Genomic DNA, 52,933 nt, shown 5'->3' on the forward strand with positions numbered 1-52,933 from the left:
TGCTGGACCATCTTTTCGTCCAACACGATACCGAGGTCATTGGCCGCCTTGATCGTATCGCGAATGCCAGCTTCACCCGCTTCAATAAGCTGAACGAACTGCTCGCCGCCGGTACCACCGAATACTTCATCGAGAATGCGGATCTGCGCCGCCTTATCGAACTGCTGCAGCTTCCCGATAATCTCGGTAAACAGGGCCGATGGGTCCTTGAGCTTTTTCTTAAGATCGTCGGCATTTAGCCCCAGACGCTTAAACGCTTCAGCCGCCGAACCGCTGCCCGTGAGGATGAATTCATCGGCGCGAAGGTTGAGTTCCTTGATGCCGTCGGTCAGAGCATCGACGCCGATGCGGTTCTGCTCGGCGACATACTTCAGTTCCTGAAACGACTTCACGTCGAGGCCTGCACGCCGCGCCTCGTCGCCGATGGAAGCTATTGCACTGGCCGCATCCCGAATGACGGCAACCGTCGAGGCAGAGATAACCCCTGCCGCGATGCCCGCGACGCCACCTGCCAGGCTTCTGATACGGCCGATCGAAGCTACGACATCGAGCGCCGTAGATTTTGTCATAGCTCTAATGCGTGCTAGCGAAGCCTCAAAACCCTTGGAGTCACCCGAAATTGTAACCGGGATGTCTGGACGACTCATAGTAGACCTCACAAAGGATAGGGTTTGCTAACTGGAGGATGTTCGATGGCGAGAGCGGGTGACCAAAACATAAGGTGGTTGGCGGCACTCGCCGTCGCGCTTGCAGTTATTTTGACGGTCTGGGTCGGCGGCGTTCGAATCTTTGTCATTCAGCCGATCGGGGCGATACCCGAGGGTGTGACCGCCATCGTCGTTAACATTCGGGGACTGAATCTCATCGACAGTCCGGACGCATTCTGCGCCCGGCAAGGTCAACCAAACCTGCTATGCCGCGGCATGACCGCAGCGAAGGTGGCTAACGAAGGCAAGATCATACTGAGGCTTCCCTACAGTCAGACCCTTTATTCTTTAACCGGCGCTCCTGAATACTGACGCAGCTCGCAGAGGCTAGCTCCCGCCTAGTGTCTTTGCCTTCGGATTGGTTTTGAGCGAGGGCCGCACCCCGTAAGCCGCGGCGGCGCGGCGTACTTCCTCGCGAGAAACAAATGGCGCGCCGCTGAGCTTTCCGGAAAGCCCCTCCAATGCCATCTCGAATTCGACGGCCGTCGCCTTCCAGAAGACTTCCGGCGACCAGCCGAGAAGCTTCGGAGAGGTGGCGACACGAAACGCCGTCTTGAGATGGTCAGAAATCAGGAGGGGCTGACGGGCTTTCCCAGCAGAGCATCCGCCGCGATGTCGTTGGCCGTCCGCTCGTCGCGCCGGATTTTGCCCGACGCAACATGGCCAGCGAGTGCCGTTTCCGCCGCCTCGCGCCAGTTCGCCTGGTCGGCGAGCGAGATGTTGTCATCGGCGAGGATTTTGGCGACCAGCGTGTCGAGCTGGTCCGCGTCGTCGACGACAATCAACGCGCGGACAGCGCAGGCAACGGCCTTCGGCTCGAAACCCAGCAGCCGCGCGTAGACCTCATCAATCGTCCTGGCGCCGATCGCCTGCGAGAGCCGGGCAAGACCGGAGAAGGTGACGGCGATGCGGAAATCGATGGCGCCGATCTTGACCGGCGCCTCTCCGCGGATGGGGTTGGCTTCTGTTTCCACTGTCGCCTCCGTCACACGGCCGCTACGAAGGTGATGACGCCGGTCATCGCGCAGCGAATGTCCATCTGCAGCTCATTCGTCTTGTCACCGGAGAAGGTGATCGAAATGAGCATGTCGCCCTCGAAGGTGCCAACGCCCGGCACGGTCACCTGGTATTCCCTGATGACCTGGTTGATGGCATCCGCCGCAACTTCCTTCATGACGGCGCTGCTGACGAAAGCGCCCTGTCCGCTGAATCGGATGGACTGGATGCCGTACATCAGCGCGAGGGTGAGTTTTTCCCCCGGATCCGTGCAGTTTGGCTTGGTGATATCGATCTCCTCGTTGTTGATTTCGAGGGATCGCTGTTCGGTGATGCAGGCGAGAGTGAACGCGCCCGCAAGCGCAGAGCGAGCAAGGGTAAGCTGACGGCCGAGAGCCATGGCAAGATCCTCTATTGTTGGGATTGGGAGCGCTAGAGCGCGACTTGCTGCGGATCGGCCGCAAGGGTTTTGTAGGCGACCCGGTAATTGATTGAACCGGCGCCGATAGACAGACCGGTCTGAGAATTCACGTAGTGGCGCTCGGACTCGAGTGTGACCTCAACCACGAGGCCATCGAGTTCGATGGCAGCGCCCATGACGCTTTCCACTTCGACACAGATCTCGTCGAACTCAAGCTCCGGATCATCGTCACGAAGGTGAACCACGATCGACAGCGGCAAGTGGCGATCATAGCCATCCTCGCCGTTCGGCCCGGAGAACGGCCGCATGGTGGCGATTTCGTTGCTATCGGACCATGTCGGCGTCAAAGCCGGCAAACTTTCCTGACGGATCGCGCCCTTGCGTCCTCGGGTTACTTTGTCGGGACCGGAGAAGCGCGCGATGGTGACCAGCCGCGCCTTCACCGCGTCGAAGATCTGGGTGCGCAAGTGTGCCATGTCAGGCGATCTTCTTGCCAAGATCGCGGAGCGCCTGACCGAGGATCTCGGTAGAGTAACCGAGCGCCACGATCTGCTCGCGCGTCTTCTTCTGGTCTGCAAGGTGACCGACGTCCGAGCGGATCGCCGAGCGCAGGCGCGACGGCAACTGCTGCCACGGTCGCTGCGTCATGCCGCCGACGGCCTTGCGAGCCGCTTCCTTCTTCGCGCCTTCCTCGGTGGCGAAGAGCGCCTGGCAGATCTCTTCGACCGGATCGACCTTCGCGGCCGCCGGCGCGTCCTGTTCCTGTTTCATGTCAGATGTCTCCTGAAAGCGAGAGCTTGAGCATGGCCCGGGCGTCGTCGCTCACGTTGATGATGGGATAGGTCACGCCGTCGATCGCGACCGTGTCGCGCCTGCTTTCGAGTCCGGGCACATCGGTCGCGGCAACGGCGAGCAAATGTGTCGTTCCCTCGACCGCCTGGTCGACCTCTTCCATAAGCTCGACGTCGCGCCAGACGCGGAGGATGCCCCGAACAGCCTTCGGACTGACGACGCCGGCGATGGTGAACACAGCATCGACGTTGCCGAAGGCCTTTGCGAACTTCGACCCCATGCGGGCGAAGATTTCGGGGCGCCGGATCATCTCACGGTCAGCTTTTCGATGTTGGCCTCAAGGGTCTTGACCTGACCCTGCAGAGCCTTCACCTGATCGGCCAGCACCTGGTTATCCTTGCTGAACGCGTCGTTTTCAGCTTCGAGTTCATCGTTCTTCTTCGACAGCGCCTTGCTGTTTTCGAAGGCAGTGTCGCGCTCGGCCGTGAGGCGGTCGACGTCGCCCTGCAGTTCGTCGCGCTCGCTGGTAAGCTTCGCGAACTCGTCGCGGATCCTCGCCAGATCCGCGCTGCTGGGGATCGGACCTTCGGATGCATCGGGGCCACCGTTGTAGTCGCCGAAGTTGGTGCGCAGGTTCTTCACCTCGTCGTCGGACAAGCCGCCGCTGGCACCTACGGGCACCGGCTCACCGGGCTTATAGACCTTCTTGCCGAGGGTGACGGTGACGTTGAACTTCTCTGTCCTTTTGCTCATCGGAGCCTCCAAATTCCGTCATGCTCCGCCGCCACGACAACGGCGGAGATGATGCGGATGCAGTGGTTTTCAGGGATGGATCAGCGGACCAGCGCGAAGAGGCTGGCGTCGGGCTCCGGCATGATCGGCAGCGGGGCCGACTGCGTCTGCACGATCGTGCGCGACGGGTTCTTCTCCTTCCACATGTCCGGGAAGCGTTCGAGGGAGATCAGAGCGTCGTTGTCCAGAATAGCGCCGTAGGCGAAGTGCCCCAGGAAGCCGAAGGGATCGAAGATACCGACGCCGAACGAAGGCCAGAAGTTCTGCTTCGCCCCGCCAACCGTGTAGGGCTGCGAATACTGGATGAAGGTCAGTTCGCCGATCGTGCCGAGAACGGTGTAGTACTTGTTCTCCGCGCCGGTCGAGACAGGACCAAGCTGCATGATGCCGCCGTCCTGGCGCCGGTTATCCAGCATCTCCTGGAAGCGAGGCGACTTTTTCAGGAGACCTGCGGCGCCCGGGCCAAGCAGGACTTCCCGGGCGTTAAAGCCGCCGGTGTCACCCAGCAACTGAGCCCACTTTTCAACGTCGTCCATCGGATCCACACCGGCCTCACCCCAGCGGGCCGCTCCCGCGAGCGCGATCGTAAGCGCCGCATCGCGACCGTAGGCAATCGTCTGTGTCGGGTAGTCCTCGCCCTGAACGACGACCTGACCGGTGCGCAGTGCCTGCGAGCACATGAACTCTTCGCGTCGGGTGATGCGCTGATCCTGGTCGTCGATGATCGTCGCGAGGTTGTATGCATAGCGCGACGCCGGTGTGTCACGGCCGCCGATCGGCTCGCCCGGGATGCGGATCATGTTGCCGCGCGGACGTAGCGTGTTCTGCGGCTTCACATAGGCGGGCGTAAAGCTGGTCGCCTTGAAGCCGCGGTTGGAGGAGTCCTTGCCGGGAACGTCCGGATGCACGAACGGAGCGAGTTCGCGATCGGGCAGAATCTTATCAAAAACGATCTCTTCCATGTCGGAAAGAACGGTCGTCGAGAAGTAACGGTCGCGCAGGAAGGCCTCTGGCCGGTCGCGAGGCGGCAGAACCTGAATGAGTTCTGCAGTGTTGAGAAGCATATCCATGTGTGAGGAACCTTTCAGGTCTTTGCCGTCACTTCAGCGTGCGGACGTAGAGCGGCGCGCTTGCCTTGCGGAAAGCGGCTTCTACGGTCGCGGTTGTGTGACCAGCGCCAAGGATGAGTTTCGATGCATCGAGGCCGGCGCCCGCATAGGCGGGTGCTACGACATCACCGGCGGATGCGTCGCAGTCGATCGCGAGCACGAGGCCCGGCGTCTGCGAGCCGTCGGCTGCGGCCGAGGCGGACAAGATGTACTTGTCCGAAGCGGTGATGTTGCCGATCACGGCGCCGCGCTTCAAGTTCTGGCCGCTGGCGATCGTGATATTGCGGGTAACGACCGGCACGTCGGAGACGAGCAGATCGTTCGGGGCGAAGGTTGCTTCAGCCATTGAATCAGGCTCCCTTGCGGTTACGGCCGTGGATGGCCTTGATGGTGTTGCCGATGCCGGCGATCACGGCCTGGCGCTCGGAGGACTTGCCGCCACCCGGAGTACCCGCGCCGAGTTTCGGGGTCTTGCCCTTCATGCGGGCGCCGAGGCTGGAACCGCCGCCGCCAGCCGATGCCAGGAGGGCGCCGGCTTCCCTGGCCGTGTAGAACTTCGATCCGAAGGCCAATTCGTTCGCCAAGCCGGGATTGCTCTCGGCTTTCGGGTGCGTAAGGATCGAGCGAATCCGCCCCTGCTCGGCGCGACGGATGGCACTGGCAGAAGTGGTCTTGCCTTCGTCCGTCTCGTCCTCGTCGGTTTCGGCAGAGGTGTCTTCTTCCTCGGTCTCAGCCTCGGGGTCCGTCACGTCGTCTTCGGCAGAGGTTTCATCCTCAGTGCCTTCTGCAGTTTCTTCTTCTTCAAGTTCTTCCGGCCGTTCTTCTTCCAGCCGGGAGCCCTTTTTGCCGCTAATGGCGGCGAGCACGCTCCGCGTGAGCGCGCTGGTGCGCGTCAAGTTCGACATTCGTCGTCTCCGTGTGATGGTGGGTTAGCCGGCTGTCCGGCTCAGTTCCGCTTCGAAGGCCGCAAGGACCTGCGAAGGACGTACAACCGCGTCGGCGAGGCCGGCCTCAACCGCCTTTTGTCCGCGATAGAACCGCGCCTCTGTGGCGAGAGCGGATTGCTGTGTGAGGCGGCCGGCGCGGAAGCGCGCAACGGTCGCTGCAAATTCGACGCGAAGCTCTTCGAGCTCGGCGAGTTCCTGTTTCAAGACATCTTCGGGGATAGCCTGATAGGGATTGAAGTCGGCCTTGTGCGCGCCAGCTGAAAGGATCGTGACGTTCAGACCCTCCTTTGCCAGCCACGCGCTCATGTCGACATGCATGGAAATGACACCGATAGAACCGCAGATCCCGGTCTGAGGAATGACGACCTGTCGGGCCGGCGATGCACACAGATAACCGGCAGAGCAAGCATGATCGGTAAGCACTGCGATCGTCGGCTTCATCTGCGAAAGCTCGAAGATCTGCTCGGCGCAATCAAAGGCGCCAGTCACCTCGCCGCCAAAGCTGTCAACCTCAAGCACCACTGCCTTGACGTCGGCGCGCTCAATGCAATCGCGAACCTGAAGCGCAATCGCTTCATAGCTCGTCATACCGCACGACTGGCCGATCCACTTGCCCTTGTTGACCAAAGAGCCCTCGATCTCGATCAGCGCAATGCCACGTTCGGACAACATCTTGGGGCCTTTGTAGACGTCGTCTCCCCAATAGTCCTTCGCGTCCCGCAGCTTCTCGCCGATCAGGCCCATCTCTTCGCCACCCGCCACATGCGCGGCAACATCCGGCGCACCGAGGACCCGTGGCCCGAAGGCACGCGCAATGATGTCGCCCTTTGCAGGGTGCAACATCAGCGGCGTACCGAACATACGGCTGGCGATTTCAGGATAGTTCCTCATGCCGGTTTCCTTCTGGCAATCGCAGGGATGCCGACCGGGTGCCGGCGGGCAGACTTGCGGCCGTTGACCTCCTCCTCGGTATCCTCCCCGGGTTCGCGATCATCAGCCGGGTTCACGCGTGGACGCGCCGGGACATCGGCAGGCCCCATGGGCAAGCCCAGTTTTTCATAGAAGCTGCGCTCGCGTGCCCGCTGCAGCGCGTCCATCTTCCAATCCCTGCCCTGCTCTGCCGATTCCTGCTGCAGCGTCGTCAGGTTGTTTTCGATGCGCTCGCCGGCAGCCTGCGCTTCGCGCAACGGATCAATCCAGCCACGGCCAGGACCGATCCAGTCCGCGTGGCACCAGGCCGCCGGGTTCTGGTCGAACGGCACGGCGCCGGCGGGAAGTGCGATCAGGCCCTTGTCGAAGATCTCCTCAAGGAACGCACGATAGATCGGGGCCATGAACTGGGCTGCAAAACCGCCCTTCTTTGCCGTCAGTCCACGCCAGATTTCGAGCAGGGCGGCACGTGCCGACGAGTAGTTGACGTTGCTCCAGTCCATGGTCAGCTGCTCGTAGGTGATGCCGATCGCGCTCGCGACCTTGCGCAACGCAGCATTCACGAAGGCCTCGAAGTTCGCATTCGGATGCTCCGGCTTTGTCAGGGTCGCCTTTTCCCCCGGCTGCAGCATGTTGACGCGAACGCCGGGAAGGTCGATCGGCGCAGCGCTGTAATAGGCCTTCTGCGCGTCCGACATCTCGCCGTAGACGCTTGCAACCTTCTGGGCCGACACGTCTTCGCCCATGGCGTCGAGAAACTCTTCCGGATCGAAGGGCGTCTCGATGAAGGCGGCCATGACTGCGTTCAATGCCGCCGCCTGGCTTTCGAAGTCCTCATAATCGGTCGACTGTTTGATCGAGCGGATGATGGGCGCCCAGTCCGAAACCCCGCGCGTCATGCCGGCGCGCTTCTGTTCGAAGGCATGAACGACGATCGGTCGCCCCCATTCGGTTTCCCGCTCGACATACTCCCATTGCCACAGCCCGGTATTGCCGGCGAAGATTTCGCCGGGATGCGACTTGCGGAAATGATAGCCCTGCGGTGCGCCGTAACCGTTGATCACGACCCCGTCGCGCAGGAACTCGTCATCCATGCGCCCATTCGGGTTTGAGCATCGTGCCGGGTCGACGACATGAACAGCGGTCTGGAACAACGGAGCGTTGTCGTGCCAGACGATGACGCCCATCGCCTCGCCCTCAGGGCCGAACCGTTGACGCGCGGCAAGGCCGAGAATACCGGCCATCGTTTTCGTCCGCTCGGCATCGCACCACTTGTCGACGTCATGCGTGTAGTCGCGCCACAAGGCCTCGATCCTGTCGGAGATCGCATCGGCTTGTTCGAACGTCATGTTGAGCGAGACGTGGTTCGGCCTGGCGGCAAGCGTCCAGCCCGAACCGATGATGTTGTCAACGAGACGCGAGGTACCGGCAGCACCCCAGCCGTCATTGCGGGCGACGTCGTTGAGACGGTCGACCAGGTCGACGCGGTTCCACGACAACGCCGACTGGCCCGACCAGGTGCCCGGCCGCCATTTGGCAAGAGACGGATGATCATTGGCGGCACCCTGGTAAGCGGTAGATGCCATCATCCGGTTCTTCGTCATCTGCATACGCGCAGCTGCGCGCAGGGCATCGGGCAACGGCTTGTCATCCGGGCCGTAAATCGCGACATCGCTCATCCGAAGATCACCCCTCGGCTACGGGCTCGGCCCATTCGACGCTGGCCAAGCTGCGCCTCAAGACTGCGCACGTACTGGCGCAAGTTCCCGGCATTGGCTGCGACATAGGTGATCGCCTCGCCGTTGTAGTTAAGGCTGACTTCCGCGCGGCCGATCTCCAGTTGGTGGAGTGCCTCGCGCGCTTCCGTGAGCCGCGCCTGCAGCACGGCACGTTCCTGTTCGGTCAAAGCCATGTGAGATCCTAGCGATTGTTGCGCTGGCGAGCCCGCTCGGCACGCGCAAGCGCGGCGGCGAGCCGCGATGATGCTTCGGTCGCCGTCGTTTCTGCCGGCGTTTCCGTTTTCACCTCAACCCTGTTGAGTTGGTCTTCGAGGTCGCCCTGTTGCGGAGCTTCTATCCGGCCGAGGCGGTCGGCTATTGCGTCCCACTCTTCGTCCGTCCAGTACGGCACGCCCCAGCGATAGGCACCGGCAAGGCTCTGATTGAGCATGTCGATGATTTCGTTGCGGCGACCGTCGAGCAACTTCCAGACATAACGGGTGTGGCCGCTACGGGTCTTTTCCGGCACGCGCGCCTCCGAGGTCGCCTGCTGGTAGAAGTCGTCGCCAAACCCTCTGGCAAAGCGGATGTAGCCTGCCCGTTCCGGATCGCTTTTCTTGTAGTCACGATAGAGCCGCAGCTTGAAGGCCGAGGCATTGAACGTGAAGAAGCGCGACGACCACTTCTGCTTTTTCGGCTTGCCGCGTTTGTCGTACTCTTTCGTTTGCACGATCGGCGGCGCGGCCTCGGTGTTGCCACCGCGAACCATGATGACGCGAGATTTCGGGTGCTTGCGAACCCAGTTCCACACGTCGTCCGTGTATGCGTTGCCATCGATCGCGAGGCGATCGGCCAGGCGCTTGCGGCCGAGATCGTCAGTCCACTCGCGCTGCAGCAACTTGTCGAGCGCCGCCCGAACCTCAGGCTCCGAGATGTGGCCGGAATGCTCCTTGTAGCCTGGGAGGTGGCTGCCGGCGCGATTGTCGATGACGCCGTGGTCTATGACGGCGCGATAGCGGTTGCGGCCGTAACCGACAAGGAGCCACTCGACACGGTCGCCCTGAACGTCAAGGCCGAGCACCAACACGAGCGCTTCGGCCGGAATGACGCCGCGGCGGAAACCTTGCTCCTCACCGCGGTCGCGCAGAACTTCCCAATCGACCGCCTTGTTGTCCGCCTCATAGGCAAGACCGAGCCAGTCGTTGAAGAAGGTTTGCTCGGCTCCGGAGCCATTGTCCCGCTTCTCCGGTCCACCGGCTTGAAGGGAGAGCCATTCGCGCGCCAGGTTCTCCCAGCGTTCAAATGGCGAATAGGCCATCCAGACCCGAAACGACCGGTGGCGGCGCGCACGCTCCGGGTACTTCGCGACCCACTTCGCACCGTTCCTCGGAAGCACCATCCATTCTCGATGATGCTCATGGATCTCGCCACCGCAATGGATGCAAACGAAGTGCGCTTTCTCGGGATGCTCCGGATCAAGGTGATCCCGCATGTTTTCCCAGCGCAGCTCCTGCAACCCGCCACACTCTTTGTGCGGGCAAGGTACGTGGTAGCTCTCCTGCGTTCCTTCTCGATAATTCGCCGTGATCTTGCATCCCGGCTCCACCATCGGCGTCGAAATCTTAAAGACCTTGGCGTTGAAGAACGCTTTGCTGCGGCTGTCCGCCTGGGCCTCCGGGTCGCCAGCCTCGTTCATCTGCCACTTGGCAAGATCGTCCTGCACCTGCTTTCGCGGCGAGATCATCGACAGGCCCGCCGGCGAGTTGGCGCCTGCCGCCTGAATGGCTCCTCGGCCGTCGATGCGCTCCTTGTAGAGCACCGAGTTGCTGGCATCGCGGCTGTTCTGCGAGAACAGTTTTGCGACGGCAGGCATCTCTCGCACCAGCGGCATCAGCTTCGTCTTCGACCAGCGCGACGCGTTTTCCTCAGTCGGGTGGACGTAGAGGAAATCGCCGGGCGCCATGTCGAGCGAGCCGAGTGTAAAGATGTTGGCGCAGATGGTGCCGCCGATCTGCGCCGACTTTGCCAGGCTGACGATATTGCAGGGGTCCTCGGGCGAAAGCGCCCTCAGGATCTCCGAGAAGAACGGAACAAGATCCTCGTTGTACTTGCCGGGATGGTCGGTGATGCGCTCAGAGAACTCAATGTTCTGCTTGGCCCATGCGAGGTAATCAACCGATGGCGGCGGCTCGCAGATCTCGGCAAGGACCGAATACGCCATCCGCTCAGGGTTGAACAACATCGTCACGTCTGTTCATCCTCGACATGTTCAGCCAGCTCGGCGGCGGAGGTGGCAAAATCCTTCGCTGCCTTTGCCCGCGCTTCGCGGAACGACTTGAGCAAGGCATGCATCGCGTCGTGCATGGGCACATCGAACTGTGCAGCCATCGTCTTCGCCATGGCGGGTATTGCGAGTTCCATCACCTTGAAGGCCTCAGTTACGGCCTTGACCGTCTGACGCCTGGCATCGTCGGCAAGCATGTAGCGCCCAACTTCAAGCGCTTCCTCACGCTCCAGCTGGGCGGTCTTGATCTGCTGCTGCCTGAGGCGCTCGGCTGCCAACTTGTCGGCGACGTCATCCCTGACAATCAGCTCCGGCTCGTCCGGATCGAAGGAAGGCGGCACTGCGGCCGGTCGCGGCGGGCGGCCACCGAGGTTCAGCGCCGGCTGGCGGGTCGGCATGTTCAACGATGCCTGCCCGTTCGCGCCAAAGCGCTGGGACGGCTCAAGCGTCTTCTGCAACTGCGACTGGGCAACAGCCGGCCTGATCTTCGCCGCCCTGCCCTCACCTTCAAGTGCATCGCCGTAGATCTTGCCTTCAGCGATGTACTGCGAGATCCGGCCAGCACTCACGCCGATGTGGGCGGCGAAGGCACCCTTCGTCATCGTGTCAGCGGACAGGCTCATTTTAGCTTTCGACTTTAGCCAAGCTCTTTAGTTTAGGCTCTGACTTTAGGCTTCAAAAAGTCGCTCAGACTAGGCAACCACCGCGGTGCCAAATACCCGTAGGCCGGACTTCGCCAGGAAGGACCCGCGAACCGGTCGACCGGGTCAGCGGGCCGTCCGAACCGCCCTTTCGAAGGCGGCGGCGAAGTGGTCGTGAATGTTCGCGGTCACATAACGCTCGACGACCTCGCGAAGGTGAAGGCGGATGCGATACGTGCTCTGCGACACGAACAGGATGACCGGAAAGATCGCCTGCGTGGTCGGGTCTCGCTGCCAGACGCCCGGAAACAAATGGCCCGGGCGTTTCGCTGCGAAGAACCGCGCGTTCTTGTAGTTCTTGTTCCGCTTGACCGACTTGTCAGAGCGGACGCGGGTAGCACCGGCACCGCGATAGTCGATCTGCAGGTCCGCCATGACACGGTTGAGAAACCCTTGCGTCATGTTGCCGTATCGATCGAGAGGCGCACGCTTGGCAGGAACTGCCACTTCGTTGCGCTTCATCAGGTTGCGGTCGATCAATTGCCGCTCGAAAGCCTTATGCGTACGCATCCCGCCTTCGATCTGTGGCCCAAGGAACGCGGTTGCTGGCAACCCTCCCTTGGTTCGATCTCCGGTCACGACGACGGCTGCCTGCAGATTTTGCCTGGTTGCCCGATCAAAGACGACGCCGCGTTTCGCATAAGGTGTCGGCCGATCGAACACGCGATCCATCTCGCGCTGCACTTCGAGCCGCCCGCCCTTTGCCGTCTCGTTCAGAGTCAGCATGATTGCGTACGGCAGCTGCTTTCGCTCAATGTCCGTAAGGGACCGCTCAAACTTCGAGAGATCGAACCTGATATGTGCATCAATCATCGTTCGAAAGCCTGCGAGATGCTCATATCTCTTAAACGAAAAAGGCGACCTTTCGGCCGCCTGTCATATTCTCATAGCAGTAGCACTCGCCCTGAATCGGTGCCTCGCATGGAGGCTTGAGGGCATGGGGCCGGTGCGTTGGTTCCCTGAGGCTTTCGCCTACTCTGCCCTAGATCTGATCTAGGGGATCGGAGGGTAACGTCATCCGGCTCGTCCGTAGCAAAATGACTCTCACAACTTCTTCAGATGTGCAAGAGGCATTCGCTCGATGTCGAACGAACGGCCCTGCACGTCGATACGTACGCTCGCCCGAGCCTCTCGGCACCACTTCACGGCAGTAACAACACATCGGAATCCGGTAAACGGACCAAACACGATGTCTGCTTCGGTGCCCTGACCGATCGTCTTGTCGGTGGCGACCCGTGGCGCATTACCATCGCCGAATAGCGCTTTGAAAACAGCGACGTGAACGTCTTTGACGACGTGATAGCCACCCGTTCCACCAACGAAATCGACCACATGGTTCTGATGGCGAAGCCCAAGGAAAGCTTCCGGAGACGGTACCAACCGCACTAACAGGTAGCCAGGAACGGCAGGCTGCACCACGTCGATCTTCTTGCCACGTCGGATGTAACTGTCCTTTTCGCGCGGCATATAGGCCTCGACATTGGCCGCTGCCAGCGTGTTTTCCACATCAAACTCTCTGCCCTTTTTCACATGGAGGCAGTACCAACGGGCGCTATCGGGGTGCATTTCGGTCACTTTCATTGTTGCTGCCTTCAAACTTGCTTGTGTGATTCGCCGCATACGGTCCCTGAAACCGTCTTTGGCCTGCGTTGCGATCGGCTGACCCTTCATTCCCCTATGCTGCATCATGGTCACCCTGCCCCTCGCTGATGGTTGCCTTGAACGTCTCGATTGCCGCTTCGACGCTGCCGCCAGCCTCTATCAGCGGGAAGCAGATCCACTTGGCGTCGCCCATGCGAGGCCATGGCCATTCCATTCGCTCATAGAGCTGCCGATAGGCCTGCACCTCCGCGGAATCGACGTGGTAGCTCTTGAAGCCCTCGCCCGCCTCGACGATGGCGCCGTCGATGACCTGGCCGCGAAACTGCTCCGCCGCCGCATACATCTCGCTGACCTTCGGCCAAGCCCAGCGTTGGCGATGCTCACGGCGAACGCGATCAGCCATAGGGCCTCCAGCCTTCACAGTCTGCTGGAGGAAGGGCGTCATCGCCGGCATGGGCGCATCTGGCTCAAGCAGGCGGCTTATCGCCAAGGCCTGCCACGCCTTGCTGAATGGCTTGTGCACGCTTGGCGGGTTGACCGCAGCGGCCGCCACGACGCCAAGTCGCTGCCAGCGCTTCTCGTGAAGGTACTTGCCAGCGGCCACCGTGCCCTTCTTCGTCCGGCCGAGCTGCTCGCGCGCCCGGAGATAGGCCGGCGTGAGTTCGAGAGCTTCCCTGCGCTCGGCAGGCGTCAGCCGATACCAGGCCTTGCGTGCTTCCGTTTCGCTGTCGTCGAGATTGGTCGGCCACGTCGGGAACCAGCGCTTGAAGCCACGTTCGATCGACTGCCGGCTTTCAACCTTCTCGTCATCGCTCGCGCGCGCTCTCTCACTTCGTTCAGCAGGAGGCGTTAAACAAGAGTCGTTAATAGGTGCCGATCCAGGACCGGCAGGGGGTGCCGACTCTGGACCGGCAGGGGGTGCCGATATATCGGCAGGGGTGCCGGTATACCGGCAGGGGGGTGCGCCCTCTTCCTCGCCGGAAACAGGAGCAAATTCCTCGTCGGAAAGATCGCCGTCATTGTCCCACGATTGGAAGGCAGATTCCGGCGTCTCGCGATCGTAGATCACGCGATACCAGTGCGCGCTGTCCCGACCGTTGTCGCTGACAACAACGCGCCGCTCCACGGCCCCGATCACAACGAGGCGATCGAGCGAAGTCTGCACCGTCGAGCGGGCGCAGCCGATCTCTTCGGACATCTTCACCTGACTGCGCCGGCACCATCCGTGCTTGCTGCTGGTATGCCGCCCGAGAACGCAGAGAACCTGCAGATCCCGCCCCTTAAGCCGCTGATCGGTGACCAGCCAGCCCGGAATAATTGATAGTCGCGCCGTGCTCACTCGCAGGCCCCCCATTCATTGCATGATGTTCCAATGTTTTCAGCTGCAGCGAGGAAAGCGTCGTACTGGAGCCCTCCCCGCGATGTCTTCGACCACTCGACGCGGGCGCGGATGCCGGTGCGAGACAGCGACCAGTCGTAGTCGTCGCTCTGCCAGCCATTAGCGAGTAGAGGGTCGTCGGTTACGTTGAAGAAGGTGGAGTTTCCGCGTTTCGAAACGTCAGAAACAAGCGCCTCCCAATTCGCCAGCCTATCCACGTGCTCCGGAAAGCGCGTGCCGATCAGGCGCATTTCCTCTTTGCGGCACATGACACAGGGAAAGCAGCCGACCCGCGTAAAGCCCAAAGCGTAGAGAAAGTTTCGAGGGATGCCGAACCGATCGGCGTACGCAAAGACGTCCTCGACGCTCCAGCTAATCAACGGCCGATATGCATATGCGACCCATTGAGCGCCGAGATCTTGGAGCGCCTTCGGCAGGGAGTGCGGGACCGGATTTATCCGCTGCAGTCGCGGAAGATCTGACCGCGCGATACTCTCCGCCGCCCGGACACCCTGCCAAGAGATGAGCTTTCTACCCGCCTCCAGCAATGGTCGCTGGACGTCGTGGAACATGGGAGAGATTTTCAGTTCATCCGTGCAGAAGCGCGTTTTGGCCGAAGGGAACCGCGTCTTCCACAGGCACAAGTCCAGAAAGGGAACGCCCGTTGGATGAAGCAGCGCCAGAGCCATCTGAACCTTGGCATCCGGCACGCCTTCCATAGGCCAGCGACGCGCGACATATTCGCGCTTGCGGGCCAATTTCTCGGTGAAGTCAGCCTTTACCCAAATTATGTCCGGGCCGCCTGTCAGCTGCGGGAGGCGGCGGACGGCATCATATGTTGCCTCGTGCTCGTTGCCAGTGTCAGCGAAGACGGCCTGAAACGGCAAACCGCGTTCCATGGCGCGCAGATAGGTCGCGGTCGAATCCTTCCCCCCAGACACAGAGACGAGATGTGCGAAGCCGCTCATGCACGCACCCATTGCGGCGCAGTCGGCATTTCAGATAGGTGATGGGGTAATATTGAGGGAGATTGGGGATGGATATCAGACCGAGCGATAGGACTATGCGCTGGTTGGGACCGGCTGTCGTGTTCGCGGTTTTCGCGTTTGTTATCTTCGGCTCGCCGCCCATGCGCGCAGGAGTCTGCACGGGTGCAGCGGACGAACACTGTGTGCGCGATTGGATCTCGGCCACAAGTGGATGGTTCGCCGGCGTCGCTGCATTCATTTCTATCTACTTGCTTAGCCAGCAGGTGCGCGACGCCCGAAACGCTTACAATGCGGCCGAACAGAAGCAAGTCGATACCAAACGGAGACTGGCGCAGCGCATGCGCGAGCTGATTGTGCGATTGTCGTCCGTCATGAACCGTGTGCGCCGCGTGCCCGACGACTATCAGAGTGAATCGTTTACGAAGCGCGCCAGAGCCTATGAAATTGCGTTGGAATTGCTGACAGAGGAGCTTGCAAATCCTGTCCTTGATGAACTCGAGGAGCAATTTGAACTTGGCACTCATACGATCGCGTGGGTCCGCCGACCGCCTCAAAAGATTTTGGAGGCAGTACGAGCCGCGGTACGGGCCGCGGAGGTAGATGAAGCGCGAGCAGCAGCCGAAGAAGCGCTGCTGACGTCCCTGATTCAGAACCTGACTGGCGTCGATGAATACTGCCGAAAAATCCTGCGCCAGTGTGACCGGGTACTGCAGACCCATCCGGCAACTGAGGACCGGACTATCCGCTCCGAGTAAGTTGAATCGGCCTGCGCTCATCGGTGATCGTCCTTTTTTCGCGCGATTTCGACGAGCTGCAGGCGCGCGTACTCCCGCGAGACCCGCATGGTGATGGGGCGGCCGCCGTCATCGCAGCGGGTGCCGCAGAGCGCGGCGATTTCGGTTGCCAGGCACGTAAGGCCCGGCTGAAACCCCGCCCGCTGGAGCGCGGCGCGAATTGCCATCTGGTCGCGCAGAAGCACGTCCAGCGGTGCATTGAGGATCCAGCGAGCCCGAGCGGCATCGTCCGACGCGTCGAGCAATTCTTCGACAATGGGAAGCGGCGCCGTCATTGCGCACTCCTCGCGGCGAGCGGCCGGATCATGGCAACGACATCATCAGGCGACCTGCCGCGCGCGATCCGTTTCGCCAGAATTCGAGGGTCGTAAGCGAAATGGGCGCTGGCGACCGCCTCGCGCACGGGTTTCGGCAGGGCGTCGTAGTCGCGCATGACGTCGACGGATGAGCGCCGGTCGAGGATGTTGATCACTCACGCCCCTCCCCGGTCTCGTACCCCCACGCGGTCCAGCCGGCCCGAGGCGCGCGACAGAACATTTCCAGCCGAGGCAAGTCCGGATAGAGCCGCTCGATCGTCTCCGCGAAGAATGCGGGCTTGGCGCTGTGCCCGCCCTTGCGCTCCGAATAAACGGTCTGGGGCTGCGTGCCCGGCAAGGGCGCGACAGGACTGCCCCGCTTGCCGATTAACAGCAGCTCGTGCCGGTCGCGGCCCCAATAGCCGGTTCCGGCCACTTCCTTGTCCCAGATCCAGTGATGAACATAGGCAAAGCCCCACGCATCCATGACACGCAGTGCATCTGGCAACATCGGATTGGTCGCCCAAAGAAAGAGAACGGCATCAGCTTTGGCCGGGTCGCCGATCTCGCCGAATAGCCGGCAGATCGCGCCGGTTTCCATCGTCGGGTAGTGGTTTTCCGCGCTCTTCTCCCGCCCGGTAACCTCCGAATGAACGCCGAATTTCCAAGGCGGGTCGGCGTAGATAACGGGAAACTTCTGCGCGACCCGGCCAGCGGTAGCCGCCCCGCTTTCGACGACATGCGCCATGTGTGCCAGCCGCACCTGATGGCGCTTCTCAGCATCGTTGCGACGGATTTCTTTCGACTTGGCGACGATCTCCTTCTTCTCGCGCCTGAGAATCTCTTGCTGTGCCTCATGCTCCAGCCGCGTCAGCGCCTCGCCGGTATGCACCGAAAGCTTGCCCTCGCGTATCGCTGCTGAAAGCTCCTTGATGCCATGCGTATCGATCCGGCGTGCGGCGATGACAGCCCTTTCGGAAACGGAAAGCATGCGGGCGGCATCACGGGTCGGCAAATTTGCTGACCCTGTCGTGTGCTGGTTTACACCCCGTTTCCAGATGACGATCTTTGCCGCGACCATGGCACGCTGGCTTTCGCTCAGGTGACGGCGGCGTAGGTTGAGAGAAAGTACGAAGCCGAGCGGGTCGTCGCCCTCATACTCCTTCGTCCAGGCATCGATGCCCGCCATGTGGCACGCCGCCTCCCGGTTGCGCCCGTCTATGATCGCGCCGTCGAGAAGCCAGACCGGCTGCTGCTGGCCATGCGCGGCGATGTCGTCCGCCAACTCGCGCAACTCGTCATCCGGGATCATCGGAAAAAGTGCGGCCAGCGGATGATGCGGCAGGCGGGCCAGGGCCGAAGGAGGCGCGATCGCAACCTCTACGCCGCCGCCGTCGATGTCGATCGGCTCGATGTCGGACGCCTGCGCATGGTTCGCGGCAAGAATGGCGACGACTGCGCCGCAATGGTTCGCAAGCTCCATATCGGCGGGCCGGTCCACGCCCGATAGGCTGTATGCCTTGTCGGTCGGATACCAGATGCACGCGTCCTGCGGATTGCGGCGCAGTAGTCCCCGGCCGTTGAGGTTCCGGCTAGCCCTCATGTCCCGCTCAGTATCGACGACCAGAACGCCGGCGGCGAGCGCCGCCGACAGGAGTCTTTCCGCGTTCTCGCCCAAGTTCTTCGGCAGCCCTTCGGTCACAGCGCCCGCCTTTCAGACTGTTCGATGATTTCGCAGACCTCGCGCTCGTCGATGTCGAGCAGCGCGGCGATGGCGTACGTGTCGTGCTGGCCGTCGTGCCAAAGCTGAAGCACGCGCTCGATCAGGATCTGGCGAGGAAGAGAGGCCATCAGTCCCTCACGAGCCGCAGCGATGCGGACATGCCGCCCTGCGCCTTGACGACGGCTGCCATCGCGCGCAGCTCGGACATCGCCTTTTCGAGGGAAGCCGCCACACGGTCGACGCTGGCCGCTTCGGTCGGCGAGAAATGCCCGTCTGAGATCGCGACTGCGACGCAATTCGCCAGCTCGCCGGAAAGGCGCATCACCTCAGCGTGCGCGGCAAGCACGTTGACCTCGGATTGCCTTTCGGCTTCCGGGTCTGTCAGCCGCCGGCCGCTGGCTTCCGCCATCACGGCAGTGATCAGCGGCTGGCCGCAGTCCTGCTCCAGCGCGCGAACGGCGCCGATCGGCATCAGATCGGGGTCGTTCGGGTTGTTCCAGCGGCCGACATGGCTCTTCGAAAAGCCGGTGATGGTCACGGCGCGCTCGATGCCACCGCAACGTTCGATCAGGTCACGCTGCGCAGCTTTCACGCGGTAGAGGAAGGCGTCGGACATGACTGTCTCCAGACAAGAAAAAAGCGTTCCCGCGCCGGGAAATCCGGTCGGGTTTTCCCGTTTTGGGAAAGGTCTCGAAGTGCGAAATTCAGTCCGTCAGATCAGGGAGGCCCGCATGGATACGAAACCACAGGCTGTTCACGCCGGGGAAAAGCTCCCCGGCGTGCTTGCCGCCAGCGCCGGTAGATGCTCCGTTGTGTTCGCAACAACCATTCGGAGAAACGGACATGGCGGAAGAAGCAATCACGCCCGAAGAGCGCATCGAAGCATTGGAAGGGGAACTCGACGAAACGAGGTATGTCGCAGCACTCATGCTGATGATGCTGGCGAAGTCCAAGACCATCGACCTGAACGACTTCGTTCACCAGGCGAAGTGGGATGCGGAGGTCCACCCGGACGGCCCCCGTGGTCGTCGCAACCTTTTCACTGCGCTCCACATCGTCGAGCGCGCCATCGAGATGAGGGATGCGCGCACGGACTACGGGCAACAACAATAGGTCAGACGTCGGCCGCGCGAGCCCGCGCTTCAGCTTCATCAAGGGCCACAACTGCGGGGTGCTGGTCGCCAAACTTTTCGACGAACCGCGCTCTGAGCGCAGCGCAGCGCGCATCCAGTGCAGCGTTCTGCCTATCACGACGCCTCTGCTTTTCGCTTTCAGCGGGTTTCGACGGCTGCAGGAGTAGGCGGAGCCGCTCGCGTAGCCAAGCGCGCCCGAAACTAAACTTCTCAGCATTCTGCATCGGCTCAACCTTTCACGTTGAAGAAAAGAGGCAGGGGCGCGCAGGTCAGTGGCGCGCCCCCGCCAGGTGGCAAGGTCATTCACCTTCAGGAGGAGGACAGGCTTCAGCCCTTGCTTGGGGAACATCGTCATTCGGCAGCCTTTCGCGCGGTGAGGCATATCGAAAGGAACTCCGACGCAGTTACTGCGCCTTCCGTGCCTGCCTCCACATCAAGGGCCAGGTCGACACTAGGATTTCGTTCCCCCGCGAGGGTGCGCGAAAGCGTGCTCGGAGACCGGCCAATGCGAATAGCGAACGCGGAAAGGCGCTCTCTTTTCTGGTCGAGGAAGGACTGAAGTGCGTTCATGGCGCGGATTATTGCCAAATAGGCAAATTTTTGTCAACGGCGACTTTGCCTATTTGGCTCTGGCGCAAATTCCACAGGCGGTTGAAATTTGCCATATGGACAAAGCACCTGCACCAAACCGTATCCGAGAGTTTCGCGAAGAGCGCGACATGACTATCGAGCAGCTCGCTGAAGCGACGCACTTGTCGGTTTCATACGTTTCGCGGCTGGAGAGTGGCGGAAGGAACCTATCGGTAGGAAAGCTAAATCTCTTCGCTCATGCGTTGGGCGTGGATCCACGTGACCTTTTGGCGGAGGCCCCGACAGAAGAGCGTCGCGTCATTGCCGTAATGGGCCGGATCGGTGCAGGAGCGGAAATATTGCCTGAGGATGAACAAGTCCCACCAGAGGGGCTTTACGAGATCGAGACCCCATTCCCCCTTCCTGATGATGCATTGGCCTTTGAAGTTACTGGGGAATCTATGTGGCCGCGCTACGACCCCGGCGACATCATCATTTGCTGGAAGCAAGGCACCAACGTCGAAGACGTTATTGGCTGGGAGGCAGCCGTTAAGACCAGCTCCGGAAAGCGCTACCTCAAGCGGGTCTTGCGCGGGCCAACGCCTCATACTTACGACCTCGAAAGCCACAATGCACCGCCCATCAGAGGCGTCGAGATCGTATGGCTGGCGGCTATCCAGTCCGTAATCAGAAGCGGCCAGTGGACCAAACTCTCAGCGTCGGCCAGGACCAACTTGAGCCGCAGAATGTTAGCAATGCGCTAACCCTGCGAACATCGAGAACTCCAAACCCGGCCTTGCGCCGGGTTTTTTGTTGCCCGATTGGCAAGGCCTCAAGTCAAAATTTGCCTATCTGGCAAAAAGCTGCTGACGGCAATTTGCCTATTTGTCAAATATACACGCGCCTCCCGATGCAGCGGCGGCGCGGAAGTCAAACGTCTCCGCGCCGCCCAGGGAGGTTTCTAACCACCCTTGGAGACATCAAATGCAAAATCAGCTCGGCAACACCCCAGAAGAGATCACCCATTCCATGGCCGAGGCCATGCGCTTTGCCGGTGACGGTTGCACCGAACGCGACCTGCTGCTGCGCGGCTTCACCCGCCAAGAGATCCTGAAGCACGGCGACGCCGCACGCGAAACGGCATTTGCCAGATCGTTGAGCAGCATCCCCACGCGCGTCCAGGCCCGCCGCGCCGCCTGAGGCCGAACGCTTTCGGCGTCGGCCTTCGGGCCGACATCGAAGGTGTTCCCTTCGCTGTCCTCAATCGGAGTCTCTGATCATGAATGAGCACTTCACCGGCCATAACAAAGCACGCCTTGACGCCGGCTACAGCCGCTTTCGGCTTCTCTGCGTCACGCTTGCCATGACGGCCGCCTTGTCGATGTCGGTGTTCCTCGCCGGCTACACGGCAGTCAAAAAAGAATGGCAGTTTGCATCGGAGGCTCGCGTCTGATGGGCCATTACCCTCTCGACGGCGCCATCCCCGCCGAACCGATCGTCCACCGCCTTTGGGAGCAGGGCGCGACCGCGCACGACATGGCGCTGCGCTTCGCAGTGCCGCTCCCGTCCATGGAGCGCTATCTGCGCCTGCGTCTTCCTCGCTGGATTGGCGCGCAGCAGCGTTCCGCCGCGCCCGACGATCGCCGCATCGTCCACACCGTCCGCTGCATCGAGCGTGGCACCTACCAGGTGATGCACGTGTCTCTCCCCCGGATCTCGATGCACGTGAAAGCGATCGAGGCCGAGCACAAAGGCGCAGACTGGAGGGTCGCGGCATGAGCATCACCCCTTGGAAACCGGAAACGGACATCGTTCTGCACCAGGCACTTGGCAAGTGCGCCGAGGAATGCGGAGAGCTTTCTCAGGCTTTAGCCCGCTGCCTCATCCAGGGCTTCCAGGAAGCGGAGCCGGTCACGCACAAGCTCAACCGGACGCACCTCTTCGACGAGGTGGCCGACCTCAAGGCGGCGCTGCGCTGGCTTTTCGACGTTCTGGACGAGCCGTTCAAAGGCGAATCCGAACGCGAGCGCCGCAAGTTCGACGGCTTCAAGCACTGGCAGAAAATGCTCGAGAGTGACCGGGCCACAGAGGTCCGCCAGCCATGAAGGCCATCCGGCTCCAGCTTTCCCGCCGCAAGGGCTTTAGCCTTCAAGACACCAGCCTTGCTGCGAATGGCCTGTCAGCGGTCAAGGTCGCGCGGCCGTCAAAATACGGCAATCCGGTCATCAAACAGGACTTCGACGAACTCCAGGCGATCCATGGGGAACTCGGCCGTCCGCCGATCGAGGGCATATGGCAGCAGCACGCCGTGAAATGCTTCGACGCGTGGATCGGCGGTAAGTTGCCGGAACTCGGCACGCCGCCGACATGCGCAGAGATCCGGCGAGACCTGAAAGGCAAGAACCTCGCCTGCTGGTGCGAACTCGACGACCCTTGCCATGCCGATGTCTTGCTGCTCGTTGCCAACGACGCCGGCGAGGCGAAATCATGAACATTGACTTCGCCAAAAGGACATATCTGGACGCACGTCACCTGCTCGGCCTCGCCAGCGAGGAATGGTGCGAATCATATGCTGTCGAGAGCGGCCACGCCGAGATCTGCGCTAAGGACGTACTGACCGGAGAGGTGGAGCCGATCGCCCACCTCCTGCCCGCCTGCGGTTACGACGATCGCCGGATCATGACGCACGCGCCAACCTATATGCGCGCGATGGATTTCCTGCTGCAGCATGCGTTCCGCGAGATCCGCGAGCTGCGCCAGAAACTCGACGCGCGCGAGCCGAAGCCCAAACAGTTCGCCGCCGAATGCGCCATGAAGTGCGGCGAGCCGGCCTTCCTAAAATACCTTGAGGAACGCCACGGCCTCCAGCGCCCCCTGACGAAGGATCGCGCCGCGACCAAGGTCCGCTCCATTCTCAAGATCTCTTCGCGACGCGAGCTGGACAGCAACCAGGACGCAGCAGCCCGTTGGCGCAGCCTGGTCAACGCCTTCGACGCATGGAGGCGGCACGGATGAACGGCCGCCGGCTGGAAATCTTCCAAAAGATCATGTCGCGGGTTTTCATCGACCCCGTTACCGGCTGCTGGATCTGGCGAGGCCCAACATCGGGAAAGACAGGCCGAGGCAAGGATTACCCGCGCATGTCGCTCGGCGGCCAGACGGTCGCCGTGCACCTGGTCATGTGGACCAACGAGCACGGTTACATTCCCGGTAAGAAGCAGCTCGACCACAAATGCCGCAACCGCCTTTGCGTCAATCCGGACCCGAAGCACACGGAGCTGGTGACACATAAGCAGAACCAGAGGCGACGCGACCAAGCGCGCGCAGCTGCCATGCTCGGCCACAACGGCGGGCCACCGCTCGAATGCGAGGAGATCACCCAATGAGCCGAGAAATGGCCGCCGTCGACACGCGCGCTCGCCGCTCTGCCGTGCTTCCCCCAAGTCTTCCGCCCTTTGGCGTTACGCGCGAACAGGCAGCGCTGTTGCTGAGCATCAGTGTCTCCCTGTTTGACAGCGCCGTTGAAGTTGGCACCATGCCGCAACCGAGGGTGCTCGGCGGGCGAAACATCTGGGATGTCGACGAGCTTTGGGCGAGCTTCCGAGCGCTACCGCACAAGGCCGGCATGAGCCGAGATCCCGACGAGCTGCGACCACAAGGGAACGCTTTCGATAATGCCAAAAAGGCTTGATGACAAACTGCCGAAGGGCGTGAGCCTCGATCGCGACTGGCGCACCAGGGAAGCCCGCTACTATTTTCGCGCACCAGGTCGCAAGAAAGTGCGCCTCAAGGAGACGCCCGGGACGGATGCCTTCGATAAGGAAGTCGCCTGCGCCCGCCTTGGAATACCCTACGTGCCCGAAGGCACAGAGCCGCCGCCTGCCGGTGTGACGCTGAAACGAGATCCCGCCGAAGGAACCGTCGATTGGCTCTATGCGGAGTACAAGCGCCGCGCAACCATCAGCGCCGGCGTCATGGCGCGTCGCGCGACCATCCTGGAAGAGGTCTGCGATTACAAGTTCGGCACAGCTCGTTGTGGCGACCTACCCTATGCTGACATGCGCAAGCGCCATGTCGTCGAGATCCGCGACGCCGTCCGAGACAAACCGGGTTCGCGCAACGATGTGAAGAAGGCCATCTCCGCATTGTTCGCTTGGGCCGTCGAAAGCGACCTCGCGCAGATGAACCCGGCCGCGAAGATCAAACTCTTACACTCCGGCGACGGCTTCCACACGTGGACGGTCGACGAGGTGCGCCAGTACGAGGCCATACACGGCGCCGGCACGAAGGCGCGCCTCATGCTGCACCTGGCGCTCTACACCGGCCTGCGACTCGACAGTCTCTCCATTGTCGGCCTCCAGCATATTCGCAATGGCCAATTGACCATCCGTCCGGAGAAGACGCGCAAGTCGAGCGGCGTCATCGTCGACATTCCGGTGCTGCCGGAGCTGCAAAAGACAATCGAAGAGTGCCCGACTGGAAACCTGACCTTCCTCGTCACCGAGTTCGGCAAACCATTCACAACGAACGGCCTCGGCAACAAGATGCGGGACTGGTGCGACCAGGCCGGATTGTTCCATTGCACCACTCACGGCCTGCGGAAAGCCGGCGCCACGATCGCCGCCGAGAACGGCGCGACGGACGAAGAGCTGATGGCAATTTTCGGCTGGACCACGAAGAACCAGACGACGACCTACACCAAGAAAGCCCGCCGCAAACAGATGGCGGCAGGCGCCATGCATAAGCTCGTGCCGGAACAAAAGTAGGCCGTATTTTGTCCCACACATTTCGAGGTGCGAAAATGTGGGGCAAAAACAGCGAAAAAGAACAACAAAAACAATAGCAGTTAGGTGTAGGTGGTGCCCCATGCCGGGGTCGAACCAGCACTCCTTTCGGAACTCGATTTTGAGTCGAGCGCGTCTACCAATTCCGCCAATGGGGCTCAGGGAAGTGCGATATCAGCGGCTCGGATTTACACGAAGGATTTCGCCGTGGTCAACCATCATTTTCAGGATGCACGACCAACAATCACGAAAGCGTGCGGGCCGGTCGCAGCCGCTGCGATTTACAGCGCGCACGATCCTGCCTAAGAAGGCGCCATCCAGTTTGCACTGCGGCATCCCTCGGTTTCGAGTTGCCGCCCGCGAGGTATAGATGATCGACGCCGCCACCCAATCCCGCCAGCATTTGCTGATCGCCGTTATCGTAACACTCGGCATGGCGGCGACCGTGGGCGGCGCGCTCGGCTTCGAGCATGTCGGTGGCTATATTCCCTGCGCGCTCTGCCTGTTGCAGCGCGATCCCTACTACTGGGGCATCCCGGTCGGTGTTTTGGCAATCGCCACGACCGCGTTCAAACTGCCGGCGTGGACGACACGCACGCTGCTTCTCATCGTCGGCATCCTGATGCTGGTCGGCGCCGGCATGGGCGTCTATCACTCGGGCGCCGAATGGGGCTTCTGGGAAGGACCGTCCACCTGCGCCACGACCGCGCAAGGGATTTCGTCGAATGTCGGTGATCTGCTGGGCGATCTCGATTCCAAGCATGGCCCGTCGTGCACCGAAGCCTCCTTGCGGGTGCTCGGGCTCTCCTTTGCCGGATGGAATGTGATCGCCAGCCTCATCCTCGCAGCAATCGCCTTGCGCGGTGCGGCAAAGGCGCGCTGATCCCAGATCGCTCTCGGGAAACAGGCAACGCCCCAACAAGGGGTTCGCGAGCGCACGCACCTCTCCTGACCCCGCTTTGGGCTTAGATCCGGCAAGAAGGCACGAACAGCGTCAGGGCTGCAGTTCGACGTCCCAGTAGAGATAGTCCATCCAGCTTTCATGCAGATGGTTCGGCGGGAAGAGCCGGCCGTTGTTGTGCAGGTCCTGCACCGTCGGCTGGAAAGGCCTCTGGTGCGGGAACATGCCGGCTTGCTTCGGCAGCTTGCTGCCCTTGCGTAGATTGCAGGGCGAGCAGGCTGCGACGACATTGTCCCAGGTCGTCTGGCCGCCGTGAGCGCGGGGCACCACGTGATCGAAGGTGAGATCGTCGGGCGAACCGCAATACTGGCATTCGAATTTATCGCGCAGGAACACGTTGAACCGGGTGAAGGCCGGGTGGCGTGAGGGCTGCACGTAGCTCTTGAGGCAAACAACGCTCGGCAGTCGCATCGAGAAGCTCGGAGACGACACCGAATGTTCGTACTCGGCAAGGATATTTACACGGTCAAGGAAGACGGCCTTGATCGCGTCCTGCCAGGACCAAAGCGACAAGGGGTAGTAACTCAGCGGCCTATAGTCAGCGTTCAAGACGAGCGCCGGCAAGGCCTGTGGTGAGACTGCAATCGTCAAGCGTATTCTCCTGATCGATTCGGCATCTGCACCTTCTATATTAGGCCCGTTGCAACAGGATTGTGAAGCCGGAAACAAAAATGCGTGCGCTGGATTCGCTTTTTCCTTCAAGGTGTCACAGGAACAGCATCACGACGCATTTCCTGTGAATAATAGGCCCAGAAGAGGCGTGCGGCGACGCTGCGCCAGGGCGACCACGAAGCGGCGAGCGAATCAATTTCGCGTGCGCTCGGGCGCAGTTCGAGGCCCAGTCCGTGACCGATCGCGTTTTGCAGCGCGACGTCGCCGGAGGGAAAGACATCCGGATGACCGGCGCAGAAGAGCAGATAGACTTCCGCCGTCCAGCGCCCCACCCCCTTGATCGCCGTCAGCTCCCGGATCGCCTCCGATCCTTCGATGTTGCAGATCGCGTCGAGATCGATCTGACCGCTGACGACCACCTCGGCCACGCGCCTCAGCGCCTCGGCCTTCGCCCGCGACAGCCCGATCGCCCGGCAATCCTCGTCGCTCAGCGAATTGACGCCTGCCGCCGTGACCTCGCCGAGCTTTTCTTCCATGCGCCGCCAGATCGCAGCCGCACTTGCCTTCGAGACCATTTGCGAGACGATGATGCTGGCAAGGCCGCGATAGCCGGGATCGGTGCGCCGGAGCGGCACCGGGCCGGCTCTCGCAACGACGTGCCCGAGGCGCGCATCGAGCATCACCAGGCCTGACAGCCCGGCCTCGATATCCTCATGTGTCCGGATGATCCGCATGACGCCTCCACAAAGCGGATGATTTTTATACCCCTTCCATGGCAAAGGGAAAGCATGCCTGACACGCCACCCGTTTTCCGTTTTGCCCCGAGCCCCAACGGGCTGCTCCATCTCGGCCACGCGCTTTCCGCGGTGCTGAACCATGACATGGCGAAGGCCGCGAACGGGCGTTTCCTGCTGCGCATCGAGGATATCGACCAGACCCGCTGCCGCCCGGAATTCGAGGCGGCGATCTTCGAAGACCTTGCCTGGCTCGGCCTCGACTGGGAGCGCCCGGTGCGCCGGCAATCGGAACATCTCGACGCCTACGCGTCGGCGCTTCAACGGCTGGACATGCTGGGTGTCATCTACCCCTCGGTCATGACCCGCGGCGAAATCAAGGCCGCCGTTGCCGATGCGGAAGCCGGCGGCCAGACCTGGCCGCGCGATCCGGACGGCAGCCCGCTCTATCCCGGCCGCGAGCGCGAATTGCCCCAAACCGAGCGCGCGGCTCTCACCGCGGGCGGCAAGGCCTATGCTTGGCGGCTCGACATGGAGAAGGCCATCGCGCTTTTGGGAAAAGACCACCTGAGCTGGGCCGAGAGCGGCCATGGTCCTGAGGACGAAACCGGCACCATCATCGCCGACCCCGCCGCCTGGGGCGACGTGATCCTGTCGCGCTCCGATGCGCCGTCAAGCTACCATCTATCCGTCGTCGTCGACGACGCGTTGCAGGGCATCACCCATGTGGTGCGCGGCCGCGACCTCTATCATGCGACCTCCGTGCACCGGCTGCTGCAGCGGCTTCTCGATCTGCCGGAACCGCTCTATCACCATCACCGGCTGATCCTCGGCCCGGATGGGCGCAAGCTGTCGAAGAGCAACCAGGATACCGGCATCGCCGCTTTCCGCGCCGCCGGTCGCACAGCGGAGGAAATCCGCGCGCTAATCGGCTAGGTCCTGCTCCTCGCGGGCCGCGTCGTTGCCATTGCGCAGCTGGAAGCTGCGCCGCACCATGCTCTTGACCCTGTATTTGAGGATCGCCGCATTGATCTCGGCGCCGATGATGAAGATTGCAGCGATCATGTAGAGAAACACCAGCACGATCATGATCGACGCCAGGCCAGCATAGGTAGACACATAGGTGGCGAAGGTCGCGAGGTACGAAGCAAAGGCATAAGCGCCGATCGTCCAGCAAACGAGCGTCAGCGCGATGCCCGGCAAAACGTCGATCACTTTACGGTGCCCATCCGGCAGCCAGAGATGGGACACGAGCAATCCGCTGGTCAGCACGACGAGAGCGAGCGGCAGGCTCCAGTTGTCGACGGTCGCAAGCACGCCACCAAGCCAGGGGAGCCACTGTCCGGCATAACGCACCGCCAGCGGCACGGCGACGAGCAGAATGCTGAGTGCGGCCAGGATCAGGACGCCGGCAAGCACGAAGCCGAGGCTCGCAAGCCGAGTGACGTACCAGTAGCGGCTCTCGGTCACTCGATAGGCGCGATTGAGCGAGACGCGCAGCGCCTCGACGCCGTTGGAGGCGAAATAGGCGGCGGCCAGCACCGAAACGGTCAAGAGCCCACCGCGCGGGATCGTCAGCACCCGCACGATTTCGTCGGCGATGGGCTTGGCGATCGATTCCGGCCAGGCATCGAAAATCAGATGCACCGCCGTTTCGGCAAACTGGTCGGCCCCGAGAAAGCTGCCGAGCGCCGTGCCGAAAATCAGGAAGGGAAAGACGGCGAGCAGCGACGACAGCGCCACATGGCTCGCCATCGCCCAACCGTCGTCGAGGCTGAAGTGCCAGAGCGCATCGAACACGACTTTCCAGGTGATGCGTATAAACGCTGGCATTCCATTCCAATCCTACGAGGCGCCGGGACTACCCGATCAGTACGTCCGTCTCGGCGCCGTTTCCTTGGCTTCGCATGACCCCAACGGCGACAACGCTGGCGGGTTCCGGCTTGCGCAATTCAATTGTATCCCGCCGATGAATATGGGAAACCGAGGCAGGATTTCTACAGGATTCGACCGGATGACGGATCGCCCCACAATCATTGTCACCGGATGCTCCTCCGGAATCGGCGCCCATTGCGCACGCGCGCTTCATGCCGACGGCTGGCGGGTCTTTGCGACCGTGCGCCGGGAAGAGAACCGGCAATCGCTTGAAAGCGAGGGCATCGAGACCTTTCTGATGGACTACACCAAGCCGGAGAGCATCGCTGCCCTGGCCGATACGGTGCTGGCGCTTTCCGGCGGGCGCATCGACGCGCTGTTCAACAACGGCGCCTATGGCCAGGCGGGTGCGGTCGAGGATCTGCCGACCGAGGCGCTGAGGCTCCAGCTCGAGACCAACGTGATTGGCTGGCACGACCTGACGCGGCGGGTGATCCCCGCGATGCGGGCGCGCGGCAGCGGCCGCATCGTGCAGTGCTCTTCCATCCTCGGCATCGTGCCCTATCGCTGGCGCGGCGCCTACAACGCCTCCAAGTTTGCGATCGAGGGCCTGTCCCTCACCCTCAAGATGGAGCTGGCCGGCAGCGGTATCGAGGTGAGCCTGATCGAGCCAGGGCCGATCACATCGAAATTCACCGCCAATGCCGTTACCTATATCGAGCGCTTCATCGACCTCAAGAATTCGGTGCACCGCGTCGAATACGAGCGGCAGATGCGACGCCTGAAAGGCGAAAGCAAACCCGCGGCCGGAAAGCTCGGCCCGGAGGCGGTTTATGCGGTTTTGAAGCACGCACTGACAGCAAAGAAACCGAAACCGCACTATATTGTAACAAGGCCAGCCAGACAGGGCGCGCTTCTGAAGAAGCTCCTGCCGGCGGCACTGTTTTATCGCATCATCGGCCGACTTGGCTGAAGCAGAATTGCAAGGAAGAGTTCGATGTCCAGCTTCTTTACCGGCTTGACCCTGTTCGTCATGGGCCTGGTCGTGATCGTTTTGATCCGCGGCCTCGTGAACATGGCAAAGGGTGGCAGCGGCAACACGTCCAACAAGTTGATGCAGGCGCGTGTACTGTTGCAGGCAATCGCGATCGTGCTCATCATGGTGACCCTTTGGATCACCGGCGGCGGCCGTCCGACCTGACGCAAATTCCGAACGGACAACCGTTCCACACCGTTCCTGAAATTGCGCTAGAGGACTGCGTCCGCCCATGGTGAAGCTCAACAAGATCTATACCCGGACGGGTGACAACGGCACCACCGGGCTCGTCTCCGGCCCGCGCCGGCTGAAGAGCGATCTGCGCGTCGATGCTTATGGCGCAGTGGACGAAACCAATGCCTTCGTCGGCCTGGCTCGGCAGCATACGGCCGGCAACGTCGATCTCGACGCCGCACTGATGCGGATCCAGAACGATCTCTTCGATCTCGGCGCGGATCTCGCAACACCCGACACCGGCGAGCCGCCGCAATACGAACCGCTGCGCATCGTCGCAGCGCAGGTGACCTGGCTCGAAACCGAAATCGACCGGCTGAATACCGAACTTGATCCCTTGCGCTCCTTCGTGCTTCCGGCCGGAAGCCCCGCCTCCGCAGCCCTCCACGTCGCCCGCACGGTCGCACGCCGTGCGGAACGCCAGGTGGTGGCCCTTGCCCAGATCGAAGGTGAAGTCGTCAGCACGGAAGCCATCGCCTATATCAATCGCCTGTCGGATTTCCTGTTCGTCGCGGCGCGCTTTGCAAATGACAAAGGTCAAGCCGACGTCCTTTGGATTCCCGGAAAAAACAGATAACGTCGGCTCGCGCATTGTCGCGCCCGATCGAGATTCGGCGGGAGAAACGGGCAATAACCTGTGCTTCGGGAGACCGCATGTTCATACCGCTTCACGATACGAACACCCTGAAGCACATCAAGGTCCAGTACGTCACGATCAGCCTGATCGTCATCAACATTGCCGTCTGGCTGATCACCGGACCGATTGCCTCCGAGCAATTCACCAACGCCGCGCTGCTGGGCTTCGGCTATATCCCGGCGCTCATTTTCGACTACGCGCAGCTTGATCCCTCGCTCGTCGTCGTCCCCGACGGCTTCACCTTCGTCACCTATTCCTTCCTGCATGGCGACTTCATGCACCTCGCCATGAACATGCTGTTCCTCTGGGTGTTCGGCGACAATGTCGAGGATGCGCTCGGGCACTTCCGCTATCTCGCCTTCTATCTTCTCTGCGCGGCTGCAGGCGCACTGGCGCATGGGCTTCTCGACCCGGCCTCCGAGGCGCCGTTGATCGGCGCATCGGGCGCGATCTCCGGCGTCGTTGCCGCCTATTTCCTGCTACACCCGAAGGTGCGCGTCTGGGTGCTTGTCTTCTTCCGCATCCCGCTGCCCTTGCCCGCGGCCATCCCGCTTGCCTTCTGGATCGGCCAGCAGTTCTTCATGCTGGTCGTCGATCCCGGCAGCGGCGTGTCCTGGAGCGCCCATGTCGGCGGCATCGTCGCGGGCCTGGTTCTGGTTGTCATTTTGCGACGCCGCGATGTGCCGCTTTTCGACCGCACGATCGTCACGCCGCGCGCCGTCCGGCACAAGGCCGAACCGGTCACCGCAAGCCAACCGCCGTCGTCAGATGCGACAAGATCGCCCGTTCCCTGGGGACGCCAGACCGGATCCTGACACCGGCAATCGCCAGCCTTCAACGAGGATGATCCGTTATTTCAATGGCTTGCCTGAAGCGCGCCCGGCCCTGCCGGGACAGTGCCGCATCAGGCCCCAAGCCACTTGCCATCGATCATTCTTACGTGTACGTAAACGTAATTCCAATTCTCGGGATTATATCGATTTAGCGCCATGTACAGCGATTGTAATTGGAGAAAAAACGCGTATCGATGTCGCCAACCGACAATCAGGCGGCTCCGTTAAGGCGCATTTTCCTGCGAAAGCTCTTGGAGGGAAGAATCCATGAAAATACTTGTGACGGTGAAGCGGGTCGTTGACTACAACGTCAAGATCCGCGTGAAGGCAGACGGTTCGGGCGTCGAACTTGCGAACGTGAAGATGTCGATGAACCCCTTCGACGAAATCTCGGTCGAAGAAGCGCTCAGGCTGAAGGAAGCCGGCAAGGCTGAGGAAGTCGTCGTCGTTTCCGTTGGTCCGGCCAAGGCCGAAGAGACGCTGCGCACGGCGCTCGCCATGGGGGCCGACCGCGCCATCCTGGTTGAGACCGAAGACCAGGTCGAGCCGCTCGCTGTCGCCAAGATCGTCAAGGGTGTGGCCGAGGCTGAACAGCCGGGCCTGATTATCGTCGGCAAGCAGGCAATCGACGACGATTCGAACCAGACCGGCCAGATGCTGTCCGCCCTGCTCGGCTGGGCGCAAGGCACCTTCGCCTCCAAGGTCGAGATCGGCGATGGCAAAGCAACCGTGACGCGCGAAGTCGACGGCGGTCTGCAGACGATCGACATCAAGCTGCCGGCCGTCGTTACCACCGACCTGCGCCTGAACGAGCCGCGCTACGCCTCACTGCCGAACATCATGAAGGCGAAGAAGAAGCCGCTCGACAAGAAGTCGCCGGCCGACTTCGGCGTCGACACCGCCGCCCGCCTCAAGGTGCTGAAGACCGAGGAGCCGTCGGGCCGCAAGGCCGGCATCAAGGTCAAGTCGGTCGCCGAGCTCGTCGAAAAGCTCAAAACCGAAGCCGGCGTGCTCTGATTTAAGGAAGGGAGATTTTATCATGGCCATTCTTCTTCTGGCTGACCACGACAGCAACCACCTTTCCGACCAGACCGCCAAGGCGCTGAGCGCCGCTTCGAAGATTGGCGGCGATGTGCATGTTCTCGTTGCCGGCGCCGGCGCGAAGCAAGCTGCCGAACAGGCCGCCAAGCTTGCAGGCGTTGCCAAGGTGCTCGTTGCCGACGACGCCTCGCTTGCCAACAACCTCGCAGAACCGCTCGCTGCCCTGATCGTCTCGCTCGCTGGCAGCTACGACACGATCGTGAGCGCCGCGACCTCGGTCGGCAAGAACGTCATGCCGCGCGTTGCAGCCCTGCTCGACGTTTCCCAGGTTTCGGAAATCATCGAAGTTGTCTCGTCGGATACCTTCAAGCGTCCGATCTATGCCGGCAACGCCATCCAGACGGTGCAGACGACCGAAGCCAAGCGCGTCATCACCGTGCGCACCGCCTCCTTCGCGTCCGCCCCTGAAGGCGGCTCGGCCGCGATCGAGAGCGTTTCGGCTGCCGCCAACCCCGGCGTTTCCTCCTTCGTCGCCGACGCCCTGTCGTCGTCCGACCGCCCGGAGCTGACGTCTGCCAAGATCATCATCTCCGGTGGCCGCGCGCTCGGCTCGTCGGAAAAGTTCCAGGAAGTGATCCTGCCGGTGGCCGACAAGCTCGGCGCTGCCGTCGGCGCTTCGCGCGCTGCCGTCGACGCCGGTTATGCCCCGAACGACTGGCAGGTCGGCCAGACCGGCAAGGTGGTCGCACCCGATCTCTACATCGCCTGCGGCATTTCCGGTGCCATCCAGCACCTCGCCGGCATGAAGGACTCGAAGGTCATCGTCGCCATCAACAAGGACGAAGAGGCGCCGATCTTCCAGGTCGCCGACTACGGCCTGGTTGCCGATCTCTTCGACGCTCTGCCGGAGTTGCAGAAGGCGCTGTAAGCCCAAATCGATGCCACCCTCCGCACCCATGAAAAGGGCTGGCAAAAGCGGGGACTTGGCATTAACAATCTACCGGGCCGGCCAAACCGGCCCGGTTTGCGTGTCTGATGGCGGCCTTGCCGCCAACCCTTGAAGATGGATGTTCGCCGCGATGATCAAGACGGTCGGAATTATTGGTGCCGGGCAAATGGGCTGTGGCATCGCACATGTTTCGGCAATCGCCGGATACAAGGTGCAGATCTATGATCTGGCCGCCGAACGGATCGAAGCGGGCCTTGCAACCGTCAACGGCAACCTTGCCCGTCAGGTCTCCTCCGGCAAGATGACCGACGAGGCCCGCAAGGCAGCCCTTGCCCTGATCAAGGGCTCTTCCGATATCAACGACCTGTCCCAGGCCGATCTTGTGATTGAAGCCGTCACCGAAGACGAAACGATCAAGCGCAAGATCTACGGTCAGGTTTGTCCGATCCTGAAGCCGGAAGCGATTCTCGCGACGAATACCTCGTCCCTGTCGATCACGCGCCTGGCCTCCGCCACCGATCGCCCCGAGCACTTCATGGGCATCCACTTCATGAACCCGGTTCCGGTGATGAAGCTGGTCGAGCTCGTGCGCGGCATCGCCACGGACGAACAGACCTTCAAGACCGCCAAGGAATTCGTCGCGACGCTCGACAAGACCGTGACAGTCGCCGAAGATTTTCCGGCCTTCATCGTCAACCGCATTCTGCTGCCGATGATCAACGAGGCGATCTATACGCTTTATGAAGGCGTCGGCAGTGTCGAGGCGATCGATACCGCCATGAAGCTCGGCGCCAACCATCCCATGGGCCCGCTGCAGCTTGCCGACTTCATCGGCCTCGACACCTGCCTGTCGATCATGCAGGTGCTCTATGACGGCCTGGCGGACTCGAAGTATCGCCCCTGCCCGCTGCTGGTGAAATATGTCGAAGCCGGCTGGCTCGGCCGCAAGTCCGGACGCGGCTTCTACGACTATCGCGGCGAAGTGCCGGTTCCCACCCGCTAATTCCGTCAGCATTTGACAAGAAAAACCCGGCGATCCGCCGGGTTTTTCTTTGTCCAGATCTAGTCTCCTTCAGCTTCCCGCAGCAGGAGCAAGCGCCGCGCTGATCAGCGCCTTGGCGTCGTCGCTGTCCCAGGCGGCCGGCCCGTTCATCGAGCCGATCAGGCAGCCCTTGTCGTCGAGCAGCAGGGTTGCCGGCAGGCCGAAGGCCAGGCCTTCCTTCTTCATGTTGTTGAACACGCCCATCGAGGCGTCGCGATAATAGCCAAGCTCATGCACGGCCGTCTCGTCGAGGAAAGCCTTCGGCTTCTCGTCGTCGCCGACGTCGATGTTGATCGCCACCACTTCGAACTTGTCGCTGCCGAGCGACTTCTGCAGGGCGTTCAAGGCCGGCATTTCCTCGCGGCAGGGAACGCACCACGTCGCCCAGAGATTGACGAGCAGCGTCTTGCCGGCAAAGGCCGAGACATTGGTCGGCTTGCCGTCCGGACCGTTGAAGTCGAGCGCGATCGGCCGCGGCGACGACGCCGGCGACATCGCGGCGACCTGCCCCTTCATGAAGGGTGTCAGCGCAGCGACCTTGGCCGAGGTCAGCGGGCAACTGGCGGAGGCCGTTTCGGTTGCCTCACCATTGCCAGACCCGGTCTCCTTCACGTATACCGCTGCCGCACCGACGATCACGCCGAACAGGGCGGCGAGCGCGAACAGTTTCACGGCCGGGGGGGATTTCTTCTGGTCGGGCATTTCATTCTCCAAGGCGGGCATTCTTCATGGCTGACGGCAATTCCGAGACGAAATCCTCCAACCAGATGTGGGGCGGTCGCTTTGCCTCGGGTCCGGACGCGATCATGGAGGAAATAAATGCCTCGATCGGCTTCGACAAGAAGCTCTATGCCCAGGACATCCGCGGCTCAATAGCGCATGCGACGATGCTGGCGCATCAAGGCATCATTTCGGCCGACGACAAAGACAAGATCGTTCACGGCCTGAACACGATCCTGTCAGAGATCGAAAGTGGTGCGTTCGAGTTCTCACGCCGCCTCGAAGACATCCACATGAACATCGAGGCCCGGCTCGCGACCCTGATCGGTCCGGCTGCCGGCCGCCTCCACACCGCCCGCTCGCGCAACGATCAGGTGGCGCTCGACTTCCGCCTCTGGGTCAAGGAAGAGCTGCAGCGCACCGAGAAAGCGCTGACGGCGCTGATCGCCGCCTTCCTCGACCGCGCCGAGGAACATGCCGATACCGTCATGCCCGGCTTCACCCATCTGCAGACCGCGCAGCCCGTCACCTTCGGCCATCACTGCATGGCCTATGTCGAGATGTTCGGCCGCGACCGCTCGCGCGTGCGTCACGCCATCGAGCACATGGACGAGAGCCCGATCGGCGCCGCCGCCCTTGCCGGCACCGGATTCCCGATCGACCGTCACATGACCGCCAAGGCGCTCGGCTTTGCCGGCCCGACCCGCAACTCGATCGACACGGTATCGGACCGCGACTTCGCGCTCGAATTCCTGTCGATGGCCTCGATCACTGCCACGCACCTGTCGCGGCTGGCCGAAGAGATCGTCATCTGGTCGACGCCGCAGTTCGGCTTCATCCGCCTGTCGGATGCATTTTCGACCGGCTCCTCGATCATGCCGCAGAAGAAGAATCCCGACGCCGCTGAACTGGTGCGCGCCAAGACCGGCCGCATCAACGGTTCGTTGATCGCGCTGCTCACGGTCATGAAGGGTCTGCCGCTCGCCTATTCCAAGGACATGCAGGAAGACAAGGAACAGGTCTTCGACTCAGCCGAAAGCCTCGAGCTGGCGATCGCCGCCATGACCGGCATGGTTCGTGACATGACCATCCGTAGCGATCGCATGAAGGCCGCCGCCGGCTCCGGCTATTCGACCGCGACCGACCTTGCCGACTGGTTGGTGCGTGAGGCAGGCCTGCCCTTCCGCGACGCCCACCATGTGACCGGCCGCGCCGTGGCGCTTGCTGAACAGAAGGGCTGCGACCTCGCGGATCTTTCGCTTGCCGACCTGCAGTCGATCCACGCCGACATCACCGAGAAGGTCTTCGATGTCCTGACGGTCGAAGCCTCCGTGGCCAGCCGTACCTCCTTCGGCGGCACGGCGCCCAACGAGGTTCGCAAGCAGATCGCCTGGTGGCGCGCCCGCAACTAAGACATCTGCTCCCAAGCCCGCTGCGGGCGGCTCTTCGCCCGCAGAAACAGGGTGCACAAGTGCCTGAAAAATCGGTAAGACATCGCACCTGCATCAGTTCCCGCGAAGGAAAATCACGATGACATTCACGAAGGCGGCCCGGCTTGCACTTCTGCTGGCGATCCCCGGGCTGGTTCTTGTCGGTTGTGGACGCAAGGGCGACCTCGATCGCCCCGGCTCGACCGCGCCGATCAACACCAAGGCGCCGGCAGGAACTGTCGAGCAGAAGGAAAAAGCAGACGAGCGTTCGTTCCTGCTCGATCCCCTCCTCTAGTAGAAATTACGCAATTCCGAACGGAAGCCGCTTCGCACTTTCCTGGAATTGCTCAAAGTCGAGCTGCGTGACGTGAACCATTTTCAATACCGCGACGGAATTCTCTACGCCGAAGATGTGCCGGTGACCGATATCGCCCGCGCCGTCGGCACACCCTTCTACTGCTACTCGACCGCCACGCTCGAGCGCCACTACACGGTGTTCTCCAAGGCTTTCGCCGATGTGGATGCGATGGTTTGCTATGCGATGAAGGCCAACTCGAACCAGGCGGTACTGAAGACGCTCGGCCGCCTCGGCGCCGGCGTCGACGTGGTCTCTGGCGGTGAGCTGCGCCGGGCGCTGGCGGCCGGCATCCCGGCAAACCGCATCATGTTCTCCGGCGTCGGCAAGACGCCGCTGGAAATGGATCTCGCACTGGAAGCCGGCATCTACTGCTTCAACGTCGAGTCCGAGCCGGAACTCGAGGTCCTGAACCAGCGCGCCGTTCGTGCCGGCAAGCGCGCCCATGTGTCCTTCCGCATCAACCCTGATGTTGACGCGAAGACCCATTCCAAGATTTCCACGGGCAAGAAGGAAAACAAGTTCGGCATTTCCTGGGAGCGCGCCCGTGCGGTCTACGCCCATGCCGCAACGCTGCCCGGCATTGAGGTGACCGGCATCGACATGCATATCGGCAGCCAGATCACCGAACTGCAGCCCTTCGACGACGCCTTCAAGCTGCTGCGCGAACTGGTCGATACGCTGCGTTCCGACGGCCACTCGATCGATCACGTCGACATCGGCGGCGGCCTCGGCATTCCCTACAAGGACGACAACAATCCGCCCCCGCTGCCGGACGCCTATGCGGAAATCGTCAAGAGCCAGCTGCAGTCGCTCGGCTGCAAGATCGTCACCGAACCGGGCCGGCTGATCGTCGGCAACGCCGGCATCCTGGTGACCGAAGTCATCTACGTGAAGGACGGCGGCGACAAGACCTTCGTCATCGTCGACGGTGCGATGAACGATCTCATCCGCCCGACCCTCTATGAGGCCTATCACGAGATCCGCCCGGTCCGCATTTCCGCCGCCAACGCGCCGCGCATCCGCGCCGACGTCGTGGGCCCGGTCTGCGAAACCGGCGACTATCTGGCGCTCGACCGCGAGATGGCGATGCCGAAGCCTGGCGATCTCTTTGCCATCAGCTCGGCCGGCGCCTACGGCGCCGTGCAGGCCAGCACCTACAATTCACGCCTCCTGATCCCGGAAGTTCTGGTCAAGGGCGACCGTTTCCACGTCGTTCGCCCGCGTCAGGACTATGACGCGTTGATCGGTCTCGATTCGGTGCCGGACTGGCTCGACTGACCCGTCCGGGCGCGACAACGACAATCTGTGGATCGGCCGCCCGGCCGATCACGATTGTGTTTGCGCCCTCGTCTTCGCCACAAACGATGGTATCCTGAACGCAAGCGGGATAGGCGAAGTTGCGTGCATTTTTGAGCTCGGCCGTCGCCTCACTACATTGGGTCAGCCACAAGCGTTGATGGGCGACCGAAAGGAAACTTGGGCGGATGACGCAATTCCGGCAGGATGAAACGCCACAACCGAAGCCGTTTTCGAGAACTCTGGCGCTGAAGAGATGGCTGGCGCGCGCGGTGCTGGTCGCCGAGCAGGTCCTGCCGCGTATCCTTCTGCCCGGTGCGATCGCCCTTCTGTTTCTTGCCTTCGCCTGGCTCGGCTTCTTTCGCGCTGCACCTTTCTGGCTACATGCGGTCGCGCTCTTTGCCTTTGCGCTAACCTTCCTCGCCTCTCTCTTACCGCTCAGCCGGTTGCGGCTTCCCGGTAATGCCGATGCCGATCGCATGCTCGAAGAGCGCAATGCGCTGCCGCATCAGGCCATCCGCGTCCAGGACGATCGCCCCGCGACCGACACCCCTCTGGGCGAGGCGCTCTGGCGCGAACACCAGGCGCGCATGGCTCGCATGATCGGCACCCTCGAGACTGGCCTGCCGCGGCCCGATATCGCCAGGCACGATCCCTTCGCGCTCAGGGCCGTGCCTGTGCTGCTCGCTTGCGTCGCCTTTGCCTATTCCTATTCCAACCGCGCCGGATTGCTGAGTGATGCGTTCCGGCTGCCGCAGACGTCGATCGAAGCAGCCAATATCCGCGTCGATGCCTGGGTAACGCCGCCGCCCTATACCGGGCGGGCGCCAATCTTCCTGACGGGCAAGCCGGAAGCCGCCGCTGCCGTGAATGAAGACGCCGGGGCGATCACCATCCCGCAGTTCAGCGACATCACCGTACGGGTCACCGGCGCCGGTGCGGACGCGCCAGTGCGCTACGCGGAAACCGGCGGGAGCAAACCGATCGCCATTCCGGTGGCCGGCGAAAAGGCCGAGGAAAAGCAGAGCAAGCCGAAAGTGGACGATGCCAGCCCGAAGGTTGCCGAAATGGTTGCAACGGAGCCGGCGCGCAGTCCGAATGCCGTGCGCAACCACGTCTACAAGGTCGTCAAGGATGGCGAACTTATCGTCGGCAGCCAGCGCTGGGCGTTCAAGATCACCCCGGACGGCGTGCCTCAGATCGCCTTTGACGGAATCCCCCATCCGACCATCAACGCGGCGCTCGAAATCACGTTTACGGCCAACGACGATTACGGCATCGCCCAGGCCTGGGCGGAGATCAAGCCGCTCGACGAACCGGCGGAAGGCGCCCGCGCGCTCTATCCGCTACCGGAATACCGGCTCGATCTGCCGCGCCGTAACGCGCGCGAGGCAAAGGGCACGACCAGCCGAAACCTCAGCGAGCATCCGCTCGCCGGCAAGCGGGTAGCGGTGACGCTCGTCGCCCGGGATGCTGCCGGACAGGAAGGCCGCAGCCCGCCGCACGACATGATCCTGCCTGCCCGCCAGTTCTCGCAGCCGCTCGCCGGCGCCGTCGCCGAACAGCGTCAGGTTTTCGCGCTCAATGCCAACGACCTGCCGCGCGCCATCGACCTCAACGACGCCGTCACGGCGCTTGCTGAGGACTGGATCCCGAACCTCACTCATTTCCTGCTGTTGAAATCGGCGCGCACCCGGATGGCGCTCGCCTATAACGACGACATGTTGCGCGATGCCGCCGGATACCTCTGGGAGATCGCGCTCGGCATCGAGGACGGCGACCTGTCGCTTGCCGAGCGCCGCCTGCGCGAAGCCCAGCAGGCGCTGTCGGACGCCTTGGAGCGCAACGCTTCGGACCAGGAAATCGCCAAGCTGATGCAGGAACTGCGCCAGGCGATGCAGGAATACATGCAGGCGCTCGCCGAGCAGGCGATGAAAAATCCACGCATGACCGGCAAGCTCGACCCGAACAACATCCTCCGCCAGCAGGACCTCGAGAAGATGATGAACCAGATCGAGAATCTGGCGCGCTCGGGCGCGCGCGATCAGGCACAGCAGATGCTCTCGGAACTGCAGCGCATGATGAACAACCTGCAGGCTGGCCGTAGCCAGCAGCAGATGGGCGAGCAGAACGACGCCATGCGCCAGCAGATGGACAAGCTCGGCAAGCTGATGCAGCAACAGCAGCAGTTGATGGACGAGACCTTCAAGTTCGACCAGGCCCTGCGTGACCGGATGCAGCGGGGCGACCCGCTGCAGGGCGAAGACAACGAGCTCTTCGGTCAGGAAATGCCGCAGGACCCAGGTCAGCAGGGCGATCCGAATGGTCAGCCCAACCCACTCGACAACATGACCGCCGAACAGCTCAAGGATGCACTGAAACAGCTGAAAGAGCAGCAGGACGCGCTCGGAAAACAGCTCGGTGAGCTGAACAAGGGCCTGGAAAGCATGGGCATCAAGCCCGGCAAGGGCTTCGGCGAAGCCAAGCGCGAAATGGACGGCGCTTCCGGCGCGCTCGGCAAGGGCCAGGGCGAACAAGCCGTCGGCAATCAGGGCCGCGCGCTACAGGCCCTGCGCCAAGGCGCCCAAGATATGATGAACCAGATGCAGGGCCAAGGTCAGGGCGGCCCTGGCATGGGTGTTCCGCAATACGGTCAAAACGGCCGCGATCCTTTGGGACGACGGCAACAGAATCTCGGCCCGAATTTCGGCGACCAGGTCAAGGTTCCAGACGAGATCGATTCTCAGCGCGCCCGACAAATCCTTGACGAGATTCGCCGCAGGCTGGGCGACAGCCTGTCGCCGGAGCAGGAGCGCCAGTACCTCGAACGCCTGCTCGACATGCGCTGAGCCGAGCGCCCGGCTCAGCCCTTTGCCTCATCACGGCAGAACATGACAACGGCTCCCGTCGCATCCAATCGATGCGCCGGGTCGCGGTCCTGTTGCTGTGGGCCGGCAGGTCTGGCCGTCAGGCGGCCAGCGCCAGCGCGACTGCCTTGCGGATATCGGGAAGGGAGAAGGGCTTGGAGATGACATCGACGATCTTGTCGGTGAGATCGTCAGCCCGCTCGCGCTGCTCGGCATAGCCGGTCATCAGCAGGATCTTCATGGCCGGAAAGGCCGCCGACGCCTGGTGCGTCAGCTCGATGCCGTCCATCACGGGCATACGGATATCGGAGAGCAGAAGGTCGAACGCCTCGGCCTCCAGGCAGGCAAGGCCATCGGCCCCATCGCCCGCTTCGACCGTCTCGTGGCCGTCGAGCCTCAGGGCCCGCGCAACGAAGGAACGCAATGCATCCTCGTCCTCGGTAATCAGGATCTTCGCCATCATGGCCTCCGCGTTCGCTTCCGAGTCCGGCGTTCACGCCGGCACCCGCACCTGATCCAAAAGTACAGCGGGCGTGGATCATCGGGAGACACACTGGCGCTGCAGCGCCGCCGATCCCCGTCGAGAATCACTGCGGCACGCACCAAAACAACCAGTTTTTCGTTTGTGTTCGGTAAACGCCGAACGACTGGATTTCAGGGCGCATGCCCCAAATCGAGACGTTTACTCGGCGTCGCCGGTGACAACACCGACAAAAGGCAGCTCGCGGAAGGCATAGGCGACGTCCATGCCGTAGCCGACGACGAAGTGATCGGGGCATTCGAAGCCGACATAATCCGCCTCGAGCTCGACCTTGCGCTTGACCCGCTTGTCGAGCAGCACGGCGATCGTGACGTTGCGGGCGCCGCGCTCGTACATCAGTTCCTTGGCGAAACGCAGCGTGCGGCCGGATTCGAGAATGTCGTCGATCAGCAGAACGTCGCGCCCATGCACGTCGCTGTCGATATCCTTGGTGATCTTGACGCCCTGCGAAACGGTGCCGGTGCCATAGCTCGACAGCGTGATGAACTCGACTTCCGGTGCCAGACCGGCCGTATGCATCGAGCGGATCAGATCGGCCGCGAAGATGAACGATCCCTTGAGCACCGCGATCACCAGTAGATCCTTGTGCGGGCCGTTGACGATCATTCCGGCGAGCTCGCTGTTGCGGGCAGCGATGGTTTCGGCCGTATAGAGAGGTTCGATATTCTTACCGCGAACAACGGGCATCAAGGCTTCTCCAGCGTTTCATCCGGAAGACCTTAAGCCTTCCCTTTGGCGCCGCTTAGCACAATCAGCGGGCCGAAACATCGTTTTCGGCGAAGGAAACCGTCACATCCGGCATTTTTCCACCCGCATAGGGCAGTCTCGTCATGAAATGACGGCTCTCACCGGGCGCGACGGCAGCACCCTCGGGCATCACCCGTGTCGTCGTGACCTTGCGCCCGTTGGCGGCAATCTCCACCACGACGATCGGCAATCGCTGCTCGATATCGGAGCGATTGTCGATCGAGCCATAGACGGACAGCACACGCATGCCGCCGGAGTAGTCGAGCCCACTCTTGATCCCCGATATCGTCAGCGGCTGGACGTCGGCCTGTCCATCGCCGGCAAAGCCGACGATCGCCAGGAAGGAAGCAAGCGCAACGCCCGCGACCATCCCGGCAAAGCGGCGTGCCGGCATGTCGCGCAGCCGCGTTTCGGCAAGACGCAACAATCGAGCGCCGAGCGACGGCTCCTGCTCCACGACCGTCAGCGTCGGCCGCCTGCGGCTGCCGGTTTGTGCATTGTCGTTGAAAACAGGATAGGGCGTGCGGCGCGACGAAGCGGATATCACCTCGAATTCCGCATCCACATAGTCGGCGCGCCTCGGCGCTGAAGCCCCGTCGCGTCCGCCGCGCTCGGGCGGCAGGAAATCTGTATCGGCGTTGTTGCTGGCGGATTTGGTCCGGAATGCCTGCATGATCATTTCCTCCTGTCCCGCAAGAGAACACGGCCGCAGGCGGCCAGTTTGTCTGCGAAACCCTCGGGCAATGCCAAGCCTCATGCGGTGCAAGAACTAGGCATTGCATCAAATCTTTCCGACACGTAAACCGGAATGGTTAATGTTTCGGAAAGACGTCGCGAAAGCGGCGCCTTTTCATGAAAAATTAACCGTCACTTAACCATGATTCCGCTGGCGGTTTTGCCTTTCTTGGCTGGTCGTCCTATGCGCGGAGGACCGGAACCGGCCGTCGGTTGCAGGGCCGTGAGAGAGACTGGGCTGCCGCTTGATTCACTTTGAGAACGTCGGACTGCGCTATGGCATGGGACCGGAAATCCTCCGGGACCTGACCTTCGACATTCCACGCCGTTCATTCCAGTTCCTGACGGGTCCGTCGGGCGCCGGCAAGACCACGTTGCTGCGGCTTCTTTTCCTCTCGCTGCAGCCGACACGCGGCCTGATCCGGATGTTCGACCGCAACATTTCGTCGATCCCGCGCGAAGAATTCCCGATGCTGCGCCGGCGCGTCGGCATCGTCTTCCAGGACTTTCGCCTGCTCGATCATCTCACCACCTACGAGAACGTCGCACTGCCGTTGCGCGTGCGCGGCAAGGAGGAGACGAGCTACCGTGCAGACGTGCTGGAGCTTTTGAAATGGGTGGGTCTCGGCGAGCGCATCAACGTGCTGCCACCGGTCCTTTCCGGCGGTGAAAAACAGCGCGCCGCCATCGCTCGGGCGCTGATCGACCGGCCGGAGATCCTGCTTGCCGACGAGCCGACCGGCAACGTCGATCCGCCGATGGCAAGGCGCCTGCTCAATCTTTTCCTCGAGCTCAACCGGCTCGGCACGGCGGTCGTGATCGCCACCCACGATCTGTCGCTGATGGACCAGGTGGAGGCGCGGCGCATGATCCTTTCGCAGGGGCGGCTCGACATCTATGAGTGACAGCCGCACGAAACACCAAAAGGATGTGCCCGAACAGGCACCGGAGGCACAACAGCGCCGGACGGAAATGCGCGTGCGCCCGACCGGCCCGATCGTGCCGTCGAGCAATGTGTCCGGCCATGCGCTGATGTGCGTCATCGCCATCATGTCGTTCCTCGCCTGCCTGACGCTCGGCGGCGTCAGCATGGTGCGAGCCACGGCCCAGAGCTGGCAATCGCAGATCTCCCGCGAGATCACCATCCAGATCAAGCCCGACGACAATCTCGACATGGAAAAGGCGCTGGCGGATGCCCGCGACCTGGCGCTGACCTTCAGTGGCACGACGGACGGCAAGATCGTCGACCGGGCCGCCACCGCCCGCCTGCTCGAACCCTGGCTCGGCGAAGGCCTCGATCTTGACGAGTTGCCCGTGCCGCGCCTCGTCATCATCACCATCGACGAAAGCAATCCGCCGGACTTTGCGGCCATGCGCAAGGCGCTGACAGAAATAATCCCGCAGGCTTTCCTCGACGACCACCGCACCTGGGTCGACCGGCTGGTCGCCATGGCCAACACCACGGCCATGATCGGCACCGGCGTGCTGACCCTGGTCTTTTCCGCCATGGTGCTGACAGTGGTCTTCGCAACGCGCGGCGCGCTGTCGGGCAATCGCCATATCGTCGAGGTGCTGCATTTCGTCGGTGCCGAAGCCGGCTTCGTCGCGTCGGAATTCCAGAAGCACTTCCTCAGGATCAGCCTCAAGGGCGCCGGCGCCGGCGGTCTGCTCGCAGCACTTTTCTTTGCGCTCGCGGGTTTCTGGCAGTCACGGACCTTGGCGACCCCCGAGACAGATCAGGCCACCGCCCTCTTCGGTACCTTCACCATCGGCTATGGTGGCTATCTCGGCATTGCCGCGATCATCGTCGTCATCGCCATCCTGACGACCGTTACGGCGCGGCTGACGGTTACCCGCACGATCTACGAAATCGACCTCATCCGTTCGGACCCCGGCCGTACCGACCTCTACCAAAGCTGAGCCGCCTGATGTTTCGCCGCCACTCGATCTATTCCTTGCCGCAATCTGCGGCTATGTGAAGAGAATCATGATGGCGCGAGAGCTACGCGGGAACGGAATGGCCGGAGGAGATAAATGGCAGGGGCAAGCCGACGATCGCCGGCGGTCCCGCAGTCTCCTGCGCAAAATCCTCCGCCGAACCTTCTTCGTCCTGCTCCTGCCGCTGGCAATCCTGATCGCCGCCTTCCTGAACTTTGCCGACACGGTCGCCTCCCTGCAGCCGCCGGGTCATCCGAAGGCCGACGCGATCGTGGTCCTGACCGGCGGTTTCCAGCGCATCGACCAGGCGGTCGATCTTCTGAAGGGTGGCGCCGGCAAGCGCCTGCTGATCTCCGGGGTTCACCCGGCGACCACAGGCAGCCAGATCCGCCGCAACACCCAGAGCTCGGCCGACCTTTTCAAGTGCTGCGTAGACATCGGCCATGAGGCGATCGATACCATCGGAAATGCCACGGAAGCGGCGCAATGGATCCATGATCGCGGCTATGCGAGCGTGCTCGTCGTCACCAACAACTATCACATGCCGCGCAGCCTCCTGGAACTGCGCCGCGCCCGGCCGGAAACGGAGTTCATCCCCTACCCGGTCGTCAACTCCGATCTGAAGACCACAAACTGGCTGCGCAATCCGATGGTGCTGAAGTCGATCCTTCTGGAATTCGGCAAGTATACGGTGGCGTCAATACGCGACTTCGCCGGCGCCCGCCCGACCAGCGGCCTGCGCACCGACGCATCGCGCGCGACGCCCGCCGAAGAATAAGGGCCGGCAGGAACAGCCTTCGCCGCTGCAAAGTGAAACAGAGCAGTTTTCCTTCAGCACTTAATCGTGTAGGCAGCGATCAACCGGCTCAAAGACGCCGGTCCCCTTGAGACCTCGCCTACGAGAGCGTGCCTGATGATCGTCTTGCGTTCGATCCTTTTCAACATGGTGTTCTACGCCAACCTGATCGTGCAGATGATCGTGCTGACCCCGATCTACTTCCTGCTGCCGCGCAAGAAGGCGTGGTTCGTGCCGAAGAACTGGGTGCGCAGCAACCACTGGCTCATGGAAAAGATGGTCGGCACGACCTTCGAGATCGAAGGCTTGGAGAATATCCCCGAGGTTCCCTATATCTTCGCTCCCAAGCACCAGTCCTTCTGGGATGCCTATGCGCTGCTCCCCTGGCTCAGCGATCCCTTTTATATCCTGAAGCGCGAGCTCACCTGGATCCCGCTCTTCGGCTGGTATGTGCTCAAGCAACGCATGGTTCCGGTAAATCGCGCGGCGCGCGGCAAGGCGATGACCGGCGTGATGGACCGCACCAAGCAGGAAATGGCAACCGGCCGCGAGCTCATCATCTACCCGGAAGGCACGCGTCGCCCGCCGGGCGCTCCGCCGGAATACAAATACGGCATCGCCCGCCTCTACCGCGACCTCAGCGTGCCGGTGGTGCCGGTCGCCATGCATCCCGGCCTCTTCTGGCCGCGCCGCAAGTTCCTGCGCTTTCCCGGCCACTTCAAGGTTCGCATCCTGCCGCCCATCGAGGCCGGCATGGACCCGGACGCTTTCCTGGCGAAGCTCGTCGAGGTAACCGAGAGGGCGAGCGACGAGTTGCTCGTCGAAACCGTGAAGGCCAATCCGCACCTGCCGCTACCGCCGACCGCCCAGCAGCGGCTGAAGGAACTGAAGGCAGAAGGCCGGGCCTGAACCTTCAGGCCCGGGCTGAACGCGGCGACTGCCGCAGCAATCCGACCACCTCTTCCAGCCAGTGATCGCGGATACCCATCTCCTTGAGATGGGCGAGCGTGTTGAACACGTATTCGCTGTTCGGCCCGGATTTTCCCGTCGAAACCGCGACGATGCCGGCCGCCTCCGTGGTGGTCAGCGAGCCCGCATACTGGACGTGGGCGCGGTCGATGACGTAGGCGAGCGCCGGAACGCGGCGGCCGTCGGCAAGCAGCACCGGCATGGTGCGTTCCTTGTAGACGTGGGTCACCAGTTCACGCTCGCGCAGATAATCGACGACATCCGCCTGCTGTCCGCGCTGGACGCGAAACGCCGTCCCGATGCAGGAGCCGCCGCGGTCGAGCCCAAGCACCAGCCCCGGCCGCTGTTCGGTGCCGCGATGAACCCAGGAATGCACGCAGAGTGAGCGGCGAAAACCGAAGGCGCGTGCCGTGAGCTTCTCCTCGAAGGCAAAGCCCGGGTTCCACATCAGCGAGCCGTAGCCAAAGACCCAAAATTCGTCCATATCCACTGTCATTCAACCCGCGCTGCTGTTCTCACTGCCGAATCACGATCGGTCGCGTGGGACGGTGAGCCATTTTCGGTTTCTACGGCACAGCATCCCGGCACGAAAGAGACAAGGTCGTCCTCCTGCGGCCAAAGGAAAGAATAGTTTTGCGGATCGATGGCGCCACCCGAAAGGCAGCCTCCATCCTGTTTTGAGTGAGGTACCCGCGCCCATGTCGGCCACCGCAGTCTCCAACCCATCGCCGGTCAGCCGGAAATTCCGCTGGCTCCTGGCAGGCATCGTGCTTGTCACCGGCGTTTATTCGGCCGGCTGGTTTCTCGCCGCCGACCAGATCGAGAAGCGGCTTGCGACCCGCCTCGCCGAAGGACAGGCAGCCGGCCTCGGCGGCGAATGCACCAACATGGACGTGCGCGGCTTCCCGTTCCGCATCGGCCTCTTCTGCGACAAGGTCCATCTGGACGACACCCGCAACGGCACCTCGGCCTCGTTCGGAGCGCTGAGGACCGCTGCCCAGGTCTACCAGCCGGGCCATGCGGTGATCGAGCTTGACGGCCCGGCCGAGATCCGGGCTTCCCCCGGCCTCAACATCTTCGCCGACTGGACGTTGCTGCATGCGAGCGTGCGCGCGACCCTGTCCGGCGTTGATCGCACGTCGCTGACCTACGACAACCTGACGGGCCGGTTGCGATTGCCGCTTGAAGGCGACGGATTTGGCTTCGGCGCCAGCCACGGCGAATTGCACCTGCGCCAGAACGGCGCGGATCTCGACGCCGCCTTGAGCGTCGACAAACTGGACGTTCGGCCCGAGGAAGGCCCGAGCCTCGCACCGCCGGCGACCGTCGCCGCCGACCTGACCTTCACCGACCGGGCCGGATGGATGACAACCCCGCCGACGCCTGAGATGTTTCGCGGCAGCAAGGGCGAGCTGAGACAGCTCACCCTCGACCTCGGCTCGGGCATGAACGCCAAGCTTTCCGGGCCGTTCTCGGTCAATGATCAGGGACTGATTTCTGGCGAGTTCTCGCTGACGATGACCAATATCGAGGCCTGGCGCGCCAATCTGGTCACCCTGATCCCGGATGATGCCAACCTCGTCGACAACACCGCCAACATGCTGAAGGCTCTCGCCAACGGCAAGAACGAGGCGACCGTGAAGCTCAACGTGCGCGACGGCACGGCATTCCTCGCCTTCATCCCGATCGGCGTCCTGCCGACCCTCTAGGCTACGGTCCTACGGTCATACACCTCACAGGAAGGAAGACCGCTCCACGGTCTTCCTTGATCTGCTCAGGCTATTTCTGATCCATGGCATGGCGACCGAAGTCCGGCATCGCCGTGTCCTGGCCGGCCTGAATGATCGAGCGGCGAATGGCCCGGGTGCGGGTAAAGAGATCGAACAGCTTGTCGCCGTCGCCCCAGCGGATCGCCCGCTGGAGGTAGGCGAGATCTTCCGAAAACCGCGCCAGCATCTCCAGGATCGCATCCTTGTTGTGCAGGCAGACGTCGCGCCACATGGTCGGGTCGGATGCCGCCAGACGCGTGAAGTCGCGGAAGCCCGAAGCCGAATATTTGATGACTTCGGATTCGGTAACGGTCTCGAGATCGTCAGCCGTGCCGACGATGTTGTAGGCGATGATGTGCGGCAGGTGCGAAACGATCGCCAGCACCTTGTCGTGGTGTTCGGCGTCCATCTCCTCGACCATCGAGCCGAGCGTCTCCCAGAAAAGCCGCAGCCGCGCCACCGCTTCCTCATCCGCGCCAGGGGGCGGCGTCAGGATGCACCAGCGGCCGCGGAAGAGGCCGACGAAGCCGGCATCCGGGCCGGAATGCTCGGTACCGGCAATCGGATGCCCCGGCACGAAATGCACGTTCTCGGGCAAGTGCGGCGCCATCTGTGCGATCACCGAACCCTTGGTCGAACCAACGTCGGTGACGATGGCGCCTGGCTTCAGATGCGCTGAGATCTCGGCGGCAACAGCGCCGGACGCGCCGACCGGTACCGAGACGATGACGAGATCCGCGTCGCGAACGGCGTCCGCCGCAGACAGCGTATAGCGATCGCCGAGCCCGAGTTCCTGCGTCCGCTTCAGCGTCGCCTCGCTGCGCGTGGAGACCACGAGCGTGCCGGCGAGTTGCTTCTCGCGGATTTCGCGCGCGATCGACGAGCCGATCAGACCAATGCCGATGAGGGCGATCGTTTCAAACTGCTGAGCCATTATTTCCGTCCCATGAATTCGGTCAGCGCCGCGATGACGCCCTCGTTGGCTTCCGCGGAGCCGATGGTCATGCGCAACGCATTCGGGAAGCCGTAGCTGCGGACTGCCCTGAGGATATAGCCGCGGCGGGTTAGGAACTCATCGGCCTCCTCCGCCCGCTTGCCGGCCTCGTCGGGGAAATGGATCAGCACGAAATTCGTGACCGACGGCGTGATGCGGAGCCCGATCGCCTCGAGCGCTTCGGCAACGCGGGCAAGCCAGGTGAGATTGTGATCGACCGCCGTTGCGACGAAAGCCTGATCGCGGATCGCCGCCGCACCCGCCGCAATGGAAGGCGCACTGAGATTGAACGGCCCGCGGACACGGTCGACCGCGTCGATCACTTCCGGCGGCGCATACATCCAGCCGATGCGCAGGCCGGCAAGACCATAGATCTTCGAGAAGGTGCGGGTCATTACCACGTTGCGGCTGGCCGAGACGAGCTCAAGACCGGCGGCATAGTCGTTGCGGCGCACATATTCGGCATAGGCGGCGTCGAGCACCAGGAGCACTCCCTCGGGCAGGCCCGCATGCAGCCGGCGGACTTCGTCGACCGGGATATAGGTGCCGGTCGGATTGGCGGGATTGGCGAGAAAGACCATCTTGGTCCGCTCGGTGACCGCGGAAAGGATGGCGTCCACATCGACGCGCGCATCTTTTTCCTCGACGGTCACGGGCGTCGCACCGGCCGCCAGGATCTGGATCTTGTAGACCAGGAAACCGTGCTCGGTGATAATGCCTTCGTCGCCGGGGCCGAGATAGGTGTGGCACAGCAGCCCGAGCAGTTCGTCCGAGCCGTTGCCGCACATGATGTTTGCCGGATTGAGCCCGTGAACGGCCCCGATTGCCTCCCGCAGCGCCCGCGCCTGGCCGTCAGGATAGCGCTCCAGATTGAAGGCCATCGCCTGGAAGGCTTCTATCGCCTTCGGGCTGGCACCGAGCGGCGTTTCGTTCGACGAGAGCTTATGCACCTTGGCGACACCCGGCGCATGCTCCTTGCCCGGCACATAGGCGGCAATGTCAAGGATGCCGGGACGCGGCTCAGGGCTCTTCGAAGCAAGGCTCATCGGGTCAGCTTTCTATGGCCATCAAAATGCCACAGCGACCTTTGTCGCGCCTTGGGAGGCGCGGGGCGCTATAGGCAGGAAAAGAGGTCAAGCCATTACCGGCGCAAGCGGCTTTTGTCGAGGGTCCGCCGCCTGTACGCAGCGCCTTATCGGGTGAGGCGTGGCCGTTCGCGTGTGCTCGGCACGCCCTGCGGCGCCAACACCGGCACGAAGACACGGCGGGACGCACGCGCTGCGACCGGTAGCCCCTGGTAAAGCCGCTTCTGCGCCTCGACGACGATGACGCCTGAGAACACTGGCCAGAGCCAGCGGCCGAGCCGCTCAAAGCCTCGGCGCAGCCGCAGGATCGCCCGGAGCTTCGACGGCGGGAAGAACAGCGCGTCGGCCGTAGCCCCCGGCGTGAAGTTGGTCTCGCGCAACAGCGCCGTCAGCTGCCCGCGCGAATAGGGTCGGCCGGAGCCGAAGGGCGTATGCTCCATGCGCGCCCAGACGCCGCGTCGATTGGGCACGACGATCACGAGCCGCCCGCCCGGCGCCAGCACCCGCCAGATCTCCTTCATCGTCTCGCGCGGACTTTCGGCAAATTCCAGCGAATGCACCATCAGCACCCGGTCGATCGATGCGTCCGGCAGCGGCAATTCCTCGTCGAACACCAGCGCCGTCGAGGAAAGCTCGGCAACCGGCCAGTTCACCGCGCCCTGGCCCGCAGGCATGAAGGCGAAGGTGCGCTCCGTGTCCTTGCGGAACCGCTCGAGATAGGGAACGGCATAGCCGAGGCCGACCAGCCGCTCGTCCGGCAGCCGCGCCCAGACGGACGAAAGCGCCATGGTGACGGATTGCTCCGCCATCCGGCCAAGCTCGGAGTGATAGAATTCGCGAAGGTCGACAATATCGGTATGCATTCGCAACATGTTAGCTTCGAAGCGGTAGACTTCAAGGTAAGGCTCGCTACATTCGGCAGCATCTCCCCTCTCCTGACCGGAGGACCTGCCATGGCCGCGCTCGAACTCGATCTTTTCCTCTGCCGCACCGACAATTTCGGCGTGCTGATCCACGACCCCGAAAGCGGCCTGACCGCCTCGATCGACGCGCCCGAGGAGGCGCCAATCCTGGAGGCGCTGGAACGCCGCGGCTGGACGCTCACCCATATTCTCACGACGCACCATCATGGCGACCACGTCGCGGCCAATGACGCGTTGAAAGCCCGCTTCGGCGCCATCATCATCGGTCCGTTCAACGAGGCCGCGAAAATTCCGGGCCTCGACAAGACGGTGCGTCATGGCGAACGCTTCGAGTTTGCGGGCCGCAACGTCGAGGTGATCGAAACACCCGGCCATACCGCCGGCCATATCTGCTTCCATTTTCCACAGGACAAGCTGCTCTTTGCCGCCGACACGCTTTTTGCGCTCGGCTGCGGCCGTCTGTTCGAGGGGACGCCGGCGACCATGTGGCAGTCTCTCAGCCGGCTGATGGCCTTGCCGGACGACACGACCGTCTATTTCGGCCACGAATACACGCTCTCCAATGCCCGCTTCGCGGTCACCGTCGATCCCGACAATGCCGAACTCAAGGCACGCGCTGCCGAGATCGAGGAAATCCGCTGCGACGGCGGCTTCACCGCGCCGACGACAATCGGCCTGGAGAAGCGCACGAACCCGTTCCTGCGCGCCGCCGATCCCGGCATTCGCGCCCATCTCGGCCTGCGAGATGCCGACGATGCCGCGGTCTTTGCGGAAATCCGCAAGCGGAAGGATAACTTCTGATGGCTGAAGCACAGACGGCGGAAGAGGTCATCGAGGCGCTCGGCCTCACACGCCATCCGGAGGGCGGCTGGTACATCGAGACCTTCCGTGACACGGCCGGCGGCCCGCGGGGCCATTCGACGGCGATCTATTATCTGCTTGAGCGTGGCGACCGTTCGCACTGGCACCGGGTCCGCGACGCCGTCGAGATCTGGCACTACCACGCCGGCGCGCCGCTCGAACTCAGCATTGCCGAGGACGGGAAGCCCCCCGAGACGTTGCGGCTTGGGCCCGACATCCGGGACGGTGAGCGCCCGCAGGGCGTGGTGCCGGCCAACTGGTGGCAGTCGGCTGCCTCCCTCGGC

Annotated in this window: 68 protein-coding genes and 1 tRNA gene (2 of these 69 only partly in view); 33 read left to right on the forward strand and 36 right to left on the reverse strand. The window is 62.4% G+C overall.

Annotation, left to right across the window (positions count from 1 at the left end; genetic code table 11):
• Window positions 1–647, reverse strand: the 5' end (the start) of a protein-coding gene (locus tag FA04_RS13840; RefSeq protein WP_034797787.1) for a phage tail tape measure protein. The gene continues 1,204 nt to the left of window position 1, outside the view; the window shows 647 of its 1,851 coding nt (coding positions 1–647); it begins with the start codon at window positions 645–647; its stop codon lies beyond the left edge, outside the window.
• A gap of 45 nt (window positions 648–692) precedes the next feature.
• Between FA04_RS13840 and FA04_RS13845 the strand changes: the two genes are divergently transcribed.
• Window positions 693–1,019: a hypothetical protein gene (locus FA04_RS13845; RefSeq protein WP_034797789.1), complete on the forward strand. Its 327-nt coding sequence runs from the start codon at window positions 693–695 to the stop codon at window positions 1,017–1,019.
• A 257-nt stretch (window positions 1,020–1,276) separates the two neighbouring features.
• Here the strand turns inward: FA04_RS13845 and FA04_RS13850 are convergent, their stop codons facing one another.
• From FA04_RS13850 to FA04_RS13935, 18 genes are all read right to left on the reverse strand, one after another.
• Complete coding sequence (locus FA04_RS13850) at window positions 1,277–1,681, reverse strand: hypothetical protein (RefSeq protein ID WP_034797791.1); 405 nt, start codon at window positions 1,679–1,681, stop codon at window positions 1,277–1,279.
• Window positions 1,682–1,692: 11 nt separating this feature from the next.
• On the reverse strand, window positions 1,693–2,103 hold the full coding sequence (locus FA04_RS13855; RefSeq protein ID WP_034797794.1) for a phage tail tube protein: 411 nt from the start codon (window positions 2,101–2,103) through the stop codon (window positions 1,693–1,695).
• Between the two features lie 32 nt (window positions 2,104–2,135).
• On the reverse strand, window positions 2,136–2,600 hold the full coding sequence (locus tag FA04_RS13860) for a hypothetical protein (protein WP_034797796.1): 465 nt from the start codon (window positions 2,598–2,600) through the stop codon (window positions 2,136–2,138).
• 1 nt (window position 2,601) lies between these two features.
• Entirely contained in the window at window positions 2,602–2,895 is a 294-nt protein-coding gene (locus FA04_RS13865) for a hypothetical protein (protein ID WP_034797798.1), read from the reverse strand.
• Between the two features lies 1 nt (window position 2,896).
• On the reverse strand, window positions 2,897–3,226 hold the full coding sequence (locus tag FA04_RS13870) for a head-tail joining protein (protein ID WP_034797800.1): 330 nt from the start codon (window positions 3,224–3,226) through the stop codon (window positions 2,897–2,899).
• The gene (locus FA04_RS13875) at window positions 3,223–3,669 is read right to left on the reverse strand and encodes a hypothetical protein (RefSeq protein ID WP_034797802.1); all 447 of its coding nucleotides are present in this window, start codon (window positions 3,667–3,669) and stop codon (window positions 3,223–3,225) included. Before FA04_RS13875 ends, FA04_RS13870 begins: the two co-directional genes overlap by 4 nt.
• An 80-nt stretch (window positions 3,670–3,749) precedes the next feature.
• Window positions 3,750–4,778 carry a major capsid protein gene (locus FA04_RS13880; protein WP_034797804.1) on the reverse strand — a complete coding sequence of 343 codons (1,029 nt, stop codon included), beginning with the start codon at window positions 4,776–4,778 and terminating at the stop codon, window positions 3,750–3,752.
• Between the two features lie 28 nt (window positions 4,779–4,806).
• Window positions 4,807–5,163 (reverse strand): head decoration protein, encoded by a 357-nt coding sequence (locus FA04_RS13885; protein ID WP_034797806.1) that lies wholly within the window; start codon window positions 5,161–5,163, stop codon window positions 4,807–4,809.
• 4 nt (window positions 5,164–5,167) lie between these two features.
• Entirely contained in the window at window positions 5,168–5,722 is a 555-nt protein-coding gene (locus tag FA04_RS13890; protein WP_034797809.1) for a hypothetical protein, read from the reverse strand.
• A gap of 24 nt (window positions 5,723–5,746) precedes the next feature.
• Window positions 5,747–6,655 carry a S49 family peptidase gene (locus tag FA04_RS13895; protein ID WP_034797811.1) on the reverse strand — a complete coding sequence of 303 codons (909 nt, stop codon included), beginning with the start codon at window positions 6,653–6,655 and terminating at the stop codon, window positions 5,747–5,749.
• Window positions 6,652–8,373, reverse strand: coding sequence for a phage portal protein (locus tag FA04_RS13900; RefSeq protein ID WP_034797813.1), 1,722 nt, complete (start codon window positions 8,371–8,373; stop codon window positions 6,652–6,654). Before FA04_RS13900 ends, FA04_RS13895 begins: the two co-directional genes overlap by 4 nt.
• The gene (gpW, locus tag FA04_RS13905; protein ID WP_034797815.1) at window positions 8,370–8,606 is read right to left on the reverse strand and encodes a gpW family head-tail joining protein; all 237 of its coding nucleotides are present in this window, start codon (window positions 8,604–8,606) and stop codon (window positions 8,370–8,372) included. The genes FA04_RS13900 and gpW overlap by 4 nt, the downstream gene beginning before the upstream one ends.
• A gap of 8 nt (window positions 8,607–8,614) precedes the next feature.
• Complete coding sequence (locus FA04_RS13910) at window positions 8,615–10,660, reverse strand: phage terminase large subunit family protein (RefSeq protein ID WP_034797817.1); 2,046 nt, start codon at window positions 10,658–10,660, stop codon at window positions 8,615–8,617.
• Window positions 10,657–11,319 (reverse strand): hypothetical protein, encoded by a 663-nt coding sequence (locus FA04_RS13915; protein ID WP_034797819.1) that lies wholly within the window; start codon window positions 11,317–11,319, stop codon window positions 10,657–10,659. The genes FA04_RS13910 and FA04_RS13915 overlap by 4 nt, the downstream gene beginning before the upstream one ends.
• A 144-nt stretch (window positions 11,320–11,463) precedes the next feature.
• Entirely contained in the window at window positions 11,464–12,210 is a 747-nt protein-coding gene (locus FA04_RS13920) for a hypothetical protein (protein WP_034797821.1), read from the reverse strand.
• Between the two features lie 231 nt (window positions 12,211–12,441).
• A complete protein-coding gene (nusG, locus tag FA04_RS13925; protein ID WP_034797823.1) occupies window positions 12,442–13,086 on the reverse strand; it encodes a transcription termination/antitermination protein NusG in 645 nt (214 codons plus the stop codon).
• Window positions 13,073–14,338 (reverse strand): hypothetical protein, encoded by a 1,266-nt coding sequence (locus FA04_RS13930; protein ID WP_156552983.1) that lies wholly within the window; start codon window positions 14,336–14,338, stop codon window positions 13,073–13,075. Before FA04_RS13930 ends, nusG begins: the two co-directional genes overlap by 14 nt.
• Window positions 14,335–15,345, reverse strand: a complete 1,011-nt coding sequence (locus FA04_RS13935) for a phosphoadenosine phosphosulfate reductase domain-containing protein (RefSeq protein WP_064817020.1) — start codon at window positions 15,343–15,345, stop codon at window positions 14,335–14,337. Before FA04_RS13935 ends, FA04_RS13930 begins: the two co-directional genes overlap by 4 nt.
• 68 nt (window positions 15,346–15,413) lie before the next feature.
• Here FA04_RS13935 and FA04_RS13940 point away from each other — a divergent pair, with 68 nt between their 5' ends.
• Entirely contained in the window at window positions 15,414–16,121 is a 708-nt protein-coding gene (locus FA04_RS13940; protein ID WP_034797829.1) for a hypothetical protein, read from the forward strand.
• Between the two features lie 17 nt (window positions 16,122–16,138).
• On the opposite strand, the gene FA04_RS13945 is transcribed toward FA04_RS13940, so the two are convergent.
• The 5 genes from FA04_RS13945 to FA04_RS13960 are packed head-to-tail and all read right to left on the reverse strand — an operon-like array spanning window position 16,139 to window position 18,795.
• Window positions 16,139–16,435 (reverse strand): hypothetical protein, encoded by a 297-nt coding sequence (locus tag FA04_RS13945; protein WP_034797831.1) that lies wholly within the window; start codon window positions 16,433–16,435, stop codon window positions 16,139–16,141.
• The gene (locus tag FA04_RS13950) at window positions 16,432–16,632 is read right to left on the reverse strand and encodes a DUF6525 family protein (protein WP_034797832.1); all 201 of its coding nucleotides are present in this window, start codon (window positions 16,630–16,632) and stop codon (window positions 16,432–16,434) included. Before FA04_RS13950 ends, FA04_RS13945 begins: the two co-directional genes overlap by 4 nt.
• The gene (locus tag FA04_RS13955; protein WP_034797834.1) at window positions 16,629–18,158 is read right to left on the reverse strand and encodes an MT-A70 family methyltransferase; all 1,530 of its coding nucleotides are present in this window, start codon (window positions 18,156–18,158) and stop codon (window positions 16,629–16,631) included. Before FA04_RS13955 ends, FA04_RS13950 begins: the two co-directional genes overlap by 4 nt.
• Window positions 18,155–18,307: a hypothetical protein gene (locus FA04_RS35640; RefSeq protein WP_167550698.1), complete on the reverse strand. Its 153-nt coding sequence runs from the start codon at window positions 18,305–18,307 to the stop codon at window positions 18,155–18,157. Before FA04_RS35640 ends, FA04_RS13955 begins: the two co-directional genes overlap by 4 nt.
• Window positions 18,307–18,795 carry a phage regulatory CII family protein gene (locus FA04_RS13960; RefSeq protein ID WP_034797836.1) on the reverse strand — a complete coding sequence of 163 codons (489 nt, stop codon included), beginning with the start codon at window positions 18,793–18,795 and terminating at the stop codon, window positions 18,307–18,309. The genes FA04_RS35640 and FA04_RS13960 overlap by 1 nt, the downstream gene beginning before the upstream one ends.
• A gap of 227 nt (window positions 18,796–19,022) precedes the next feature.
• Here FA04_RS13960 and FA04_RS13965 point away from each other — a divergent pair, with 227 nt between their 5' ends.
• The 11 genes from FA04_RS13965 to FA04_RS14020 all read left to right on the forward strand — a co-directional run bounded on the left by FA04_RS13965 (window position 19,023) and on the right by FA04_RS14020 (window position 24,648).
• On the forward strand, window positions 19,023–19,292 hold the full coding sequence (locus FA04_RS13965) for a hypothetical protein (protein ID WP_034797838.1): 270 nt from the start codon (window positions 19,023–19,025) through the stop codon (window positions 19,290–19,292).
• A gap of 580 nt (window positions 19,293–19,872) precedes the next feature.
• Complete coding sequence (locus tag FA04_RS13980) at window positions 19,873–20,646, forward strand: XRE family transcriptional regulator (protein ID WP_234798706.1); 774 nt, start codon at window positions 19,873–19,875, stop codon at window positions 20,644–20,646.
• 220 nt (window positions 20,647–20,866) lie between these two features.
• Window positions 20,867–21,082 (forward strand): hypothetical protein, encoded by a 216-nt coding sequence (locus tag FA04_RS13985; protein WP_034797846.1) that lies wholly within the window; start codon window positions 20,867–20,869, stop codon window positions 21,080–21,082.
• Window positions 21,083–21,161: 79 nt separating this feature from the next.
• A complete protein-coding gene (locus FA04_RS35645) occupies window positions 21,162–21,335 on the forward strand; it encodes a hypothetical protein (RefSeq protein WP_167550699.1) in 174 nt (57 codons plus the stop codon).
• Entirely contained in the window at window positions 21,335–21,661 is a 327-nt protein-coding gene (locus FA04_RS13990) for a hypothetical protein (RefSeq protein WP_051659387.1), read from the forward strand. Before FA04_RS35645 ends, FA04_RS13990 begins: the two co-directional genes overlap by 1 nt.
• Window positions 21,658–21,987 carry a nucleoside triphosphate pyrophosphohydrolase family protein gene (locus FA04_RS13995; protein ID WP_034797848.1) on the forward strand — a complete coding sequence of 110 codons (330 nt, stop codon included), beginning with the start codon at window positions 21,658–21,660 and terminating at the stop codon, window positions 21,985–21,987. Before FA04_RS13990 ends, FA04_RS13995 begins: the two co-directional genes overlap by 4 nt.
• Window positions 21,984–22,373 carry a DUF4326 domain-containing protein gene (locus FA04_RS14000; protein ID WP_034797850.1) on the forward strand — a complete coding sequence of 130 codons (390 nt, stop codon included), beginning with the start codon at window positions 21,984–21,986 and terminating at the stop codon, window positions 22,371–22,373. The genes FA04_RS13995 and FA04_RS14000 overlap by 4 nt, the downstream gene beginning before the upstream one ends.
• Window positions 22,370–22,897 carry a hypothetical protein gene (locus FA04_RS35890; RefSeq protein WP_034797852.1) on the forward strand — a complete coding sequence of 176 codons (528 nt, stop codon included), beginning with the start codon at window positions 22,370–22,372 and terminating at the stop codon, window positions 22,895–22,897. Before FA04_RS14000 ends, FA04_RS35890 begins: the two co-directional genes overlap by 4 nt.
• Entirely contained in the window at window positions 22,894–23,268 is a 375-nt protein-coding gene (locus tag FA04_RS14010; protein ID WP_034797854.1) for an HNH endonuclease signature motif containing protein, read from the forward strand. Before FA04_RS35890 ends, FA04_RS14010 begins: the two co-directional genes overlap by 4 nt.
• A complete protein-coding gene (locus FA04_RS14015) occupies window positions 23,265–23,573 on the forward strand; it encodes a hypothetical protein (protein WP_208870271.1) in 309 nt (102 codons plus the stop codon). Before FA04_RS14010 ends, FA04_RS14015 begins: the two co-directional genes overlap by 4 nt.
• Window positions 23,557–24,648 carry a tyrosine-type recombinase/integrase gene (locus FA04_RS14020; protein ID WP_051659388.1) on the forward strand — a complete coding sequence of 364 codons (1,092 nt, stop codon included), beginning with the start codon at window positions 23,557–23,559 and terminating at the stop codon, window positions 24,646–24,648. Before FA04_RS14015 ends, FA04_RS14020 begins: the two co-directional genes overlap by 17 nt.
• 91 nt (window positions 24,649–24,739) lie before the next feature.
• Here FA04_RS14020 and FA04_RS14025 read toward each other — a convergent pair.
• Window positions 24,740–24,824 (reverse strand) — tRNA-Leu (locus FA04_RS14025).
• Window positions 24,825–25,036: 212 nt separating this feature from the next.
• On the opposite strand from FA04_RS14025, the gene FA04_RS14030 reads away from it, so the two are divergent.
• Window positions 25,037–25,549 (forward strand): disulfide bond formation protein B, encoded by a 513-nt coding sequence (locus FA04_RS14030; protein WP_034797856.1) that lies wholly within the window; start codon window positions 25,037–25,039, stop codon window positions 25,547–25,549.
• A gap of 111 nt (window positions 25,550–25,660) precedes the next feature.
• Here FA04_RS14030 and FA04_RS14035 read toward each other — a convergent pair whose 3' ends face one another.
• Window positions 25,661–26,218: an HNH endonuclease gene (locus FA04_RS14035; RefSeq protein WP_034797858.1), complete on the reverse strand. Its 558-nt coding sequence runs from the start codon at window positions 26,216–26,218 to the stop codon at window positions 25,661–25,663.
• 107 nt (window positions 26,219–26,325) lie between these two features.
• Complete coding sequence (locus FA04_RS14040) at window positions 26,326–26,973, reverse strand: DNA-3-methyladenine glycosylase family protein (protein WP_034797859.1); 648 nt, start codon at window positions 26,971–26,973, stop codon at window positions 26,326–26,328.
• 54 nt (window positions 26,974–27,027) lie between these two features.
• On the opposite strand from FA04_RS14040, the gene gluQRS reads away from it, so the two are divergent.
• Window positions 27,028–27,909, forward strand: coding sequence for a tRNA glutamyl-Q(34) synthetase GluQRS (gluQRS, locus tag FA04_RS14045; RefSeq protein WP_034797860.1), 882 nt, complete (start codon window positions 27,028–27,030; stop codon window positions 27,907–27,909).
• Here gluQRS and FA04_RS14050 read toward each other — a convergent pair.
• A complete protein-coding gene (locus tag FA04_RS14050) occupies window positions 27,898–28,806 on the reverse strand; it encodes a YihY/virulence factor BrkB family protein (RefSeq protein WP_034797861.1) in 909 nt (302 codons plus the stop codon). The genes gluQRS and FA04_RS14050 overlap by 12 nt on opposite strands.
• Window positions 28,807–28,987: 181 nt before the next feature.
• On the opposite strand from FA04_RS14050, the gene FA04_RS14055 reads away from it, so the two are divergent.
• The 7 genes from FA04_RS14055 to FA04_RS14085 all read left to right on the forward strand — a co-directional run bounded on the left by FA04_RS14055 (window position 28,988) and on the right by FA04_RS14085 (window position 34,581).
• Window positions 28,988–29,821 carry an SDR family oxidoreductase gene (locus tag FA04_RS14055; protein WP_034797862.1) on the forward strand — a complete coding sequence of 278 codons (834 nt, stop codon included), beginning with the start codon at window positions 28,988–28,990 and terminating at the stop codon, window positions 29,819–29,821.
• A 24-nt stretch (window positions 29,822–29,845) separates the two neighbouring features.
• Complete coding sequence (locus FA04_RS14060) at window positions 29,846–30,049, forward strand: twin transmembrane helix small protein (RefSeq protein ID WP_034797863.1); 204 nt, start codon at window positions 29,846–29,848, stop codon at window positions 30,047–30,049.
• 67 nt (window positions 30,050–30,116) lie between these two features.
• The gene (locus FA04_RS14065; RefSeq protein ID WP_034797864.1) at window positions 30,117–30,695 is read left to right on the forward strand and encodes a cob(I)yrinic acid a,c-diamide adenosyltransferase; all 579 of its coding nucleotides are present in this window, start codon (window positions 30,117–30,119) and stop codon (window positions 30,693–30,695) included.
• 77 nt (window positions 30,696–30,772) lie between these two features.
• Entirely contained in the window at window positions 30,773–31,570 is a 798-nt protein-coding gene (locus FA04_RS14070) for a rhomboid family intramembrane serine protease (RefSeq protein ID WP_034797866.1), read from the forward strand.
• A gap of 285 nt (window positions 31,571–31,855) precedes the next feature.
• Window positions 31,856–32,605, forward strand: coding sequence for an electron transfer flavoprotein subunit beta/FixA family protein (locus FA04_RS14075; protein WP_060518495.1), 750 nt, complete (start codon window positions 31,856–31,858; stop codon window positions 32,603–32,605).
• A gap of 22 nt (window positions 32,606–32,627) precedes the next feature.
• Entirely contained in the window at window positions 32,628–33,557 is a 930-nt protein-coding gene (locus FA04_RS14080) for an electron transfer flavoprotein subunit alpha/FixB family protein (RefSeq protein WP_060643815.1), read from the forward strand.
• Between the two features lie 151 nt (window positions 33,558–33,708).
• Window positions 33,709–34,581, forward strand: coding sequence for a 3-hydroxybutyryl-CoA dehydrogenase (locus tag FA04_RS14085; RefSeq protein WP_034806743.1), 873 nt, complete (start codon window positions 33,709–33,711; stop codon window positions 34,579–34,581).
• A gap of 69 nt (window positions 34,582–34,650) precedes the next feature.
• On the opposite strand, the gene tlpA is transcribed toward FA04_RS14085, so the two are convergent.
• Entirely contained in the window at window positions 34,651–35,322 is a 672-nt protein-coding gene (gene tlpA / locus FA04_RS14090) for a thiol:disulfide interchange protein TlpA (RefSeq protein WP_034806622.1), read from the reverse strand.
• Window positions 35,323–35,348: 26 nt separating this feature from the next.
• Here tlpA and argH point away from each other — a divergent pair, with 26 nt between their 5' ends.
• The 4 genes from argH to FA04_RS14110 all read left to right on the forward strand — a co-directional run bounded on the left by argH (window position 35,349) and on the right by FA04_RS14110 (window position 41,273).
• Window positions 35,349–36,752 carry an argininosuccinate lyase gene (gene argH, locus FA04_RS14095; RefSeq protein WP_034806619.1) on the forward strand — a complete coding sequence of 468 codons (1,404 nt, stop codon included), beginning with the start codon at window positions 35,349–35,351 and terminating at the stop codon, window positions 36,750–36,752.
• 118 nt (window positions 36,753–36,870) lie between these two features.
• A complete protein-coding gene (lptM, locus tag FA04_RS14100; protein ID WP_034806616.1) occupies window positions 36,871–37,065 on the forward strand; it encodes an LPS translocon maturation chaperone LptM in 195 nt (64 codons plus the stop codon).
• A gap of 72 nt (window positions 37,066–37,137) precedes the next feature.
• Window positions 37,138–38,406, forward strand: a complete 1,269-nt coding sequence (gene lysA, locus FA04_RS14105; RefSeq protein ID WP_034806740.1) for a diaminopimelate decarboxylase — start codon at window positions 37,138–37,140, stop codon at window positions 38,404–38,406.
• Window positions 38,407–38,612: 206 nt separating this feature from the next.
• The gene (locus FA04_RS14110; RefSeq protein ID WP_034806614.1) at window positions 38,613–41,273 is read left to right on the forward strand and encodes a TIGR02302 family protein; all 2,661 of its coding nucleotides are present in this window, start codon (window positions 38,613–38,615) and stop codon (window positions 41,271–41,273) included.
• A gap of 118 nt (window positions 41,274–41,391) precedes the next feature.
• Here FA04_RS14110 and FA04_RS14115 read toward each other — a convergent pair whose 3' ends face one another.
• The 3 genes from FA04_RS14115 to FA04_RS14125 all read right to left on the reverse strand — a co-directional run bounded on the left by FA04_RS14115 (window position 41,392) and on the right by FA04_RS14125 (window position 43,252).
• Window positions 41,392–41,751, reverse strand: a complete 360-nt coding sequence (locus tag FA04_RS14115; protein ID WP_034806737.1) for a response regulator — start codon at window positions 41,749–41,751, stop codon at window positions 41,392–41,394.
• 222 nt (window positions 41,752–41,973) lie between these two features.
• A complete protein-coding gene (hpt, locus tag FA04_RS14120) occupies window positions 41,974–42,519 on the reverse strand; it encodes a hypoxanthine phosphoribosyltransferase (RefSeq protein ID WP_034806612.1) in 546 nt (181 codons plus the stop codon).
• Between the two features lie 64 nt (window positions 42,520–42,583).
• Window positions 42,584–43,252 carry a hypothetical protein gene (locus tag FA04_RS14125; protein ID WP_034806734.1) on the reverse strand — a complete coding sequence of 223 codons (669 nt, stop codon included), beginning with the start codon at window positions 43,250–43,252 and terminating at the stop codon, window positions 42,584–42,586.
• Window positions 43,253–43,559: 307 nt separating this feature from the next.
• Between FA04_RS14125 and ftsE the strand changes: the two genes are divergently transcribed.
• The 4 genes from ftsE (at window position 43,560) to FA04_RS14145 (ending at window position 46,957) form a co-directional block, all read left to right on the forward strand.
• The gene (gene ftsE / locus FA04_RS14130) at window positions 43,560–44,219 is read left to right on the forward strand and encodes a cell division ATP-binding protein FtsE (protein ID WP_034806610.1); all 660 of its coding nucleotides are present in this window, start codon (window positions 43,560–43,562) and stop codon (window positions 44,217–44,219) included.
• The gene (locus tag FA04_RS14135; protein ID WP_034806606.1) at window positions 44,212–45,234 is read left to right on the forward strand and encodes a cell division protein FtsX; all 1,023 of its coding nucleotides are present in this window, start codon (window positions 44,212–44,214) and stop codon (window positions 45,232–45,234) included. Before ftsE ends, FA04_RS14135 begins: the two co-directional genes overlap by 8 nt.
• A 97-nt stretch (window positions 45,235–45,331) precedes the next feature.
• Complete coding sequence (locus tag FA04_RS14140; protein WP_034806603.1) at window positions 45,332–46,030, forward strand: YdcF family protein; 699 nt, start codon at window positions 45,332–45,334, stop codon at window positions 46,028–46,030.
• Window positions 46,031–46,165: 135 nt separating this feature from the next.
• Entirely contained in the window at window positions 46,166–46,957 is a 792-nt protein-coding gene (locus tag FA04_RS14145) for a lysophospholipid acyltransferase family protein (protein ID WP_034806600.1), read from the forward strand.
• Between the two features lie 4 nt (window positions 46,958–46,961).
• Here FA04_RS14145 and FA04_RS14150 read toward each other — a convergent pair whose 3' ends face one another.
• Window positions 46,962–47,513, reverse strand: coding sequence for a gamma-glutamylcyclotransferase (locus FA04_RS14150; protein WP_034806597.1), 552 nt, complete (start codon window positions 47,511–47,513; stop codon window positions 46,962–46,964).
• Between the two features lie 202 nt (window positions 47,514–47,715).
• Between FA04_RS14150 and FA04_RS14155 the strand changes: the two genes are divergently transcribed.
• Window positions 47,716–48,726, forward strand: coding sequence for a DUF2125 domain-containing protein (locus FA04_RS14155; RefSeq protein WP_034806594.1), 1,011 nt, complete (start codon window positions 47,716–47,718; stop codon window positions 48,724–48,726).
• Between the two features lie 70 nt (window positions 48,727–48,796).
• Here FA04_RS14155 and FA04_RS14160 read toward each other — a convergent pair whose 3' ends face one another.
• The 3 genes from FA04_RS14160 to FA04_RS14170 all read right to left on the reverse strand — a co-directional run bounded on the left by FA04_RS14160 (window position 48,797) and on the right by FA04_RS14170 (window position 51,737).
• On the reverse strand, window positions 48,797–49,720 hold the full coding sequence (locus FA04_RS14160; RefSeq protein ID WP_034806590.1) for a prephenate/arogenate dehydrogenase family protein: 924 nt from the start codon (window positions 49,718–49,720) through the stop codon (window positions 48,797–48,799).
• Window positions 49,720–50,826: a histidinol-phosphate transaminase gene (gene hisC / locus FA04_RS14165; RefSeq protein WP_034806587.1), complete on the reverse strand. Its 1,107-nt coding sequence runs from the start codon at window positions 50,824–50,826 to the stop codon at window positions 49,720–49,722. Before hisC ends, FA04_RS14160 begins: the two co-directional genes overlap by 1 nt.
• Window positions 50,827–50,972: 146 nt before the next feature.
• Entirely contained in the window at window positions 50,973–51,737 is a 765-nt protein-coding gene (locus FA04_RS14170) for a class I SAM-dependent methyltransferase (protein ID WP_089044490.1), read from the reverse strand.
• A gap of 81 nt (window positions 51,738–51,818) precedes the next feature.
• Between FA04_RS14170 and gloB the strand changes: the two genes are divergently transcribed.
• Window positions 51,819–52,589 carry a hydroxyacylglutathione hydrolase gene (gene gloB / locus FA04_RS14175; RefSeq protein ID WP_034806583.1) on the forward strand — a complete coding sequence of 257 codons (771 nt, stop codon included), beginning with the start codon at window positions 51,819–51,821 and terminating at the stop codon, window positions 52,587–52,589.
• Window positions 52,589–52,933 carry the 5' portion of a cupin domain-containing protein gene (locus tag FA04_RS14180; protein WP_034806580.1) on the forward strand. The gene runs 93 nt beyond the window's last position, so only the first 345 of its 438 coding nucleotides appear in the window; its start codon is at window positions 52,589–52,591; its stop codon lies off the right edge, out of view. The genes gloB and FA04_RS14180 overlap by 1 nt, the downstream gene beginning before the upstream one ends.

The sequence above is a fragment of the Ensifer adhaerens genome (assembly GCF_000697965.2).
GTDB classification, from domain to species: Bacteria; Pseudomonadota; Alphaproteobacteria; order Rhizobiales; family Rhizobiaceae; genus Ensifer; species Ensifer adhaerens.

Coding starts and splice junctions, on each gene's coding strand:
- FA04_RS13945 (WP_034797831.1), bottom strand. CDS start 16,435: ATGACGGCGCCGCTTCCCATTGTCGAAGAATTGCTCGACGCGTCGGAC.
- FA04_RS13935 (WP_064817020.1), bottom strand. CDS start 15,345: ATGAGCGGCTTCGCACATCTCGTCTCTGTGTCTGGGGGGAAGGATTCG.
- FA04_RS14160 (WP_034806590.1), bottom strand. CDS start 49,720: ATGGCTCAGCAGTTTGAAACGATCGCCCTCATCGGCATTGGTCTGATC.
- FA04_RS14110 (WP_034806614.1), top strand. CDS start 38,613: ATGACGCAATTCCGGCAGGATGAAACGCCACAACCGAAGCCGTTTTCG.
- lptM (WP_034806616.1), top strand. CDS start 36,871: ATGACATTCACGAAGGCGGCCCGGCTTGCACTTCTGCTGGCGATCCCC.
- FA04_RS14020 (WP_051659388.1), top strand. CDS start 23,557: ATGCCAAAAAGGCTTGATGACAAACTGCCGAAGGGCGTGAGCCTCGAT.
- FA04_RS14170 (WP_089044490.1), bottom strand. CDS start 51,737: ATGTTGCGAATGCATACCGATATTGTCGACCTTCGCGAATTCTATCAC.
- FA04_RS35645 (WP_167550699.1), top strand. CDS start 21,162: ATGAATGAGCACTTCACCGGCCATAACAAAGCACGCCTTGACGCCGGC.
- FA04_RS14140 (WP_034806603.1), top strand. CDS start 45,332: ATGGCCGGAGGAGATAAATGGCAGGGGCAAGCCGACGATCGCCGGCGG.
- FA04_RS14150 (WP_034806597.1), bottom strand. CDS start 47,513: ATGACAGTGGATATGGACGAATTTTGGGTCTTTGGCTACGGCTCGCTG.
- FA04_RS14155 (WP_034806594.1), top strand. CDS start 47,716: ATGTCGGCCACCGCAGTCTCCAACCCATCGCCGGTCAGCCGGAAATTC.
- gloB (WP_034806583.1), top strand. CDS start 51,819: ATGGCCGCGCTCGAACTCGATCTTTTCCTCTGCCGCACCGACAATTTC.
- FA04_RS14080 (WP_060643815.1), top strand. CDS start 32,628: ATGGCCATTCTTCTTCTGGCTGACCACGACAGCAACCACCTTTCCGAC.
- FA04_RS13870 (WP_034797800.1), bottom strand. CDS start 3,226: ATGATCCGGCGCCCCGAAATCTTCGCCCGCATGGGGTCGAAGTTCGCA.
- FA04_RS14010 (WP_034797854.1), top strand. CDS start 22,894: ATGAACGGCCGCCGGCTGGAAATCTTCCAAAAGATCATGTCGCGGGTT.
- nusG (WP_034797823.1), bottom strand. CDS start 13,086: ATGATGCAGCATAGGGGAATGAAGGGTCAGCCGATCGCAACGCAGGCC.
- FA04_RS13865 (WP_034797798.1), bottom strand. CDS start 2,895: ATGAAACAGGAACAGGACGCGCCGGCGGCCGCGAAGGTCGATCCGGTC.
- argH (WP_034806619.1), top strand. CDS start 35,349: ATGGCTGACGGCAATTCCGAGACGAAATCCTCCAACCAGATGTGGGGC.
- gluQRS (WP_034797860.1), top strand. CDS start 27,028: ATGCCTGACACGCCACCCGTTTTCCGTTTTGCCCCGAGCCCCAACGGG.
- FA04_RS13885 (WP_034797806.1), bottom strand. CDS start 5,163: ATGGCTGAAGCAACCTTCGCCCCGAACGATCTGCTCGTCTCCGACGTG.
- FA04_RS14055 (WP_034797862.1), top strand. CDS start 28,988: ATGACGGATCGCCCCACAATCATTGTCACCGGATGCTCCTCCGGAATC.
- FA04_RS13965 (WP_034797838.1), top strand. CDS start 19,023: ATGGCGGAAGAAGCAATCACGCCCGAAGAGCGCATCGAAGCATTGGAA.
- FA04_RS14135 (WP_034806606.1), top strand. CDS start 44,212: ATGAGTGACAGCCGCACGAAACACCAAAAGGATGTGCCCGAACAGGCA.
- FA04_RS13990 (WP_051659387.1), top strand. CDS start 21,335: ATGGGCCATTACCCTCTCGACGGCGCCATCCCCGCCGAACCGATCGTC.
- FA04_RS13915 (WP_034797819.1), bottom strand. CDS start 11,319: ATGAGCCTGTCCGCTGACACGATGACGAAGGGTGCCTTCGCCGCCCAC.
- FA04_RS13940 (WP_034797829.1), top strand. CDS start 15,414: ATGGATATCAGACCGAGCGATAGGACTATGCGCTGGTTGGGACCGGCT.
- FA04_RS13920 (WP_034797821.1), bottom strand. CDS start 12,210: ATGATTGATGCACATATCAGGTTCGATCTCTCGAAGTTTGAGCGGTCC.
- gpW (WP_034797815.1), bottom strand. CDS start 8,606: ATGGCTTTGACCGAACAGGAACGTGCCGTGCTGCAGGCGCGGCTCACG.
- FA04_RS14000 (WP_034797850.1), top strand. CDS start 21,984: ATGAAGGCCATCCGGCTCCAGCTTTCCCGCCGCAAGGGCTTTAGCCTT.
- FA04_RS14115 (WP_034806737.1), bottom strand. CDS start 41,751: ATGGCGAAGATCCTGATTACCGAGGACGAGGATGCATTGCGTTCCTTC.
- FA04_RS13960 (WP_034797836.1), bottom strand. CDS start 18,795: ATGTCCGACGCCTTCCTCTACCGCGTGAAAGCTGCGCAGCGTGACCTG.
- FA04_RS13880 (WP_034797804.1), bottom strand. CDS start 4,778: ATGGATATGCTTCTCAACACTGCAGAACTCATTCAGGTTCTGCCGCCT.
- hisC (WP_034806587.1), bottom strand. CDS start 50,826: ATGAGCCTTGCTTCGAAGAGCCCTGAGCCGCGTCCCGGCATCCTTGAC.
- FA04_RS13985 (WP_034797846.1), top strand. CDS start 20,867: ATGCAAAATCAGCTCGGCAACACCCCAGAAGAGATCACCCATTCCATG.
- FA04_RS14075 (WP_060518495.1), top strand. CDS start 31,856: ATGAAAATACTTGTGACGGTGAAGCGGGTCGTTGACTACAACGTCAAG.
- FA04_RS14040 (WP_034797859.1), bottom strand. CDS start 26,973: ATGCGGATCATCCGGACACATGAGGATATCGAGGCCGGGCTGTCAGGC.
- FA04_RS35640 (WP_167550698.1), bottom strand. CDS start 18,307: ATGGCCTCTCTTCCTCGCCAGATCCTGATCGAGCGCGTGCTTCAGCTT.
- FA04_RS13895 (WP_034797811.1), bottom strand. CDS start 6,655: ATGAGGAACTATCCTGAAATCGCCAGCCGTATGTTCGGTACGCCGCTG.
- FA04_RS35890 (WP_034797852.1), top strand. CDS start 22,370: ATGAACATTGACTTCGCCAAAAGGACATATCTGGACGCACGTCACCTG.
- FA04_RS13855 (WP_034797794.1), bottom strand. CDS start 2,103: ATGGCTCTCGGCCGTCAGCTTACCCTTGCTCGCTCTGCGCTTGCGGGC.
- tlpA (WP_034806622.1), bottom strand. CDS start 35,322: ATGCCCGACCAGAAGAAATCCCCCCCGGCCGTGAAACTGTTCGCGCTC.
- FA04_RS14050 (WP_034797861.1), bottom strand. CDS start 28,806: ATGCCAGCGTTTATACGCATCACCTGGAAAGTCGTGTTCGATGCGCTC.
- FA04_RS13860 (WP_034797796.1), bottom strand. CDS start 2,600: ATGGCACACTTGCGCACCCAGATCTTCGACGCGGTGAAGGCGCGGCTG.
- FA04_RS14085 (WP_034806743.1), top strand. CDS start 33,709: ATGATCAAGACGGTCGGAATTATTGGTGCCGGGCAAATGGGCTGTGGC.
- FA04_RS13900 (WP_034797813.1), bottom strand. CDS start 8,373: ATGAGCGATGTCGCGATTTACGGCCCGGATGACAAGCCGTTGCCCGAT.
- hpt (WP_034806612.1), bottom strand. CDS start 42,519: ATGCCCGTTGTTCGCGGTAAGAATATCGAACCTCTCTATACGGCCGAA.
- FA04_RS13845 (WP_034797789.1), top strand. CDS start 693: ATGGCGAGAGCGGGTGACCAAAACATAAGGTGGTTGGCGGCACTCGCC.
- FA04_RS13890 (WP_034797809.1), bottom strand. CDS start 5,722: ATGTCGAACTTGACGCGCACCAGCGCGCTCACGCGGAGCGTGCTCGCC.
- FA04_RS14065 (WP_034797864.1), top strand. CDS start 30,117: ATGGTGAAGCTCAACAAGATCTATACCCGGACGGGTGACAACGGCACC.
- FA04_RS14125 (WP_034806734.1), bottom strand. CDS start 43,252: ATGCAGGCATTCCGGACCAAATCCGCCAGCAACAACGCCGATACAGAT.
- FA04_RS13875 (WP_034797802.1), bottom strand. CDS start 3,669: ATGAGCAAAAGGACAGAGAAGTTCAACGTCACCGTCACCCTCGGCAAG.
- FA04_RS14145 (WP_034806600.1), top strand. CDS start 46,166: ATGATCGTCTTGCGTTCGATCCTTTTCAACATGGTGTTCTACGCCAAC.
- FA04_RS14060 (WP_034797863.1), top strand. CDS start 29,846: ATGTCCAGCTTCTTTACCGGCTTGACCCTGTTCGTCATGGGCCTGGTC.
- FA04_RS14070 (WP_034797866.1), top strand. CDS start 30,773: ATGTTCATACCGCTTCACGATACGAACACCCTGAAGCACATCAAGGTC.
- FA04_RS14030 (WP_034797856.1), top strand. CDS start 25,037: ATGATCGACGCCGCCACCCAATCCCGCCAGCATTTGCTGATCGCCGTT.
- FA04_RS14015 (WP_208870271.1), top strand. CDS start 23,265: ATGAGCCGAGAAATGGCCGCCGTCGACACGCGCGCTCGCCGCTCTGCC.
- FA04_RS13995 (WP_034797848.1), top strand. CDS start 21,658: ATGAGCATCACCCCTTGGAAACCGGAAACGGACATCGTTCTGCACCAG.